This window comes from Pseudomonas sp. DE0010, from assembly GCF_007680745.1.
Lineage (GTDB): Bacteria > Pseudomonadota > Gammaproteobacteria > Pseudomonadales > Pseudomonadaceae > Aquipseudomonas > Aquipseudomonas parafulva_B.
Genome location: NZ_VEJQ01000034.1, coordinates 1 through 51,195 on the forward strand (window position 1 = coordinate 1; position 51,195 = coordinate 51,195).

Consider the following 51,195-nt stretch of genomic DNA (forward strand, 5'->3'; position numbering starts at 1 on the left):
CCCTGATGAGAAATCAGGACGAATATGTCACCAGAAAGGGGAAACTGGCTTGCTGAGAACCATAGAATCTCCCACACAGAGGGCGTTTTTCTGTCAGATCATCCAGTCATTGGGTCGCGCAATTGTCCTGACAAATTGTGATGTGAAGCTGGGATCCTGGAGCTCAATCGCCTGCCCCTGCCAGATCACCGCCCCATCAACCCATCAAACGCCTTATCCAACCCCACATCCGCATCCACCAGCTTCTGCCGCCGCTGCTGCATCCACGCCTGATCCTCCTTCAACCGCGCCTGCGCCTCAGCCAACATGCGCCGCACTTCTTCAGGCTGTGGCCCGCCAGTGCCCTTGCGGCTTTGCACCATGGCGCGGGGGGATAGGCTGGCGCGGAAATCTGCTTCGCTCAGGGGCAGGGTGTTGTCCTTCCATTTGTATTTGTCCGCCGCCTGGGTGAACAACGCCTGCGCATCGGCGTAGGCGAAGTCTTTGGGCAAAGTGCCGTCGGCGCGGGCTTTTTCGACGATCAGCGAGGCGAAGCTGTGACCAATGCGGAAGGGGACGTGGTGCTTGCGCTCCAGGGTGTCGGCCAGCTCCATGGAGGTGGTCCAGTCGGCGTCCAGTTCTTCTTCGGCGCGGGCGGCGTTGATCTTCAGCGCGTCGAGCACCTGGTCCAGGCGCTTGAACATGTCGCCGGTAGAGCGGAACAGGCCCAGGTCGTCGAAGGCGGCCTTGTAGTCGGTCATGCCGGTGGTGACGTTGTGGGCGCGCAAGGTGGTGGCATTGGCCAGGCCGACCACGTCGGAGGCGGCTTCGCGGGTGCGCATCAAGAGGCCGGGGTTGCGCTTTTGCGGCATGGCGCTGCTGGTGTAGGTGGCGCCTTCGTCGAGCAGCAGCCAGGGGCGGGTCTGGTGGTACTGGGTGTGGATATCGCCGATGAAGGCGCCAATGCGGATGGCCGAGGACGAGACCAGGCCGGCGGCCTCCAGCGGGATGTCGTAGGTCGAGACTTGGCTGGCGTCCAGCGAGTTCTCGCGCACGCCGTCAAAGCCCAGCAGCTGGGCCAGGCGCTCGCGGTTGATGGGGTAGCCGGAGTTGGCCAGCACGGCGGTGCCCATGGGGCTGAGGTTCAGGCGGGCGTACAGCTCGTGCAGGCGCTGGGCGTCACGCTCGAACGAGGCCTCGTAGGCCAGCAGGTAGTGGGCGTAGCTGATGGGCATGGCTTGCACGCCGTTGGTGTAGGCCGGCACCAGGGTGTCGACGTGCTGGGCAGCCAGCGTGAGCAGGCGCTGGCGGGTGGCGTCCAGGGCGTCGCCATAGGCCAGCACGTGGCTGCGCAGCGAGGCCAGGCGGTAGGTGGCGTACATGTCCTGGCGGCTGCGGCCCGAGTGAATCAGCGAGGCCTCAGGGCCAACCTTGTCGGTGATGATCTGCTCCAGTTGCAGCACATCGCTGGGGCGCTTGCCGTCTGGCTGGGTGGCCTGGTCGATGGCGTGGCGTACGCCGCCTGCAATGGTCGCGGCCTGTTCAGCGGTGACGATGCCGGCTTCCTTGAGCATCACCAGCGAGGCTTTGTTGATGCGGTTGAGATAGTCGAACTGGGTTTCGCCGTGGCGCTGGCCGTCGGGGGTCTTTTCCACAAAGGCGCCGATCTTGCGCGCCTGCTCGGCGCACTCGGCGGTGGTCTTGCACGGGTTGTCGGCGGTGTTGGCGGCGTGGGCTGCGGGGCTGGTGAGCCAGGCGCAGGCGATGGCAAGGCAAAGCAGTGATCTTGTTGTTGTCATGGTGGGTCCGCTCGGGGCTTGTGGAAGGCTGGCGGGCTGGTGGCACCCTTGGAGGGTCAACCTACACCCCTGCCCCCCTGGCCGAAAGTGAAACCACCGCCGGGTAGGCGGTGGCGTCGGTGCACTGGCGGGTTGATCGAGCCGCCGGTCAGGGCATGCCGAGAAACTCCGGCAGCGCCAGGGAGATGTACGGCACATACGTGACCAGAATCAGGAACAGCAACAGAATCGACAGCCACGGCAGCGCTGCGCGAATGGTCTGGCCCAGTGTCAGGCCTGTCACGGCACTGGTCACGAACAGGTTAAGCCCCACCGGCGGGTGAACCAGCCCGATCTCCATGTTCACCACCATCACGATGCCCAGGTGGATCGGGTCGATGCCCAGTTCCATGGCGATGGGGAAGAAGATCGGCGCCAAAATCAGGATGATCGCCGACGGCTCCATGAAGCTGCCGGCAATCAGCAGCACCACGTTCACCATGATCAGGAAGCCGATGGGCGTCAGGCCTTCGGAGAGCACCCACTGGGTGATCTGCTGCGGGATCTGCTCGGTGGTCAGCACATGGGCGAACAGCATGGCGTTGGCGATGATGAACAGCAGCATGATGGTCAGCCGCCCAGACTCCAGCAGCACCTTGGGGCACTCGCGCCAGGTCATGTCCTTGTACACGAACAGGGCGATGAACGCCGAGTACACCGCCGCCACGGCTGCCGCTTCGGTGGGGGTGAACATGCCGCTGTAGATGCCGCCCAGAATGATCACCAGCAGCAACAGGCCCCAGAAGGCCCGCCGCGCTGCGGTCAGCCACTCGCGAAAGCTGGCACGTGGCTGGGCAGGCAGTTTCTTGATCCGCGCCACGATGTAGATGGCCACCATCAGCGACACACCCAGCAGGATCCCCGGGATCACACCAGCCATGAACAGCTTGCCCACGGAGGTCTCGGTTGCGGCCGAATACACCACCATCACGATTGACGGCGGGATCAGGATGCCCAGGGTACCGGCGTTGCAGATGATCCCGGCGCCGAATTCCTTCGGGTAGCCCGAGCGCACCATGCCGGCCACGGCAATCGAGCCCACCGCCGCCACCGTGGCCGGCGAGGAGCCGGACAGCGCGGCGAACAGCATGCACGCCAGCACGGCAGCAATGGCCAGGCCACCGCGAATGTGCCCCACGCAGGCGTTGGCGAAGTCGATCAGCCGCTGCGCCACGCCGCCGGTGGTCATGAAGGCGCCGGAAAGCAGGAAGAACGGAATGGCCAAAAAGGTGTAGCTGTCGGAGGTCTCGAACAGCTTGATCGCCAGCGAACTGAGTGAATCCTGGCTGAACAGCAGAATCGACACCGCCCCCGACAGGCCCAGGGAAATGGCGATGGGCACGCCTAGGAACATGAAGATGAACAGCAGCAGGAACAGGCAGATAACGGTCATCGCTGCGACTCCTCACCGGGGTTGGCCAGCTTGCTCGCCTCGGCCGCTTCGTCGGCCAGGCCCAGGTTGATCTGGCGATGGGTGTAGATGCGGTAGAGGATTTCCAGGTAGCGCACGATGATCAGCGCGAAGCCAAAGGGCACGATCATCGCGATGTGGCCGATCTTGATGCCGTAGCGGTCCAGGTCTTCGGCGCCGATGCCGGCGGCCAGCACGGCGCTGACCCACTTGATGCTGGCGACCAGGAACAGCCCGGCGTAGGCCAGGCAACAGGCGCAGGCGAGCATGGCCAGCACACGCTGCACCGGCTTGCGGGTGCGCCTGACCAGCACATCGACCCCAAGGTGCCCGGCGGTGCGCACGCCATAGGCGATGCCGAAGAAGATCAGCCACCCGAACAAGGCCTTGGTCAGGGCGATGCTCCAGGTCATTTCCTGGGCGTAGCCCATCAGGTGATCGCCGATGTTCAGCAGCGGCTCGCTGGCAAAGGTCCAGCGGTCGCTCAAGCTGTAGAACATCGTGTAGAGGTTGTTCAGCGCCACGTAGATGAAGGTGATGAGGGTCATGGCCGCCAGGAGAAAGGCGATCATGCCTTCCTCGAAGCGCTCCCAGACGCGCCGTAACGTTTGCATGGGCGTTCTCCGCGCAGAATGAAGCTGAGCCGCCCACGCAGGGGCGGCTGCAAGCAGGACGGATCAGGAAGCGGTGTTGGCGTCCTGGGCGGCCTTGATCAGGTCAGCGCCGATCTGGCCTTCGAACTTGTCCCAGACCGGACGCATGGCTTTGCGCCATTCATCACGCTGCTCGGGGGTGAGCGCATCGACCTCGCTGGTCTTGGCGTCGATGATCTTCTGGCGCGAGGCCTGGTTCAGCGCCTCGGCCTGCTTGTTCACCTCGACGGTGACCTTGTCCATGATGCCCTGCAGTTCGGTGCGCACGTCTTCAGGCAGGCCGTTCCAGAACTTGGCGTTGGTGATCACCATGTAGTCGATCAGGCCATGGTCGGTTTCGGTGAAGAACGGCTGTACTTCGTTGACCTTCTGGCTTTCGTAGTTCGACCAGGTGTTCTCGGTGCCGTTGACGGTACCGGTCTGCAAGCCTTGGTACACCTCGGCAAAGCTCATCTTGCGCGGGTTGGCGCGCACGGCCTTGAACTGCTCTTCCAGCACGCTGGAGGCCTGCACCCGGAACTTCAGGCCGCGGGCGTCCTTGGGCAGCAAGATCTTCTTGTTGGCCGACAATTGCTTCAGGCCGTTATGCCAGTAGGCCAGGCCGCGAATGCCCTTGTCCTCCATGGAGGTGAGCAGTGCCTTGCCCTTGGGGCCCTGCTGGAAGCGGTCGACCGCCGCCAGGTTGTCGAACAGAAACGGCAGGTCGAAGATTTGCACCTGCTTGTTGTAGTGCTCGAACTTGGCCAGCGAGGGCGCCAGCATCTGCACGTCGCCCAGCAGCAACGCTTCCATTTCCTTGCCGTCGCCGAACAGCGACGAGTTGGGGTAGACCTCGACCTTGACCTTGCCCTTGAGCTTGTCATCGGCCTCCACGAGTTTCTGGAACATGAGCGCGCCCTGGCCTTTGGGCGTGCTGTCGGCCACCACGTGGGCGAACTTGATGATGACCGGGTCCGCGGCGTAGGCGAACGAGGTCAGGGAGACGGCGGCGGCGCAGAACAGCGCCTGGGTCAGCTTCAACATGGGTTTCACCTGTTATTGTTGTTGGAAAGGTCAGCAGGGAAGCGTAGCCAAGGGTACGGTGGCCCAGTATAGGTGTTTGGGGAATCTGCTTTTGTGTAAGCCTGCGTTCGGCAAACCCGAACGCAGCCCATCGCGACACAGCCGTGAGTATAGCCACTAGCCAGCATGGGCCAGCGCCAGCAGACGCTGCGCACGCAACACCACCGGCGCATCGACCATCTGCCCATCCAGCTGGAAGGCCCCTGCCCCGCCTGCCGCTGCGCTGCCCTCGATCACGCGGTGCGCCCAGGCCAGTTCGTGCTCACTGGGTTGCAAGGCCTCATGAATCACCGGCACCTGGCTTGGGTGAATGCACAGCGCCCCGCCGTAGCCCATGTCGTAGGCATGGCGCATGGCCTCGCGCTGCCCCTGCGGGTCGCGGATCGCTGGAAACACGCCGTCCAGCGGTGGCGCCAGGTCGGCCCCTCGGGATTGCAACTGCACGGCCATGCGGGCCTGGTCGATGAAGCGTCGGCCTGCCGGGCTGTCGGTGTTAAGGCAAAGGTCCAGCGCCAGGTCCAGGCTGCCGAACGAAAGGCGTTCGACGCCCTCGGCGCCCGCGATCCGCTCAAGGGCCAACAGCCCCTTGGCGGACTCGATGATCGGCACCACGGCCTTGCCCGTGCGGGCGGCGACCGCCACCTGTGCGGCGCTTTCGACCTTGGGCAGCAGCACCGTGGTCACGCCCAGATGCTGCGCGCAAAACTGCAGGTCCTCGGCGTGGTTTGCATGGCTAGGTGCATTGACCCTCACCCACACCAGAGCGTCAGGGTGGTCTGCCAGAAAGCGCGCCAGGTGCTCGCGGGCCTGGGCCTTGAGCGGTTCTTCGACCGCGTCTTCGAAGTCCACGATCACGGCATCGGCGCCGGCAGCCAAGGCTTTGGCAAAGCGCTCCGGGCGGCTACCGGGCACGAACAGGGCGGAGCGAACAATGGGGTATGGCATGCTTTTGCTCCTCAACTAAACCACGCCTGCGCTGTTCAATTGCGCCTGCTGATCGTCGCCATACCCCAGCTCGGCCAGGATCGCGGCAGTGTGTTGGCCCAGTGCAGGTACCGGGTCCATGCGCGGGCTGAAGGCCGCGTTGCGCCCCGGCGGCAGCAGCGACGGCAGCTTGCCCGCCGGGCTGTCCACCTCGCGCCAACGGTCACGGGCCTGCAACTGAGGGTGCTGCCACACCCCTTGCATGTCGTTGACCCGGGCGTTGGCGATCTGCGCGCTTTCCAGGCGTGACACCACGTCTTCAAGGCTAAGCGGGGCAAAGCCCTCGACGATGATCTGGCGTAGCGCATCGCGGTTCTCCGAGCGCCGGTAGTTGGCGCAGAAGCGCTCGTCGATGGCCAATGCCGGGTCGAGCAAAACCTTCTCGCAGAACACCTGCCATTCACGCTCGTTCTGCAGGCCCAGCATGACCGTGCCGCCGTCGCCCGTGGGGAATGGGCCGTAGGGGTAGATGGTCGAGTGGGAGGCACCGGCCCGCGGTGGCGGCGGTGCGCCGTTGTAGGCGTAGTACATGGGGTAGCCCATCCATTCCACCAGGCTTTCGAGCATGGACACGTCGATGCGACTGCCCACCCCCGTGCGGTCTCGCAGCAACAGGGCCGAGAGCACGCCGGTGTAGGCGTACATGCCAGCGGCGATGTCGGCCACCGAACACCCGGCCTTGGCCATCCCCTCCTCCCCTGGGCTGCCAGTGACCGACAAGAAGCCGCCCTCGCTCTGAATCAGCAGGTCGTAGGCTTTCTTCTTCTCGTAAGGGCCACCTTCGCCGTAGCCGGAAATATCGCACACGATCAGCCGTGGAAAGCGCGCGTGCAGTGCGTCGAACCCCAGGCCCATGCGCGCGGCGGCGCCGGGTGCGAGGTTCTGTACCAGCACGTCGGCCTTGGCCAACAGCGCTTGGAGAATGGCGTCGGCCTGGGGTTGTTTCAGGTCCAGGGTCAGGCTTTCCTTCGAGCGGTTGGTCCACACGAAATGGGACGCCAGGCCATCGACGCGCTGGTCGTAGCCACGGGCGAAATCACCGCTGCCGGGGCGTTCGACCTTGATCACGCGGGCGCCCAGGTCGGCCAGTTGGCGGGTGCAGAACGGCGCGGCAATGGCGTGTTCCAGGCTGACGACAGTGATGCCGTCCAGGGGGCGGGGGGCAGATGCACTCATGGCAAGGTCCTGTGCGCGAGGTATGGCAGGTCGGCCAGCGAGCGGGTATCGCGCAGCTGCCAGACACGTTGAATCAAGGCACGGCCGTCGGCCGCACTGCGCTGCCCGGCGTAGGCCAGCAGGCGCTGGAACTTGTCCTCCAGTTCCGCGCGGGACAAGGTGTTGCCGGGGTCGCCCTTGGGTTCGTCGATGGCGGCGGTGAAGTGGCGCCCGTCCGTGCAGCGCACCTCCACCCGGCCCAGCCAGCGCGCCGGGTAGGCCGCATCCACTTCCGGGTCCAGCTGCATGCGCACCTTGTCGCGGAACGCGGCCACGTCCGGGTCGCTCAGGGCCAGGTCCCGGAACGTCAGCAACTGCGCGCTGCCGTGCACGGCAATCAGGCCGAGCACCGTGCCCATGGAGAATTTGGCCTGGTGCACGCTGGTGGGCACTTTCACCCGGCCCAGCACATCGATGGCGCCCTGGTGCACGTGGGCGATCACCTCGGCGATGTCACCGTGGCGCAGCCCTTCGCGCTGCATCAGTTCGAGCAAGGCATCGGCCGCCGGGTGGGTGTGGCGGCACGAGGCGTGGAACTTGAACGAGGTTTCGGCCAATGCCCAGCGGCTGCCTAGGCGGTCCGACAGGCGCGCCGGGTCGGCGTCGCTGGACATGCCGGCCGCCAGGCCCTGGTCGCCTTCCAGAATATTGCGCGCCCCGCTCAGGCCATCGGCGGTCAGGTAGGCGGCCAGCAGCCCGTCGGCAGCGGCCTTGGCGGTGTGCAGCTGTTTCGAATCGGCCGCATCGCGCAAGAACTCCCACAGCCCGGCTGCCTGCGTGCCGGCACTGCCCAGCACATGGATGAACTGGGCCTGGTCGAAGTCCATCAGTTTGCCCACCGCCACGGCGGCCGCCAGGGTGCCGACGGTGGCGGTGGTGTGGAAGATGCGGTAGTGCGAGCGGCCCATGAATTCGCCGATGCGAATGCCGGCCTCGTAGCCGGCCACGGCGGCCAGCAGCAGGTCCGGCCCTGACTTGTCCAGGTCCTGCGCGGCGGCCAGGGCAGCGGAGAACACCACCGTGGCCGGGTGCAGCACCGAGCTGTTGTGCAAATCGTCCTGCTCCACCAGGTGGGACGCTGCGCCATTGACCAGCGCGGCGAAATACGGCGAGGTGCCACGGCCGGTGCTCATCAACCGGGCTTTACCGGCAGGGGGCCCCATGCGCTCGGCGTAGCGCTCGAACAGCGGCACCGGGTGCGCGCCCTGGCTGGCCAGGGCCGAGCCGAGCCAGTCAAGGAACAGGTCTTCGGTACGCGCCAGCACGGCGGGCGGGATGTCCTGGTAGCGCAGGTCGGCCAGGAAGGTGGCCAGTGCTTGGGTATCACGCATGGGCATGGCCTCCTTCAGAAGCTGCGCGGCAGCTCGAGCAGGTGCTCGGCCACGTACGACAGGATCAGGTTGGTGGAAATCGGCGCCACCTGGTACAGGCGGGTCTCGCGGAATTTGCGCTCCACGTCGTACTCGTTGGCGAAGCCGAAGCCGCCGTGGGTTTGCAGACAGGCGTTGGCCGCCTCCCACGAGGCCTTGGCCGCCAGGTACTTGGCCATGTTCGCGGCAGCACCGGCGTTGGCGCCGCTGTCATACTCGGCGCAGGCCCGCCAGCGCATCAGGTCGGCCGCCTCCAGCTCGATGTGGGCTTCGGCGATGGGAAATTGCACACCCTGGTTCTGGCCGATCGGGCGGCCGAACACCACACGGTCCCGGGCGTACTGGCTGGCCTTTTCGACGAACCAGCGCCCGTCACCGATGCACTCGGCAGCGATCAGCGTACGCTCGGCGTTCAAGCCGTCGAGGATGTAGCGAAACCCCTTGCCCTCCTCGCCGATCAGGCTGCTGGCCGGAATGCGCAGGTTGTCGAAGAACAGCTCGTTGGTTTCGTGGTTGACCATGTTGGCGATCGGCTGCACGGTCAGGCCGTTGCCAATGGCCGTACGCAGGTCCACCAGGAAGATGGACATGCCTTCGGACTTGCGCGTGACCTGCGCCAGCGGCGTGGTTCGTGCCAGCAGGATCATCAGGTCCGAATGCTGGATGCGCGAGATCCATACTTTCTGCCCGTTGATCACGTAATCGTCGCCCTCGCGCACGGCCGTGGTCTTGAGCTGGGTGGTGTCGGTGCCGGTGGTCGGCTCGGTCACGCCCATCGACTGCAGGCGCAGCTCGCCGCTGGCCAGCTTGGGCAGGTAATAACTTTTCTGCTCCTCGCTGCCGTGGCGCAGCAAGGTGAACATGTTGTACATCTGCCCGTGGATGGTGCCGGAGTTGCCACCGCAGTGGTTCACTTCCTCGAGTATCACCGACGCCTCGGCCAGGCCCAGCCCTGAACCGCCGTAGGCCTCGGGGATCATCGCCGACAGCCAGCCGGCGTCGGTCATGGCCTTGACGAAGGCCTCGGGGAAGGCCTTCTGCTCGTCCAGGGTGCGCCAGTATTCGGCCGGAAATTCGGCGCACAAGGCGCGCACGCCTTCGCGGATGGCGTTGAGGTCATCGCTGTCGTAGCTGTGCATGGCAGGCTTCTCTACGGTGCTGAAAAGGGGTCAGTCGAAGGTGACGTCGGCGCTTTGCGCCACGCCGGCGGCATTGCCAGCCCACAGGCGCGCCTGGCCTGGGCCGTCGAGGCAGCCGCTGAGTTCGAAGGGCGTGGGCAGGGTCAGCGGGCGCAGGCTGCGGTAGCTGTAGCGGCGCAGGCGGGCACCAGGGTTGGCGCGCAGAAAAGCCCGCAGGTTGAGCGTGGCGATCAGCGGGCCGTGCACCACCAGGTCCGGGTAGCCTTCGGTGGCGGTGACATAGGGGTAGTCGTAATGGATGCGGTGGCCGTTGAAGGTGACCGCCGAATAGCGGAACAGCAAGGTCGCGGTGGGCGTGACGGTTTCGCCCCAGGTGCCGGTTTCACAGGGCTCGCCCGTGCTCGCCTTGGGCGGGGTCGGCTCGCGGTAGACGATGTCCTGCTCTTCACGGATGCACAGCTGGTCGTGCTGGGTGTAGTCATGGCGCACGGTTACGAACAGCAAGGCGCCGCTGCGGCCGTGTTTTTCCTCGATGTGCAGGATGGTCGAGGTACGCTGCGCCTCGCCGCCGACCACCAGCGGGGCGATGAACTCGACCCGGCCACCGGCCCACATGCGGTTGCGCCCATCGGCCGGCGGCAAAAAGCCCCCGCGTGCCGGGTGCCCGTCGGTGCCCAGTTGCGCTTCGGGCACAGGGTCTTGAAAGAAGCACCAGGTCCACAGCGGCGGCAATGCCTCGCCGTGGGCCGGGGCGGTCTCGCCGAACGTCGCCGCGATGCGCTGCACCAGGTTGCGGCTGAGCACATCCCAGGCTTGCTCGGTGCGGCCGAGCCACGGGCTGTAATCAAAGGGCGGAGTGGGCATGGGTGGGCCTCTGGAATTGTTGTTATGGCAGGCCACTTGCGGGCGCGTCGTCGACGCTGCGCAGGCGACAGGGACGATCATGCGACCCTGTCGCGCATTCTGTGAATTTGCATTTCCATAACCCGGCGTTCATAAATACCGAACGCCTTCCCGACTCCAGGACTTGCCCATGCACTTCGATCTGGCTGATTTGCGCCTGTTCATCCACATCGGCGAATCCCCCAGCCTGACCCAGGGCGCCCGCCGCGCGCACCTGTCCCCGGCCGCCGCCAGTGCGCGCATCAAGGCACTCGAAGCGCAGCTCGACACCCGCCTGCTGTACCGCGACAGCCGCGGCGTCGAACTGACCCCGGCCGGGCACACGCTGCTGACCCACGCACGCCTGGTGATGCGCCAGGTCGATTACCTGAAGGCGGAATTCACCCAGTTCGGCGGCGATTCGGCAGGGCATATCCGCATCTTTGCCAACACCACGGCGGTGACCGAGTTCCTGCCCGAGGTACTGGCAGGCTTTCTGGCGCAACGGCCGGGGGTCACGGTCGACCTGCAGGAACGCCTGTCCCGCGACATCGTGCGAGGCGTGCTCGATGGCAGCACCGACATGGGCATCATCGCCGGCCCTGTGGAGGCCAGCGGCCTGCAGGTGATGCACTTCAGCACCGACCGGCTGGTGCTGATCGTGCCCGCCGGCCACGAACTGGCCAGCCGCCGCCAGGTGACGTTGAAACAGACCTTGGCCTACCAGCACATCGGGCTACACGACGGCAGCACCCTGCTGACCTTTCTGCGCGACCAGGTCGAGCGCATGGGTGAAACCCTGGCCCTGCGTATCCAGCTATCGGGCTTCGAAGCCATCTGCCGCATGGTCGAGGCCGGTGTGGGCATCGGCATCATTCCCGAGTCGTCCGCATCGCGTCACAGCCACACCATGAACCTGGTGACCATCGCCCTGGACGAACCCTGGGCCGAGCGCGAACGCAGCATCCTGGTCCGGGAACTGGAGGCCCTGCCGGGAACGGTGCGCGCATTGATCAAGACGTTGATGCCTGGGAAGTAGGCAAGCCATCCCGCACGGGTGACTTGGCCGTCAGATCGGGTGCAGGACAGTTCCTCGGATTTGCACTGCAGACGGATAACTCCTACTGTGGCGCGTCGTTTTGGATATGGACAATAAGGATATGGCCCAAATCATCCCAACGCTCGGCGCTTGCCGTTTCGACACGCCCGGGGAAAAACGCCTGGCTGAGCGCCTCGAAAAGAAACTCCCCGATGACTGGTTGTGCTGGTTCAACGTGCCGGTTGGCCCAAAGGGGCTGCAGCCGGACTTCGTTCTCCTGCACCCTGATGTGGGCTTGCTCATTCTCGAGGTCAAGGACTGGAGGCTGGGCTCGCTGAAGGCGGTGAAGGTCAACGAGGTCACCAAGCTCGAGGACGGCCGCGAAGTCACCGTCATCAACCCCATGGCACAGGCCCGCAAGAACGCTTTCGAAACCAAGAACGCGCTGGAAAAGGACCCGGCGCTGACCCAGAAACCAGGCTCTGTCCGAGCGGGCAACCTGTTGATGCCCTACACCTGGGGCATCGTGCTGCCCGAAATGACGCGCAAGGAATTCACTTCGCTGCAAGCCGGGTCGGCCTTGGAGAGCGTACGTGTCATCTGCAAGGACGAGATGTTCGAGACAGTGGATGCAAGCCTGTTCGAACAGCGCTTCAAGGCCATGTTCGTGCAGCACTTTCCAGTGGCGCTGTCAGACGAGCAACTTGACCGCGTGCGTTACCACCTGTTCCCGGAAATCCGCCTGAACCCGGCACGTGCCCAGTTCGGTCTGTTCGGTGAGCAGGAGGCGCCTATGCCCAGCCTGATCAAGGTCATGGACCTGCAGCAGGAGCAACTGGCGCGTTCCATGGGCAGTGGGCACCGAGTGATTCACGGCGTGGCGGGCAGCGGCAAGACCATGGTCCTGGTGTACCGCAGCCTCTACCTGGCGCGCACCTCCAGCAAGCCAGTGCTGGTGTTGTGCTACAACAAAACCCTCGCAGCGCGCTTGAATCAGGTGCTCAAGGCGCACCAGCAAGACGTCCAGGTTGTGGCCATGAGCTTTCATGCCTGGTGTCGCAAGCTGCTGACCGATGCGCAACTGCCCATCCCCCAACTCAAGGGGCAGAAGTTCTTTCAGGCGCTCGAAGAGGACGTGCTCAAGCACATGGCTGACGGCAAGCTGGCCGCTGATCGTTATGCCGCGATCCTGATCGATGAGGGCCACGACTTCAAACCGGAGTGGTTCCGCCTTGTCGTTCACCAACTCGACCAGGATCAGGAAAACCTGCTGGTGCTCTACGACGATGCCCAGGCCATCTACCGCGGCAAGGCCACCCTTGCCTCGAAGATGACCTTCAGCTTCGCCAGTGTAGGGATCAAGGCGTCAGGCCGGACCACCATCTTGCGCGTCAACTACCGCAATACGCTGGAAGTGTTGTCGGTCGCGCATGCGTTTTCCAAGGACTTGCTCAGCGCACGCGATGCAGAGGACGACCACATCCCTGTACTGGCCCCGCAAAGCGCAGGCCGGCGTGGCGACTTGCCGCAACTGCTCAGCCACCCCGGGCTTGCGCAGGAAGCCCAATGCCTTGTCGCCCGGCTTGAGCATGAGCAGGCAAACGGCCGGGCCTGGCAAGACATGGCCGTGATCTACCGAGAAGGTTCCCAGGCCACCTGGATCGAGGACACACTCAAGGCCGCGGACATTCCGTACACCAGCGCCAAGACCGTTTCCAAACGCAGCGCGCTGTATGGCGAGAACACGGTGAAGATCGTGAGCATGCATTCGAGCAAGGGGCTGGAATTCGGCTTCGTGGTGATTCCGCGCTTGCACGAGATGCCGGTGCAAGGCGAGGACGAGGCCGATGAGATGCGCTTGCTGTATGTAGCCATGACCCGCGCCGTGGACAGGCTGGTGATGACCCATCAAACCCACTCCGGGTTCACCGAACGCTTGCAGGAAGCAGTGGCTCAGGTTCAAGCGAGCCTTTAGCTGCTTGATAGTGCGGGACTAAGGGTTGCGCGGTATTTGTGGGAGCGGCCTCGCCGGGTGCCGGACCGGCCGCGATGGGCCGCGCAGTGGGTCCGGTGATTTGTGATGCTGGGCTGCAATCCTGGGGCCGCTGCGCGGCCCATCGCGGCACGAGGCCGCTCCCACACGTACTGCGCTATCTTCAGCTGCGCGCTGAACCTGCAGAGTAACCAGCTTGCCCCGGCTCTGAAGGCTTACATAATCCCCTGTAGGAGCGGCCTAGCGCCGCGATGGGCCGCGAAGCGGCCCCAACATTTCAGCCCCACACCAGACCCCAAGACCTACCACGTACCTCATAAAGGCCAGCGCGCGCAGGCTATCCATTGCAGCCCGCCCAGCCACCGTGACTCCCCCAATCATCGCTTACCAGCTATAACTCACCCGCGCCGTCACCTCACGCCCAGGGTTGTAATAATCGGCCGTCCCCGAGCCCACCACGTGCTGCTCATCGAACAGGTTGCTCACGTTCACCGCAAGGTCAGTGCCCTTGGCGATCTGGTACTTGAAGGCCGCGTCGAACAACGTCGTGCCATCGGTCTTCTTGGTGTTGGCCGCATCCATGTAGTAAGCCCCCACGTACCGGGCACCCAGCCCGACACTCACGTCGGTCGCCGGAATATCGTAGTACGTCCATAGCGAAGCCGAATGCCTGGGCGCGGTGGCGAAGGCGTTGCCCTTGAGCGAAGAGCCGTCATACAGCGACCCGCGCTTCACGTCGGTGTCCATGTACGAATAAGCGCCAATCACGCTGATATCAGCCGTCACCTGGGCTTTGGCTTCCAGGTCCAGGCCGCGTGCGTGAGACTCACCGACGGTTTGCTGTTCGATGATGCCGCTGGGCAGGACCACGGCAATGGTGACGTTTTCCTGGGTCAGGTCATACACCGCGGCAGAGAACATCGCGTCCATGCCGATGGGCGAGTACTTCACGCCCACTTCGTACTGCTTGCCGGTTTGCGGGGTCACGCCCACCTGGGGTGGGGACACCGACTCCACCATGCTCACGTATGTCGACACTTCGTCATTGACGATGTAGGTGAGCGCAGCGCGATACGAGGTCTCCGACAAGTCGTCGCTCTGCTTGGCCGCCCCGCCCACGTACTCGGTGCTGGACAAGTCCATGGAGTCATTGCGCACGCCAGCGGTGGCGATGACGCGGTCGTAGAACGACAGGTTCTGCTGCATGAACACGGCCTTGGTGGTCACGTCCTGCTTCTTGCGGCTGTAGGGCTCGATGCCACGCGGCACGCCGGTGAACACCGGGTTGGCGATGTCGATCGGGGTGGCCAGGCTGTAGACCGAGCGCTGCTTGGTCGAGGAGTCGAGGTACTCCACCCCCACCAGGGTGCTGCTGTCGATGTGCTCGAACTGCGCATCGTATTGCAGCATCAGGTTGCCGTTGAGCTGGTCGGCGTCGCTGTCGGTGCCGAACACATAGCGCGGGATGGTCGTGCCAACGCGCGAAGGGCTGTCGCTCAAGTAGGCGTAGCCGAAATCGTCGGTCAGTTCGCTGTAGCGCAGGTTGCCGCGCAATACGAAGCCGTTGTCGAAGTCGTGGGTGATGTTGCCGGACAAGCTGGTGCGCTCCACATCGTGGAAGTTGTAGCCAGGCTCGCCGAAGAACTTGCTGCGGTCGTACTCCTTGTCCAGCGGGTAGCCACCGCTGTTGGGGGAGCTGTTGGTCTTCAGGTAGTCGAGCACCACGGTGGCCGAGGTGAAGTCGCTCGGTGCCCAGGTCAGCCCGCCCATCACCAGGCGGCTGTCGTCCCGGGAGTGGTCGTACTCACGGTCGCTGTCCTGCAGCTTGGCCGTGAAGCGTCCTGCCACGGTACCGCCTTCGTTGAGTACATCGCCCACGTCGATGCCGGTCTCGGCATGGTCGTACGAACCGTAGGTCACATAGCCCTGGCCGAAGCGCTCGAACCGCGGTTGCTTGGTCACGAAGTTGACCGAGCCACCCGGGTCGGCGGGGCCGAACAGGGTGGAGTTGGCGCCGCGAATGATCTCGATACGCTCGTAGGCGTACGGGTCTTCGCGCACGCCACGCATGGAGCTGAGCGTCAGGCCGTCACGGTAGGTGGTGGCCTGGAAGCCGCGAATCTGGAAGTAGTCGTTACGGTCGTCCGACCCATAGAAGTCGCTGATCACCCCAGGGGTGTACTGCAGCGCCTCTTCAGTGGTGCTGACGCTGCGCTGTTCCATCTCCTTGCGGGTCACCACCGACACCGACGCCGGGGTATTGAGGATGCTGGTGGCGACCTTGCCCCCTACCCACAGCTCCTTGGCCACAACCGAGTTGATGTCGTCGTCGGCGCTGGCCTTGACCTTGGCATTGACGATCACCGGGGCCAGGCGATAGTCCTCGGTGGCACCCAGCTCCAGGGGGCCGGTGGGCTTGGGCTGGGGCAGCAGCAGGTAGGCGTTGGGGCCTTGCTGTTCCGATTGCAGGTTACTGCCCTGCAACAGTGAAGACAGGGCCGCCGCGGTACCCAGCGAGCCCTGCACGCCCGGCGTCGTCTGGTTTGCCACGCTTTGCGCGTCGTACGACAGGCTGATGCCGGCTTCCCGGGCAAAACGATCGAGCGCTGGCGCCAGCGGGCCTGCCGGAATGTTCCACTGCTTGAGCGGGCTGCTGCTGTCGGTAGCCGCAGGCTGGGCCAGGGCTGGCAGAACATGGCTGCCTACCACTAGCCCGAGCAGGGCGCCACGCAGGGCTCGGTTCAGGGGGTGGCGCGGTGAAACCGGGGTAGAACTCATTCTCTCGCTCCGTAGCGTGTCGGCGGACGGCCTGTATTCCGGCCTTCCCTACCTGCCGAACGAGAATGAGAAAACACCTCATTTATTTTCAGATTAATTAACTTCGATTGTAGGTTGCTTCCTACGCCTTACGGATAGCCTGCTTCACTTTGCGCAGCAGCTCACCCATGCGGAAGGGCTTGATCAGCATGTCCATGCCATCGCCGAGAAACGCCTGCCGGTCCAGAGCGGCATCGGCATACCCGGTCATGAACAGCACGGGCAGGTCGGGCCGGTAACCACGGGCAAGGTCGGCCAGCTCCCGGCCGCTGAGCGTGGGCAGGCCAACGTCGGTCAGCATCAGGTCCAAGGTCGGGTCTTCGCGCAGGTACTCCAGCGCCTGGTCGGTGGTCGAGGCCAGTGTGCAGTGGTAGCCGGCATCGGCCAGCGCTTCGGCCACCGACAGCCGCACCGACGCCATGTCCTCGACGATCAGCACATGCTCGCCGTTTCCTTGCAGGTCGAGCCCACGCTCGCGCAGCACGGGCACGGCTGCCTGTGCGCTGGCCGGCAGCATCAGCGCCACTTCGGTGCCCTGCCCCATCACGCTGCTGAGCATCACGTGGCCGCTGGACTGGCGGGCGAAGCCGTAGATTGTCGACAGCCCAAGGCCGGTGCCCTGGCCGACGGGTTTGGTGGTGAAGAACGGGTCGAACACCTTGTCCAGCAACTCAGGTTCGATGCCGGTGCCGTTGTCGCGCACGCTGACCATCACATAGGGGCCGTCGGCCAGGTTGGGGTTTTCCTGGGACCAGATGGCAGCCGTGTCCAGCCAGATCCGCCCGCCCTTGGGCAGCGCGTCACGGGCGTTGATCACCAGGTTGAGCACCGCGCTTTCCAGCTGCACCGGGTCGACCAGGGCGATGACCGGTTGGGTGGAGAGGTTCAGGGTCAGCGTGATGCGCTCGCCAATGGTGCGGGTCAGCAGTTCTTCGAGCGAGCGCACGTGGCGGTTGACGTCCACCGGCCGGGTATCCAGGGGTTGCTGGCGAGCGAAGGCCAGCAACCGATGGGTCAGCGATGCCGCGCTATTGGCCGAGCTGAGCGCAGCTTCGGCATAGCGCGGCACTTTGTCGATGCGGTGCTCGGCCACCCGTTTGCAGATCAGTTCGAGGCTGGTGATGATGCCGGTCAGCAGGTTGTTGAAGTCGTGGGCGATGCCGCCGGTCAAGCTGCCCAGTGCCTCCATTTTCTGCAGTTGCACCAGCTGCGCCTCAGTGCGTTCGCGCACGGCCACTTCATGGGCCAACTGGCTGGTGGCGTCGTCCAGCCGGGCCAGGTGCGAGCGTTCACGGTGACGGTGCTCGGTGATGTCCTCGACGAACACCAGGCACAAGCCCGGGGCCTGATACGGCGAAAGCTGCCACTCGGTCTCGCGTACATGGCCATGCACCTGCATGCTCAAGGTGCCCTGCCAGCGCTCGCCGGCCATCAGGTGCTCGCGCAGGCTGGCCAGCGCCGCTTCCTGTCCGTCGGCAAAGCATTCGTGCAGCTGCTCAGGGTGGCGATTGTCCTGAATCAGATAGCTGAAGGCCTGGTTGCATTCATGCACCTTCAGCTGGGCGTCCATCACGGCAATCGGCGCCGACACGCTGGTGAAGATTTCGCGAAAGCGTGCCTCGCTCTGGCGCAATGCGCGCTCGGTGTCGCGCACGCGCAGCAAGGTGCGCAGGGTGGCCAGCAGCACGTCGGGGTCGACGGGGTGAATCAGGTAGGCGTCGGCACCGGCGTTCAGCCCGGTAATGATGTCGCCACTCTGGATCGACGCGGCCGACACATGAATCACCGGCAGCAGGGCCGTGCGTGGGTCCTGACGCAGCAGCCGGACAATGTCGAAGCCGCTCATGTCCGGCAGGTTCACGTCCAGGATCAAGGCGTCGATCTGGCTGTGGCGGATCAGCGCCAGGCCCTCGCCGCCCGTGCCGGCCTCCAGTACCTGATACCCGTGCACCGCCAACCGCCTGCGCATGGCATAGCGGGTGGCAACGTTGTCATCGACGATCAGCAAGCGCACATCGGCATTCATTCAGTGCCCTCCGGGGCGAGGGCAAGCGGGATCACCACGAAGAAGCAGGAGCCAACGCCCGGCTCGCTCTCAACGCCCACATGACCACCCAGCAGCTCGGCAAAGCGCTTGCACAGCGACAGGCCCAGGCCCGTACCGCGCAGGCGCTTTTGCAACGGCGAGTCAACCTGGGCAAAGTCTTCGAACAGGGTGCCAAGCAGCTCCGGTGCGATGCCGATACCCGTGTCACTCACGGCAAAACGGATACTGTCATCGCCTTCCAGGCAGGCGGAAATACGCACTTCGCCCTGGGAGGTGAACTTCAGGGCATTGGAAATGAAGTTGCGCAGGATCTGCGCCAGCTTCTTGTCGTCGGTGTACAGCCGCGGCAGGTTGGCATGCTCTTCGAAGATGAGGTCCACGGCCGAGGCATCGACGATGGGCCTGAACATGCCCCGCAGGGCGGCGAACAGGTCGAGCATGTCGAACCAGGCCGGCGAAATGGTGATGCGGCCGGCTTCGATCTTGGCAAGGTCCAGCAGGTCGTCGACCATGTCGGACAGCTCGCGGGTAGCGGTGCTGATGAACGTGACCTGACGGTGCTGTTCGGCCGACAACGGCCCGTCGAGCTCGTCGGTCAGCAGGCCGGTGATGCTCAAGATCGAGCCCAGCGGCGTGCGAAATTCATGGCTCATGTACGACAGGAAGCGGCTCTTGAGGTCCGAGGCCTGGCGCAGGTGTTCGGCCTGGGTATCGAGCTCGGCATACAGCGCCAGCACGCCCTGGTTGGTTTCATCCAGCTCGGCGCGCAAGGCGTCGTTCTCGGCTTGCAGACGGGCAATCATGGCGGCCTCAGACATTGGGCAGCTCCAAGTCGATGACAAGTACGGTGACATCGTCCCGGCCTCGGCAAAAGTCGCGATGCAGCACGGCAGCGATCACGGCCGGATGGCGGTGCACCAGGCCAGGGTAATCCTTGAGGTTCCACCGGGACTGCAGGCCATCGCTGTACATGATCAACACATTTCCGTTCAGATCAGCGTAGTCGAACACTTGGGTTTTTCTGAATTGGCCGCCGACGATGCCGGGCATCGACGCCAGGCCTCGCGATTGGCTGCCATTGATCAGGTTGGCGCCGATGTTGCCAATGCCGGTGAAGCTCAGCCGTGCATTGCAGCCATCGTAGTGCGCCAGGGCTACGGCGCCACCGCGCGTGCCCGTCATCGCCTGGTGCATGGCCAAAAGTTGCTGCTGCGCATTGGCGAACGGTGCCTGTGCAAACACTGCCGCCCCCGCCTGGGCTGCCGCTTCGGCTTCGCTGCCATGCCCCAGCCCGTCGATCACCAGGGCGCTCACGTGCTGCCCATCGTAGGCCAAGTGCCAGGTGTCGCCGCAGGCCGGGTCGCCATTGAGGGCATGCTGGCTGACGCCGAAGCGCAGGTCAGTGCCTGGGTCACCCTGGGCATACAACCGCGCCAGGACCACAGCTCCCCGGGTATCGGCATAAACGTCGAAGACTTGAGCCTGGCGGGCGATGGCGCCCATGCCAATGCCTTGGGTGCCTGCTGACGAATAGCCATCGGCCAGGCAGGCTTGGGCATCGAACCCATGGGCGCGATCGAGGGTGAGCACTTCGATGCCAAACCTGCCGTCACCGTGCGGCAGCGCCCGCAGATGTAGCTCGCCATGCCCGGCATGCTTGAGCACGTTGGTGCACAGTTCGGTCACCACCAGCGCGACACGTCCGGCGTCCGTCTCGTCATGCCCGTGGGCCTGTGCAAGTTTTTGCGCGATCCGTCGAGCGTGGCCAACGTCACTGGCATCAGCCAACGGTACGACGCAGGTCTGGCTCGCAGCGATGCTCACGCCCATCGTGTGATCGTCACGCGGGTACCCTGGCCAGGCGCGGTGTCCAACTCGAACTCATCCACAAGCCGCCGCGCCCCAGTCAGGCCCAGGCCCATGCCACCGCCCGAGGTCCAGCCGTCGGTCAACGCTAGGCCGATGTCAGGAATGCCAGGGCCTTCGTCACGAAAATGCAGGCGCAGGCCCACCCGACCGAAGTCCTCCAGCACCTGCCAGTCCATATCGCCGCCACGGCCATAGACCACGGTGTTGCGGGCCAGCTCACTGACGGCCGTGACCAGCTTGGTCAGGTCGACCAGGCGCATACCGCACTCGCCCGCCAGCTTGCGGGCCAATTGGCGGGCAAGGACCACATCCTGCTCGATGCGCACCGGCAGGCTACCGCTGTCGCGCACATTCATTTGCGTGCCACACGCTGACGCAGCACTTGCATACCGCGTTCCACATTCAAGGCTGTACTCACGCCAGGCAACGTCAGGCCCAGCTCCACCAGGGTGATGGCCACGGCCGGCTGCATGCCGACCACCATGGTCTCGGCGTCCATGATGCGCGACAGGCCCGAGATACTGGCGATCATGCGCCCGATGAACGAGTCGACCATGTCCAGCGCCGAGATGTCGATGAGTACGCCACGGGCAGAGGTGCTGCTGATGCGGTCGGTCAGGTCTTCCTGCAGGGTGAGGGCCAGTTGGTCATGCATGTCCACCTGGATGGTCACCAGCAGAAATTCCCCCATCTGCAGGATCGGGATACGCTCCATGCCTTAGGCTCGCTGGCCGAGGTCGCTGCCCACACGGGTCAGGGCCAGCTTCAGGGCGTCGGCCAGGTTGGCCTTGGTGGTCAGGGTGCCAAGGTCCAGGCCCAGGTGCACGATGGTCTGGGCGATCTGCGGACGAATGCCGCTGATGATGCAATCGGCGCCCATCAGGCGAATGGCCGTCACGGTCTTGAGCAGGTGCTGCGCCACCAGGGTGTCCACGGTGGGCACGCCCGTGATGTCGATGATGGCGATTTCCGAACCGGTGTCGACGATGCGCTGCAGCAGCGACTCCATGACGGTCTGGCTGCGCTGGGAGTCCAGGGTGCCGATCAGTGGCAATGCCAGCACACCGTCCCACAGCTTGACCACGGGTGTGGACAGCTCCAGCAGTTCTTCCTGCTGGCGGCGGATGACGTTTTCACGGCTCGCCTGGTACGTGCGCATGGTATGCATACCCATGCTGTCGAGCAGCTCGGACACGCGCCAGAGTTCCTCGGCAAGCGTGGCTGGGTCGGCGCTGTAGTGCGATTGCAGCAAGGCGAACAGCGGACGCTTGAGGGCGTAGATGAAGTACACGGTCTGGTGGGAGTCATGGCCCATCTGCGCGCGCGATGAAGACAGCTTTTCGAGGAACCGGCGCACGGCCTCCCAATCGGCGGCTGCCAGGTTGGCGCCACCTTGGCTCTTGAAGCCTTGGACCAGCAGTTGCAGAAACTCGCGGGTTTCCTGGGCCAGCACCTGCTCCTTGACATTGCGCGTGGCACCGTTGGCTTCCAGGCCTGCCAACCATTGGGTCAGCAACTGGTCCTGGTTGTTTTCGACCGCGTCCAACGTACTGCTTTGCAGTGCTGCCATGTATCTGAGCTCCTGTGGTGAAAGCGGGCACCTTCACACTATGACCGGGGTTTTTTTGAGTGACAGTTACTGGCCGGAATAGTTGTCCGGGTGGCGCATTTAATTGCATTAGGCCATCGGATGGTAGCCCATTACGCAAAGAAATTTGGCAGGTTGGATCAAGGGCAGGTGAGCGCGCCGTGAGCACCCGTCCAAGCGCGGGTGCGCCCGTCCCATTACGGGATCTCCAGTAGCGTCCATGGGCCTTGAAACCATTGCTGACGGCGGCACTCAATAGGGGCTATCCACCAGAAGGAACTGATGCATGAACACCGCTCGCCTGATCCTGCCCCTGCTTGCCAGCCTTGCTGGCGCGGCCACCGCTCACGCTGAAAACCTCGATCAAACCGAGGCCCGCACGCGTATTGGTCAAGTTCTGACGTGCAAGCGCGCGGCCTCACCCGAACAGTTCGATGCACTGGTCAAGGCGGCCAAGGGTCAGGCCACCGTCCAGGCATCGGAGCTGTCGGACGCTGAGTATTCGCTGCCTCAGCCAGTGGAGGTCTATGGCCAACCGATCACGCAGCTGACGGCACATGCTGCCAGTGACGGCGAAGGGGACTTCAACGAGTTTTCGGGAGTATTCGAGGGCAAGCGCGTCGAGGACATCGCAAGGCTGAGCGGCATCGGCAAGGATGACCTGGGGCATTACACCCAGGCAGTTGGCAACCACGATTTGTCGTTACGGGACGAGTCGGGCAGTACCTACATTGCCTGCACGCAAGACAAGCGCCCGGCGCAGTAGGCTGATCGCCTCGCCACTCAGCGCATGGCGAGGTGCCAGCCCAACACGGCGGCATTGCCGCCTGTCCTAGTACAGAGGTGTGCAGGCCATGGACGTTATCTTCATTGGCACCACGTAACGCGCAAAGTCACTGGTGTTGACCGAAGGCGGCTTGCGCCCCAGGTCGACGGCACCTTGCGGCTCGAGCAACGCTTCACACTTGATGGATTCACCAAGGTCAGTCTGCCGCCTGAGGGCGGTGGCTCGCATCTGGGCGCCATAGGCCGGGTCGCTGAACACCACCGGTGCCGGCGCTGGCGTTGTCCTGAGGGCGTAGTCCTCACTTTTACCCTGTCCCAAAAACCCAAGGGTGACAAACGGCGTGCCTGCCTTGTCATAGCGCGGGATGACGCCCACCCGCGTTTTGAACTGCTTCTGCGCGGCCAATTGGCCAATGACCCGGCGGGAGAGTGAATCCCAATAGGGGTGGTGGGAGCCATCCAGTTCGCCGACAGGGGCTGCGCGGTCGTAGGGTTTTCCAATCGCCTTGAGGTCCTGCTGCCTGGCCAGGTAGCGAATCCTGCAACTGCGGTCGATCTTGGTTGCGAGCGGTTTGCCAGACTTGGCGCTGTAGAACAAGGCAGCGGTGCATTCGGCATCGAACCTGCCGCCCAGGTAGAGGAACTCGCCACTGCTCGAGGGCAGGGTAGCAATCAAGTCCAGCCCACCCTCACTGCCAGCTCCGCCGGCGATTCCGGTGGCCATGGCTGCAGGCATCATCGATGTCAGGGAGCTGACCGTGTCGTCGGAAAAACGAATCTTGGTGCGACCGTCGGGCATCTGCTCGGTCGTGACGCAGCCGGCCAGGGCCATGGTGGCCAGCATGGGCATAAGGAATCTACACAGGGGCATGGGGGACGTATCCTTACTCTGGAAAAATCGAAGCAGGCGCAGGGGGAGAAACGCCTCACATCCGTGTTGTTGGCAGCGACGCCCAGGCGGGCGAGGCGCGATTTTCCATCATTCGGCAGGGGGGTGCCAGTGTGTATGCTCGGTCGATTTGGCCGGGCCATTGGATGCGTGGGCGCGCGGTACGGCCCATCGCGGCACAAGGCCCGCTCCCACAGGTACCGGACAACCCTTCGCTACACAGCAACAGCCTGCGCCAGCCCCGAAGGCTTATCCATCCAAGTAGGAGCGGGCCTCATGCCGCGATGGGCCGCAAAGCGGCCCCAACACGATGAGCCGCGAAGCTGAAAACCCTGAAGCCGCATCGCAGCCTCAAGGCTCCAGCAAAGCTCATCTCAACCCAACGACCGCGCCCCCACCGGCTGCGCATGACCGCGTGTCGTCACGATGCCCAGGAAGGAAATCATGATCGCAAGCCCCAGCGTGGCGCTCACCTCCGCCCGGTGCTCGGGCGTGTACATCATTACCGCCAAGGCCAAGGCAATGAAGATGATCACCGCCCAGGTCAACCAGGGGAACAGCCACATGCGGAACTTGAGCTCGGTATTCTCCCGCTCAAGACGGCGGCGCATGCGCAGCTGGGAGATGGCGATGACCATGTACACCAGCAGCGCGATGGCACCTGAGCTTGCCAGCAGGAACTCGAACACGCCTTTGGGTGCGAAGTAGTTGAGCACGGCGATGGACGCGCCGATCAAGGTGCTGCCGAACACTGCAGCGCGTGGTACGCCGACCTTGGACGTGTGCTTGAGCATTGCCGGCGCATCGCCGCGCTTGGCCAGCGAGTACATCATGCGCGAGGCGATGTAGATCGAGGAGTTCATGCAGCTGGTGACCGCCACCAGCACCACCAGGTCGACCAGCAAGGCCGCGTTGGGGATGTTCATGATTTCCAGTGCACGCTGGTACGAGCCCACCACAGCCAGTTGCGGATCGTTCCACGGCACCACGGAAATGATCACGAAGATGGAGAGGATGTAGAAGGTGCTGATGCGCCAGATCACCGAGCGGGTGGCCTTGGCGATGTTGCGCGACGGGTCGCTGGACTCGGACGCTGCGATGGTCACCGCCTCAGTGCCGATGAAGCTGAACATCACGGTGATGAACGCCCCCACCACCGCGGCCCAGCCCTTGGGCGCGAAACCACCGTGGTCGGCTATCAACCCACTCAGGCCGCTGACTTCGCGGTTGGGCAGCCACCCCATCAGCGCCGCGAACCCAAGGCTGATGAAGGCAAGGATCGCGGTCACCTTGAGGATGGCGAACCAGAACTCGAACTCACCGTACTTGGCCACGCTGAACAGGTTGGTACCTGCCAGCAGCAACACCGACGCCAGTGCGAATATCCAGCTGTCTATCTGCGGGAACCAGGCATTTAGCACATGCCCTGCCGCGAGGGCTTCGATGGGGATGACCAGCACCCAGAACCACCAGTACAACCAGCCGATGGTGTAGCCGGCCCAGCGGCCAATGGCCTGGTCGGCGTAGGTGGAGAAGGAACCGGTATCGGGGTGCGCGACGGCCATTTCGCCGAGCATGCGCATGACCAGGACGACCAAGGTCCCGGCCACGAAATAGGAGATTATGGTAGCCGGGCCGGCTGCCGCAATGGCGTGGCCCGAGCCGACGAAAAGTCCGGCGCCGATGATGCCGGCGATGGACAGCATCGTTACATGACGTGGCTTGAAACCTTGTGCAAGGTTGCCATCAGATCCCACGGTGTTCATTGATGTTGTTCTCTTTTTGCTGACACAAGGATGGACGGGCAGGCGTAGGCGAAAATAGCTCCTTGAAGGGTTCAGGTCGACAGGTTGCTTGCGCTCTGTTGTTGATCTTTGCAGCGCATCACAAGGCAACGTGCCGGTGGGGGTCGGGCTTCATTTAAGCCCCGCAGGGAGGAGGGAAATTACACGAGAACGCCCCGGAACTGTTCGATCACGACAGCGCTTTTGTGCAAGCGACAAATGTCGCGATTGGCATGTCCGAACGCGCCATGCACGCCAATGGCGCTTGGGTTTTTCATTCGAGTGTGTTGCACCCGCTGCCTGTCCAGCAGGCAGCAGGCAGCGCGGGCATCAGGCCAGTGCGTGGTCGACCAGCACTTGCAGCCGCCCCTGGGAGCAGCGCTCGACCCGCGCCTGGACGCCATACACCTGCGCTAGCAGGTCAGGCACCAACACGTCCTGCGGCGTACCACTGGCCACTACCCTGCCCTCGCGCAGCACCACCAGCCAGTCGGCATGGCTGGCGGCCAGGTTGATGTCGTGCAGCACGGCCACTGCCAACAGGCGATGCACCTGCACGCGCTCACGCACGGCATCCATCACCCGCAATTGATAATGCAGGTCCAGCGCGCTGGTGGGCTCGTCGAGCAGCAGCACCTGCGGGTTGCGCGCCAGCAACTGGGCCAGCGCCACCAATTGCCGCTGCCCGCCGGACAAGCTGTCCAGCGAGCACTGGGCCAGATGCTCGATACCCAGCTGGCGCAGGGCCGCAAAGGCCTGGCCCAGCAGATCGTCCGCACTGCCTACGCGAAGTGCAGCCATGATGCTTTCCAGCACGCCAAGGGCGATGCCGGGGGGCAACTGCTGGGGCATGTAGGCCAGTCGTCGCGAACGGTCGGCAAAGGCCAGCCGGGTCACGTCCTGGCCATCCAGGCGCAGGCCGCCGCGCATGCGCTCGAGCCCTGCCAGGGCCCTGAGCAGCGTGGACTTGCCTGCTCCATTGGGCCCCACCAGCGCCACCAGGCTGCCTTCGGGCAAGGCCGGCAGGCTGACCTCGTGCAGGATCTGCCGCGCACCGTAGGCGACCGAAACCTTGTCGATCACCAGGCTCACAGCTTTCTCCCCCGCCGGAACACCAGCGTCACGAAAATCGGCACCCCCACCAGGGCGGTGACGATGCCAACCGGCACGATCACGCCCGGCATGATCAGCTTGCTGGCAATGGAGGACAGCGACAGCATCAGGGCGCCCACCAGCGCGCTGGCCGGCAGCAGGAACCGCTGGTCCTCACCTACCAGCAGGCGCGCAATGTGCGGCCCGACCAGGCCGACGAAGCCGATGGTGCCGACGAATGCAACGGCGGTTGCCGACAACAGGCTAATGCGCAGCAGCGAGGCAAAGCGCAGCCGCCGGGTGTCCACGCCGAAGCTGCGCGCCCGGTCCTCGCCCATGCGCAGCAGCGTCATCGCAGGTGCTGCGCGCAGCGAAAACGGCAACACCAGCGCCACGACCAGCGCCAGAATGCCAAGCTTGTTCCAATCGGCCCGTGCCAGGCTGCCCATGGTCCAGAACACCAGTTGCTGCAGCACGTCCTCGGTGGCCAGCAGCTGCAACAGCGACACCAGGGCATTGCAGCTGAATACCAGGGCGATGCCGAACAGCACCAGGCTCTCCACGCCCGCCCCGCGAAGCCGCGACATGGCCTGCAACAGCACCACCGACAGGCAGGCGAAGACGAAGGCCATCACCGTCACCTGCACCCCCGCCGTCATCCAGGCGACGCTGAGCGGGTAGGCGATGGCAAGCGAAGCCCCCAGTGCCGCTGACGAGGACACTCCCAAGGTGAAGGGGCTGGCTAGCGGGTTGTCGAGGATCGCCTGCATCTCGGCCCCTGCCAGCGACAGTGCCGTGCCCACCAGCACGGCCATCAACGCGTACGGCAGGCGAACGTTCCAGATAATCACCCGCTCCGTGGCGCTGAGGGTAGCCGGGTCGAACAGGCCTTGCACCAGTCGCCCCAGGCTCATGCCCGATGCACCGCTGGCCAGGTCGCTCAAGACCGAAACCAGCAACAGCACGGCCAGCCCGGCCACCAGCCCGGTACGCCGCCACAGCAGCCGACGGTAATGCCAGGCGGCCTGCTGCACGCCTGGCAGCGCCTGTGCGGTCACTGGGCGTCGACCCAGTACTGACCGTCCAGCCCTACCTTGAGCATGCGGTTGATCTCGGCCATGGTCGCTTGCGGGTCAATGTCCTTGAACCGCTCCGGATGCACCCAGCGCGCCATCGCTTCAATTGCCAGGATGTTGAACGGCGAATTGTAGAAGTCATGCCACAAGCCATGGGCCTGGCCGGCCTGGATGGGGCGCAAGGGGGCGAATTCCGGGCGGGCGGTGATCTTCGCCAGGCTGTCCCGGGCCGTTTTTTCGGACACCCCGGCACCCAGCAGCACGCCGGGGGCGCGGTTGCCGGTGGCGATATAGACGTCGGGGTCGGCTTGCAGCACGTACTCGACGCTGACATCGCCCAGCGCCCCCGGCACCACGTCGGCGCCGATGTTATGGCCACCCACCGCCTGGACCACACTGCCCAAACCGCTTTTGCCAGTGGTATGGCCGGGCGCTTGCCACACCCCGGCCAGCAGTTCGAGAAATACCTTGGGCCGCTCGCTGTCCTTGATGCCGGCCACGCCCGCGTGCACCCGCTCCAGATGACGGTCGTACAGGTCAAGGTACTGCTGCGCCTGCTGTTCACGGCCCAGCAGCGTTCCCAGCGCTTGCATGCTGACGTGGGTGTTGCGCATGGGGTGCACGCGAAAATCGATGAACAATACTGGCACGCCGGCCTTGGCCAGCAAGTCGGCCACCGGGCTGTGCTGGGTCGGGCCTTCACCGGCGATGCTGAAAATGGCCAGGTCCGGCTTGAGCGACAGGATCTGCTCGGCGCTCACGCTCTGCTCGGAGGCCTGCCCGATCAAGGGCAGCTTGGCGATCTGCGGGTACTGCTGGGCGTAGACCTCGTAGGTGTGCGGGTCCAGCAAGCGCATGTCGTTCTGCCAGCCCACCACGCGCTGGAACGGGTTGTCCCGGTCGAGCAGCGCCAGGGCGAAGAACAAACGCCCCTCGCCCAGCACGATCCGCTGCGGGGCGTGGTCAAGCTCGACGGTACGCCCCAGCACATCGGTGACTTGCAGGGCGTGGGCGGTATGGGTAAAGCCGAGGCAGGACGCCAACAGCAACAAGGCCGGCAGCAGGCGCTGCCGCAAACGGGGGAACAGGCACATCGGGGCGTCCTCTTGAAGAGAGAATCAGTCGCAACGGAGCCGGGCATTCTAGCCAGCCACCTGTGCGCCCGATGTGCGCGAATGTATTGGCCTGCTCGCCAGCCATTACATCCCGTTACCCCAAGGCGTTACCAGGTCAGGCAGATCTTGCCGAAATGGCGGTTGCTTTCCTGATAGCGAAACGCCTCGACGATCTGTTCGAGTTCGAAGTGCTTGTCCACCACCGGGCGCAGGCCGTTGGCCTCGATGGCCCGGACCATGGCTTGCTGCTGAGCACGGCTGCCCACCAGGACACCCTGCAAGCGGATCTGCCGCACCAGTGCCTGCACCAGCGGCAGTTGCCCCGCCACACCGGTCAGAATACCAATCAGCGACACATGGCCCCCGATGCGCGCCGCAATCATCGACTGCTCCAAAGTGGCAGGCCCGCCGACTTCGATCACATGGTCCACCCCACGGTTGTCGGTCAGTTCACGCACCTTTTCGCCCCAGGCCGGCGTGCGCGTGTAGTTGATCACGTGGTCGGCGCCCAAGGCTTTGAGCCGCTCGAGCTTGGCATCGCTGGAGCAAGTGGCGATCACCGACGCGCCGGCCAGCTTGGCGAACTGCAGGGCGAAGATCGAAACCCCGCCGGTGCCCTGCACCAGCACCGTATCACCGGGCTTGAGGTGATCGTCGCTCATCAGCGCGCGCCAGGCCGTCAGCCCGGCAGTGGTCAAGGTCGCCGCCTCGGCGTGGCTGAAGCCCTTGGGCGCGCGGGTGAACGCCGTGGCCAGCGCGGTCACATGGCCACGGGCATAACCGTCCAGGCCATCGCCCGGCACCCGGGCAAAGCCCTCGACATTAGCCTGCCCATCCAGCCAGTCAGGGAAGAAGGTGCTGACCACGCTGTCACCGACCTTAAATTCGCTGACACCGCTGCCCACGGCTACCACCTCGCCGGCACCGTCGGCCATCGGGATGCGCCGTTCGGCCGGGCCCCACATGCCGCTGACCACGGCAAAGTCATGGTAATTGAGGGAGCTGGCATGCAGGCGCACGGTGATTTCACCCACGCCTGGGGCAGTGGCTTCACAGGTGCCGACCTCGACCTTGTCGTAGCCGCCGCCGGGTTGAACGTAAATCGCCTTGCTGCTCATGGTCGGGTGCTCCATCTGTAAAAAGGAAAGTGGCCGGCGAGCGTCGGTTCAGCCCAGCATACGCTTCAAGGCATCACAGTCGGGCGCATGTCGGTCGGCAAGGCCTGGCCAGGCGTCGTGCGGCTGGTTCACAAGCACCGTGCCTGCACCGGCGGCTCGCCCGCAGTCGAGGTCGAAACGGTGGTCGCCCACCATCACCATCGCCTGCGGCGCGACGCCCCAGGCACCGGCGATCTTGAGCAGCCCATCGGGGCTGGGCTTGGGCTGCGCTTCATCACGCCCAAGAATGTGCGCCACCGGAAAACAGTCGGCAAGGCCAATGGCCTCGAGCGTAATGTGCGCCAGCTCGCGGGCATTACGGGTAAGAATGCCCAGCTGGCAACCACGGCTGGCCAGCTCACGGACCAACTCCACCGCCCCTTGGGCGGCTCTGGAGGCAAACGCCAGATGACGCTCGTGCTCCAGCAGCCAGGCATGTTTGGCGGCGGCTTCGTCTGCGGGCAAGGCCGCCAGGTGCGCCAGGATGTCGTCCTTGGGCGGGATGCCCAGCTTCACACGGATAGCGGCAAAATCATGCGCGGCCACGGTCAGGGTGCCGTCCATGTCGAACACCCAGTGGCGCACCTGGCCGAGGTTCATGCCCAGTCCTTGCGATGACGGATCAGGCCTTCCTGGCTGGACGAGGCAACCAGCTGGCCGGCCTGGTTGAAGATACTGCCCCGGCAGAAGCCACGGGCATTGCCTGCCCAAGGGCTGTCGGTGGCATACAGCAGCCATTGATCGGCCCGCAGATTGCCGTGGAACCATAAGGAGTGGTCCAGGCTTGCGATCTGCATGTCGCGCTGCCAGACCGACTTGCCATGGGGCAGCATCGAGGTGGTCAACAGCCCGAAATCAGAGGCGTAGGCCAGGATGTACTTGTGCAGCGCAGGGACGGCCGGCAGGTTGCCATCGGCGCGGAACCAGGCGTATTTCACCGGGTCGCCGGGCCTGGGGTTGAACGGGTCACGTTCGGTCACCGGGCGAATCTCGATGGGCTTGGCGCACAGCACCTTGTCGCGGATGCGCTCAGGAAGCTGATCGGCCATGGCGCTGGCCAGTTCCACTTCGGTGGGCAGGTTTTCAGGGCCGACTACATCGGGCATCTGCGCCTGGTGGGTGAACCCTTCTTCGTCGTACTGGAACGACGCGCTGCAGGTGAAGATCGTCTTGCCCTTCTGAATCGCCGTGACGCGGCGGGTACTGAAACTGCCACCGTCGCGCACGCGGTCCACCGAATACACCACCGGCAGGCTGGCATCGCCCGGGCGCAGGAAGTAGCCGTGCAGCGAGTGCACATGGCGGGCATCCTCTACCGTCTGGCTGGCGGCCGACAAGGACTGGCCCAGCACCTGGCCGCCATACAGCTGGCGAAAACCCAGGTCCTGGCTGCGGCCGCGGAACAGGTTTTCTTCAATGGCTTCGAGGCTCAACAGGTCGACCAGGTCGTCCAACACATGACTCATCGGGGTTCTCCGTAGACGCAAGGCGTGCTCACAAGGCGCCGTGGGCCGGCGCTCGATTCAACCGGCGCAGCCCACGCATGAGCCGCACCGTCCAATAGCGCAAATGATACAGGGTTTGACACCGCCGGCCCCCCTGGCGGTTCACTCGGCCCGCAAGGTCTGCTCCCACCGCGAGCGATCGATCCGGTACAGCACATGCGGGCGCAGGGGATGGCCGAGGGCGACACGCGGATGGTCGAAGCTGCCTGCCAGGTCCTGCTCCATGCCGATGGCTTGCATGACCTTCTGCGAGGGCAGGTTGAGGGTACTGGTGAAGGACACCACCTGCTCGACCTGCAACTGGGCGAACGCACAGCGCAAGCACGTCCAGGCCGCCTCACTGGCAAACCCCAGGCCCCAGTGCCGGCGTGCCAGGCGCCAGCCGATCTCGACCGCCGGGGCGAAGGGCGCGTCGAAATTGACGTTGAGCAGGCCCGTCATGCCTATGAAAGCGCCACTGTCCTTGCGCTCAAGCGCCCACAGGCCAAACCCGTACTCATGAAAATGCCCGCGGATGCGGCCGATCAAGGCAGCCGCTTCCAGACGTGTGAGCGGCGCGGGGAAATACCGCATGACCTGGGGGTCGGCGCACAGGGCAGCGAACTCGCGCAAATCCTCGTCCTGCCATTGGCGCAGGATCAGCCGCGCGCTTTCCAGTTCCAGAATGGGGGTCATGGGGTTCGCTCCGTTTTGGCGTGATGCAGTGTACAGCGTAGGCGCAGGCACGGCGGTGCACCGGGTGACGGGTAGCCGAATGCATTTTTCACATGCGCTTCACCGGCTGGCAACACGTGGGTTAGCAAAATGCCGCCATCCCTGCCGCGCCCAGCGCGCGGTTTTCTTGTCGGAGCCACCCATGCTGTCGAGCAACACCCTGCCGCCCTACGCCTTGCATGCACCGCGCAAGCGATGGCTACCGCGCCGCGCCGTGACCGTCGCCTTGAGCCTGAGCCTGGCCGTGGCGGCATCGACCTCCTGGTTTATGACGAGAACCTCCATCGTGGACCTTGGTAGCGAGCAACAACTCAGCAAAAGCGGCCTGCTCCAGGCCTGGGCCAACGGTGCGGTGATCGTCATGATCCGCCATGCCGAGCGCTGCGACAGCGCACCAGGCCCTTGCCTGGACGACCCAGCGGGCATCACGGTGGCCGGCAGTCAGGCTGCCGGGCGCGTGGGCGAAGGTCTCAAGCACCTGGGGCTGGCCGATGCCGACCTGTTAAGCAGCCCGAAGGTGCGCACCCAGCAGACGGCGCATTTCATCCTGGGGCAGCCGGTCGCCACGCGGGAATGGATCGGGCAGTGCGACGGCAGCTTCCCGGCCCAGGCGCTGGCCGCCAAACGCTCCGAACACAACTTGGTGCTGGTAACCCATAGCGGCTGCGTCGATCAGTTCGCTCGTCAGCAGAACGTTGCCGGTGGCGAACGGGACAGCGCTTATGCCAGCGCCCTGTTCGTTTCCGTGGACGACAGCGGCAAGGCACGCATTCTGGGGCGCTTGAACGAGCCCGCATGGCAGCGCGTGCTGGCCAGTGCCGCACGTTGAAAGTGCCCACTGCATGGGCCGCCACCGGCTTGCAGTTGGCGCCAGCAAAGTTTTCCACAGCCGTAGGCCACTCATGGCAAGATCGAGGCTGTTCCCTGCTGTGGATAACCCATGTCGCTGCCGCTGATCTACCACGAAGACTACAGCCCTGAGTTTCCGCCGGACCATCGTTTTCCGATGGACAAGTTTCGTCTGCTGCACGATCACCTAATCGACAGCGGGTTGACCACTGACCAGGCGTTGCTGCGGCCCGACATCTGCCCCAATGACATTCTCGCGCTGGCCCACGATCGCCATTACATCGAGCGCTACATGCACGGCGAGCTGTCGCGCGAGGACCAGCGCCGCCTGGGCCTGCCGTGGAGCGAAGCGCTGGCGCGGCGCACCGTGCGCGCGGTCGGGGGGTCGCTGTTGACGGCCGAGATGGCCCTGCAACACGGGGTGGCCTGCCACCTGGCCGGGGGCACTCACCATGCCCACTACGACCACCCGGCCGGCTTCTGCATCTTCAATGACCTGGCCGTGATCAGCCGGTACCTGCTTGAAGCCGGTCGCGTGCACCGGGTGCTGATCTTCGATTGCGATGTCCATCAAGGGGACGGGACTGCGCGCATGCTTGAGGACACACCCGACGCCATTACCGTCTCCCTGCATTGCGAGCAGAACTTCCCGGCCCGCAAGACACAAAGCGATTGGGACATTCCCCTGCCTCGTGGCATGGGAGACGACGCTTACCTGCAAGTGGTGGATGAAGCGCTCAATTACCTGCTGCCGCTCTATCAGCCTGACCTGGTGCTGTACGACGCCGGAGTCGATGTTCACAAGGACGACGCCCTGGGTTATCTACAAATCACCGATGCAGGGCTGGCCGCACGTGACGAGCGCGTGCTCGGCCAGTGCCTGGGGCGCGATATTCCGGTCATGGGTGTGATCGGGGGCGGCTACAGCAAGGACCGCAAAGCACTGGCCAAGCGCCACGGCGTGCTTCATCACACGGCAGCCAAAGTCTTGCGTTGTGCACAATGACTGTGGAACCGCTTGTGGATAACCTGAGCGAAACAGGCTGTAGCCCTTTGATGGCGCTGCTTGCGCGCAACTGATCATTTTTTGATCAGTGCTTGTGAGGGTTGTGCTGCGCTAGAATGCGCGTCTTTTCCACAGCCTGCAGCCGATCATGTCCGAAGTAAGTCACCCTGCCCTTCCTGTCGCCGCTGTCATCGGGGGCGGCCCCGCCGGCCTGATGGCGGCTGAAGCCCTGGCACAGGCCGGGCTTGCAGTGGAAGTGTTCGACGCCATGCCCTCGGTGGGTCGCAAGTTTCTGCTGGCGGGCGTGGGTGGCATGAACATCACCCATTCCGAGCCCTACCCTGCCTTTGCGGCGCGGTATGCCGAGCGCCAGGGCGAGGTTGACGGGCTGCTGCGCGATTTTGATGCCAACGCCTTGCGCCAGTGGATTCACGCGCTGGGCATTGCCACGTTCGTAGGCAGCTCGGGCCGCGTGTTCCCCACCGACATGAAAGCCGCCCCGCTTTTACGCGCTTGGCTCAAGCGTCTGCGTGAAAGCGGCGTGGTTATCCACAACCGTCATCGCTGGCTGGGTTGGAGCGAGGACGGCGCGCTGCGGATTGCTTATCCACAGGGCGAGCGGCTGGTCCGGCCTGCGGTGGTAGTACTGGCGCTGGGTGGCGGCAGTTGGGCGCGGTTGGGGTCTGATGGGCGCTGGCAAGCAACCCTGGCTGACCGGGCTGTGGATATCTCACCCCTGCGACCGAGCAATTGCGGGTTCGAGGTGGCGGGCTGGAGCGCAGTGCTCACCGACAAGTTCGCAGGGGCGCCGGTCAAGAACATTGCGTTGAGCGTACCCGGCAGCACACCGCGCAAAGGCGAATTCATCCTGACCGCCCAGGGTGTGGAAGGCAGCCTGGTCTACGCCTGGTCGGCGCAGGTGCGCACGGCCATCGAGCAGCATGGCAGCGGTGGGCTGGTACTGGACCTGCTACCGGACAAGCCTGTGGACAAAATTGCCCAGGCGCTGGCACGGCCGAGGGGCTCGCGGTCCATGGCCAAGCACTTGCAAGGGCAATTGGGCCTGGACGGAGTCAAGGCAGCGCTGCTGCGTGAGCTGACCGACCCGGCAACCTTCGCCGACCCGCCCTCCCTTGCTCGGGCGATCAAGGCCCTGCCGATCACGCTGGTGCGCACTCGCCCCCTGGACGAAGCGATCAGCAGTGCCGGCGGGGTCCGCTTCGAAAGCCTGGATGAGGGGCTGATGATAAAGCACATGCCAGGGGTGTTCTGTGCAGGCGAAATGCTGGACTGGGAAGCGCCAACAGGCGGTTACCTGCTGACTGCCTGCTTCGCCAGCGGGCTGCGCGCCGGGCGGGCAGCGGCGGCTTGGGTGGAGCGGCAGGGTAAGACGCCGGGCTGATCGCGGGGTTGGGTGGGGTGAGGGGTTACGTTGTGGTCTGAAGGTCTTCTGTTCTGTATTCAAGCCCGTTGGGGGCCGCTGCGCGGCCCTGCGCGACACCCGTAAACAATCAGGCCCCTGCCCTAGACCCGTCCAAACCCGCTCAAGGCTTGCGCTTGCGCGGCCCCCCATTGAAGCTAGGCACCTTGCGCACTGCCTTCACCGCAGGTGGCGCGGTACCGGCTTCGTCACTGTCCATCCACCGCCCCAGCCCACGCTTGGCACTGTTTTCCTTGGGCTTCTTCGGTTTCTTGGGCTTTTTCATCACTTGACCACTGGCATCGGTCAGCGGTACCCGGTGATCAGGAATGAAATCAGGCTCTTCATGACGCGCCAGCGTCTGGCGGGTCAGTACCTCGATGGCCGCCAGCAATTGCACCTCGTCGGCGCACACCAGCGAAATCGCCTCGCCCGTGTTGCCCGCACGGCCGGTGCGACCGATACGGTGCACGTAGTCTTCGGCCACGATCGGCAGGTCCAGGTTGACCACCAGCGGCAGGTCGTCAATGTCCAGCCCGCGCGCAGCCACGTCGGTGGCCACCAGCACCTGCACTTCGCGTGCCTTGAAGCTGTCCAGCGCCCGTTGCCGGGTCGCTTGCGGGCGGTCGCCATGGATGCCGTCGGCCTTGACCCCTTCGGCCAGCAAACGCTCGACCAGCTGATCGACACCGTTGCGGGTCTTGGCGAAGACCAGCACCTGTTTCCAGCGCTGCTTGCGCAACAGGTGGCAGAACAGGTCGACCTTGCGCTTCTTGTCCACCGTCACCAACCATTGCTTGACGCTTGCTGCCGTGGCATTGCGCGGGCTGACCTCGATGCTGAGCGGGTCGTTGAGCGCGAGCCCTGCGAGCATGCGGATCTGGTCCGAGAACGTTGCCGAGAACAACAGCGTCTGGCGTTTGCGGGGCAGCGCGGCATAGACCGATTGCAGCTCCTCGGCGAACCCCAGGTCGAGCATGCGGTCGGCTTCATCGAGCACCAGAATCTGCACCTGGTTGAACTTGATCGCGTTCTGGCGATACAGGTCCAGCAGCCGGCCCGGGGTCGCCACCAGCAGGTCCACACCGCGGCGCAGGCGCATCATCTGCGGGTTGATGCTGACCCCGCCATACACCGCATAAGTGCTCAGCGGCAGGTGCTCGGCGTACTCGCGCACGTTGGTATGCACCTGCTCGGCCAGTTCACGGGTGGGCACCAGGACCAGGGCACGAATCGAGTTGGCCGCGACCTTCTCGCCTTCGAGCGCCAGGCGTTGCAACACGGGCAGGGCAAAACCTGCGGTCTTGCCGGTGCCGGTCTGGGCGGCGGCCATCAGGTCGCGGCCGGCCAGCACGGCGGGGATGGCCTGGGCCTGTACCGGGGTCGGGGTGGTGTAATCGCGCTGCTCAAGGGTGCGCAGCAAGGGTTCGATCAGGCCGAGTTTGGCGAAATTCATGGCAATACCATCAGGGGTTCAGCGAAGCCGGCAAGTCTACCGCATCCCCCCTGTGCACTTGCAGGTTTCCCGGTCGAGCGGCTACGCGACGGGGCGCGCCTTGCGCCACTGCGGCAGGCCGATCAGGACCACCGCGCCGATGATCACGGCCATGGCAACGCACTCCTCGGCACCGATCTGCTCGCCGGCGAACACGATGCCCAACAGCACCGCCACCGCCGGGTTGACGTAGGCATAGCTGGTGGCGGCCGCCGGGCGAACGTGCTTGAGCAGGTACATGTAGGCGCTGAACGCCAGGATCGAGCCGAAGAACACGAGGTAGGCCAGCGCGCCCCAGCCGGCAGCGGTGGGCATCTGCGTCATGCGTTCACCCGACAGCAGGCTGCCCAGCAGCAATGCCGTGCCGCCGACCAGCATCTGTGCGGCGCTGGCCATGGGGCCCGGTGGCATGGGCAGGCGCTTGCTCCACACCGACCCGAACGCCCACGAGGCGGCGGCGAAGATCAGCAGCGCCGCGCCAAGCGGGCTCGCCTGCAGGTTGGAGCCCAGGTTGAGCAGGCCGATGCCAGTCAGGCCCAGGACGATGCCCGCCCATTCGAGCGCCGAGTTGCGGTAACCGAACATCAGCCCAAACACCAGGGTGAACAAGGGCACGGTCGCCACCGCCAGCGCTGCCACGCCGGACGCCACGCCCGCGTGTTCGGCGATCGTCACGCCGCCGTTGCCACAGCTGAGCAGCAAGAAGCCCACCAGCCCCGCTGCCCGCCACTGCGGCCAGGACGGCGATGGCGCCCCTCGCCAGCGCATGAAGCCGTACAACAGCCCCCCGGCAATCAGAAAGCGGACCCCGGCCATGAGCATGGGCGGCCAGCTTTCCACACCGATGCGGATAAACAGGTAGGTTGAACCCCATACGAAATACAGGGCCACGAAGGCCCCGATGAGCAACAGCGGGAAGCGGCGGGTGCTGGACATGGTCGAGTCGAAAATCCTTTTGCGGGTGACGCAGTCTAACGGCGTGAAGCGCAGCGGCAACCCTACAGTGGGGCGTTGGATCAGCAGCACACTTGGAACCTGGGGCGTGCGACGACAGGCGCTGCCTGCTTCAGCGATAGATTGCCAGCGCGTCGCGTACCTTGGCGGCGGGGGTTTTCTGCAGACGGCAGAACAAGTCGTGGGAAGGCTGCTGCACCCCATGGTCCTGGCGCAGTACGCCGGCCAGGTGCTGGACCAGGTTGGCGGCCATTTCCGCGTCGGCCATGGCCCGGTGGGCCGTGCCAGTGTTGGGCAGCCCGGCCCAGTGGGTCAGTGTGCCCAGCTTGTGGTTGGGGGCTGCCGGCAGCAGGCGCCGGGACAGCAACAGCGAGCAGGCGAAGGGCTGGCTGCGGCTGCGGCCGATGCGGCCCAGCTCGAAGTCCCAGAACTTCTGGTCGAAGGCGGCGTTGTGGGCCAGCAGCGGCGTTGCCCCCACGAACTCGGCCACCTCGTTCATCACCTGCTCCACCGGGGGTGCCTTGCGCACCATGGCGGTGGTGATGCCGGTCAAGCCCGACACGAAAGCAGGCACCGACACCCCCGCGTTCATCAGGCTCTGATAGCGCTCGACGATTTGCCCGCGCTCGAGCATCACCACGGCCACCTCGGTGGCGCGGCAACCGGTGCCTGGGGAAATGCCGGTGGTTTCAAAGTCGATGACAGCGATACGTTCCATAAAAACCTTAGTGCTTGAGCAACAACGGGCCCTCGATGGGCACATAGCGGGTGGCGGCGCGGATCAGCGACATCGCCGTCAACCCAGGCACGCCATAGACCACCGCTTCGGTGCCGTGGCGCTGGATCACGCGGTCGAGCAACAGGTCGAAATCCCCATCACCCGATGCCAATACCACCTGGTCCACGCGGCTGGCCGCATCAATCACATCCAGGGTGATGCCGACATCCCAATCCCCCTTGGCCGAGCCGTCGCTGCGCTGGATGAAGGGCTTGAGGCGCACATCGAAACCCAGGTTGCGCAGTATCTGCTGAAACTGCTGCTGCTTGCTGTCGCCCCGATCGATGGCATAGGCCACCGCCTCGACGATCTGGCCTTCGCGGCTGACCTGATTCCACAAGGCGGTGTAGTTGAAATGGCAACCGTGGGCTTGGCGCACGGTGTAATAGAGGTTCTGCACGTCGGCGAACAGCGCGATCTTTTTCACCTTGGCACCTCGTCTGGCCGGATCGGGGGCGGGTTCAGCGCCCCGCGAAGGCCAGCAGTATGCCAGAGCCGTCAGACGTAGGAATCGTCGTCGGAGAATAATCCCCCGTCATCACCGCCGTAATCGGCGTCACTGTAACCGCCCTGGTCGCTGCCCCAGTCGCTGTTGTCGGCCACGTGCTGCTGCTCGCTCTGGTCGTTCCAGCCGCCGCTGTCACTGGCCTGCGCAGGCGCTTCCTTGATCACTTCGACCACCTCTTCGGGCTGGGAATTGTGGTTGAACAGGCTGCTGATGCCCTGGGCCAGCAAGACACCACCGGCTACACCGGCAGCCGTCTGCATGGCGCCGCCCAGGAAGCTACTGGCGCCGCCGCGCGCGGGCGCTGCGCCGAAGCCCGGCTGCTGGGCCGGCGGCTGCGAGAAGCCAGGTGCCGCCGGCTCGCGCCAGCCGCCACCGGCGGGTGCGGACGGCGCGACCGAGCGCTGGGGCTGAGGGGCAGGTGCCGGTGCCGAGCTGCGCCCGCCAGCGCCGAAGAGGCTGGACAGAAAACCGCCGCCGCCTGCGTTCTGCGAGGCGCTAGCCTGCGCAGCCTCGGCCTGGGCGCGTGCCTGCTTGAGTTCCGCTTCGAGTTGTTTGTTCTGTTCGTCCAGGCGCTTGATGGCCGCTTCCTGCACCAGGATCGCCTGGGCCATGTAGTAAGGGGCCGCCGGCTGCTGGCGCACATGCGCCTCGATGCAGGCCTGGGCCTGCGCATCACGTGGCTGGCTTGGGTCTTCGGCCTGCTTGATGCGGCTGAACAGGCCATCGATCAGGGATTGTTCTTCGGTATTCATGGGGCGACCTCGTGGGTAGCGGGACTACGGACAGGCTCAAAGATGGGGCGTCGACGCGGCTGATTCAATCACCGGCGGGGTGAAACTTTTTTCAGCAAGTGACGGATCAGGGGTCGCTTTGGGCTAGAGTTAGACCCCCTGTTTCAACTGCCATGCGATGTTGACCCATGAATCCGCTGAGCGTTTTGCGCGACTCCCTCCACTTCTTCACCCGCCACCTGGCCGGTATTGCCCAACTGTGCCTGCCGCTGGTGGTGCTCGAAGCCGTGCTGACCCAGGTGCTGTATCGCCAGCTGGGCGAGCAGGCCTCCCCGGCCTACGGCATGCTGATCTACGTGCTGTGCTACCCGCTGTACAGCGCAGCACTGATCCTGTACCTCGATACCCGCAGCAATGGCCAGGCCATCGCCAAGCGCGACCTGTTTGCCCGTGCGGTGCAGCTCTGGCCGGCGCTGACGCTGCTGGTGCTGATCAGCTCGTTGCTGATCATGGCCGGCATGGCCTTGTTCGTGTTCCCAGGGGTGTGGATCATGGTCAACCTGGTGTTCGGTGAATACCTGCTGGTGCTGCGCGGCTTGCCCGTGGTGCAGGCGATGCGCGAAAGCGCCCGCATGACCACTGGCCATTTCCTGCGCATTCTGGTGTGCCTGCTGGCCGTACTGGCGTCGATCTGGCTGATCGAAGGCCTGATCCTGATGGCCATCCCCGACCCATCTCCTGGCGTGCAACTGCTCGTGGACAGCCTGGCAGGCTTCCTGCAATTGTTCGGCACGGTGGTCATGTACCGGCTGTTCATGCTGCTAGAGGTTGAGCAGCGCACGTGAACGCAGCTACCAGCTGCTAGCGCTGGGCCTTGAGAAACAAGGCGAACAGCTCTGACTGGGACTTGATGCCCAGCTTGCGGTAGATGTGCTTGCGATGGACCCGCACGGTTTCCGAGGAGATGGCGAGTTTGCGGCCGATCTCCTTGCTGGAACAGCCGCTGAGCAGCATGCGGCCCACCTCCAGTTCGCGGGCGGTGAGCGGCGTTTCAAGGTTGCCGAAGCCCTCGGCCAGGTGGTTCTGCCACGCAGGCGCCGGAGTGACTTCGTCGACATCGTGCTCGAACCGAAAGCGCTGGCGCATGGTGGCCAGCACCCAAGGTTGCAGCAGGTGCAGCAGCGCAATCTGCTCGCCCGCAAAGCGTGAGCGGCTACCCAGCGACAGGCACAGCGTGCGCCCGGCATCCAGGGCCACGTTGTACTGCACCTCGTCGGCCACCACGTTGAGGCGGAAATAACGCTGGTAATAGTCGGTGCGCTCGAAGCATTCAGGGGCCACGTCGGCCAGCTGCACCAGGCCGCTTGCCGGTGTTTCCCGGCTGGCGATGTAGAACGGGTCCAGCAGGTAAAGGCCCTTGAGGTAATCCTGAAATAACGGGTCCAGCCCGCCATCACTGCCGGGAGATTCGGCATACACCAGCGGGCGATGCTCGCTGAAAAGAAACGCGACCCAGCTGTCGAACGCCACGTATTGCTCCAGCAACCGCACTAGGCGCAGCCAGAAACCGGGGTGGTCCAGCGCATCGATCACCTGGCCGACCGACCGATGCCAGGCAATGTCCTGAAGTGTGAGGTTCATGTCCGGGCTCTGTACCAAAAGGTGAGATGCAGGTCAGGGTGAATACAACTGAGCAGGCAAAGTGTACTGGAGTGCATGGGCAATGCGGCGCTGTTTTCGGCGCAGCGCTGGCCAGTACCGAAGGAATGTGTACAGGGCTAACCCCTATGGGTTACCTCAAGGGCGTAATTACCCCGCCGCCGATGGCAGCGGCATACTCGGGCAATCACCGTCCGCCACAGCAAGTGGCAGGCACGTTATCTCAGCCGGTGCAGTGCGCTGGTTTCACGCCGCGTCGATCACCTGGCAGCCGTTTGGCTGCGCAGTCAGGAGTTGCAATGAAAGTAGAACTCGTCCAGCTGGACGGTCGCGACGGCGACACCGCCTACAACCTGGAACGCACCCTGGAGGCGATCCACCGCGCCGCAGCGGATGTGGACCTGATCGTGTTCCCGGAAACCCAACTGATGGGCTTTCCGACGCAGGACAACATCGCGGCCATCGCCGAGCCCCTGACCGGCCCGACGCTTGCCGCCGTCGCCCAAGCGGTGACCGACAAGGGCGTGGCAGCCGTGGTCGGCCTTGCCGAAGCGGGCGAAGACGGGCGCTTCTACAACACCACCGTGTTGATCACCCCGGAGGGTGTCGCGCTGAAGTACCGCAAGACCCACCTGTGGGCCTCCGACAAGGGCATCTTCACGGCGGGCGATCGCTACGCCACGGCGCTGTACAAAGGGGTGCGCGTAGGGCTGTTGATCTGCTTCGACATCGAATTCCCCGAAAGCGCCCGCGCCCTGGGCCAGCTGGGGGCCGAGCTGATCCTGGTGACCAACGGCAACATGGACCCGTATGGCCCCACGCACCGCACCGCCATCAGCGCCCGCGCCATGGAAAACCAGGCCTATGCGGTGATGGTCAATCGCGTCGGCCAGGGCGATGGCAACCTGGTGTTTGCAGGCGGCAGCGCGGTGGTCGACCCTTACGGCCAACTGTTGTGCGAGGCAGGGCGCAGCGCCTGCCGGCTGCAGTTGGACCTCGACATGGCGCTGATCGGGCAAGCGCGCCAGGACTACAGCTACCTGGCCGAGCGCCGCTTCGAGCTGCCAGGCCAGCAGGTCGAGCACCCAGACGGCTTGCGAGAACTGATCCTGACCACCGTCTGAACCCTTGCGCCACGGCTGGCGCCCAGGGCCCAGGCCGGGCCCTGACACTGAACTCCATAAAAAACACAATCCGGAGTAACACCATGGCCCACTTGAAACGTACCCTGTCGCTGGGTGCGGTGACGCTGTTCGGCATCGCCTACATGACCCCCATCATTGTGCTGGGCACCTTCGGCATCCTTGCCGACACCACCCAGGGCGCTGTGCCCTCGGCTTATCTGGCCGCCTCCATCGCCATGCTGTTCACCGCCCTGAGCTACGGCAAGATGGCCAAGGCCTTCCCCGTCGCCGGCTCGGCCTACACCTACGTGCGCAAGTCCATCAGCCCCAAGCTGGGTTTTCTGGCCGGTTGGGCGGTGCTGCTGGACTACCTGTTCCTGCCCATGGCGATCTGGTTGATCGGCGCGGCCTACCTGCATTCGGCCTTCCCGGCGGTGCCGCACCCAGTGTGGGTGCTAGCCTTCATTGCCGTCACCACGGCCATCAACATCATCGGCCTGCAACTGGCCAAGACCGTCAATGGCGTACTGATGCTGCTTCAGTTCCTAGTACTGGCAGCCTTCGTGGGCCTGGCCGTGCACTACGCCACCGGCGAGCTGAACCAGCCGTTGTGGTCGCTGGCACCCTTTCATCAGGACGGTTTCCAACTGCCTTTGATCATGAGTGGCGCCGCCATCGCCTGTTATTCGTTCCTGGGCTTCGATGCGGTCAGCACCTTGACCGAAGAAACCCATGAACCGCGCAAGACCATCCCTCGCGCCATCCTGCTGATCACCCTGCTGGGCGGCTTCATCTTCATCGTGGCCAGCTACTTCGTCCAACTCGCCCACCCTGGCGCGACCTTCAGCAACCCGGACTCGGCTGCCTACGAAATCGCGAAGGCCATTGGTGGGGACATTTTCGTCAGTTTCTTCCTGATCGGCCTGATCGCGGGGCAATTCACCTCAGGGCTTTCGGCACAAGCCAGCGCCTCGCGCCTGCTGTTCGCCATGGGCCGCGACGGCGTACTGCCCAAGCGTTGGTTCGGGCGACTGAGTGCACGGTTCGGCACACCGGTCATCAGCATCGTCCTGTGTGGCGTAGTCGCGCTGCTGGCCTTGCGCATGGACGTGACGACCTCCACCTCGTTCATCAACTTCGGCGCTTTCCTGGCCTTCAGCCTGGTCAACCTGTCGGTGATCTTTCACTACTGGATCGCCCAGGGCGAGCGCGGGCTCAAGGCTGCAACGGTGTACCTGGCCTTCCCCTTGATTGGGCTGGTGGCTGATCTGTGGCTGATGGCAAGCCTGGACCACATGGCCATCTACCTTGGCGTGGCCTGGCTGGGCCTGGGGTGCCTGTACCTGCTGGTGATCACCCGTGGGTTGCGCCAACAGCCGCCAGAGATGCATTTCGAGGAAGCTTGAAGTGGGGCGGGCAGTGTGGCTGGCGGGGCCTATTTGATGACTAGGCTCTGTACGAAAAGAGACGTCGCAAACACCGCATGGAGCAAGCCTGGGAGACCACGGCGGCATAGCTTATCGCAAGCTTGTCAAAGCGCGTTACGATCCGGCGGTTCTCTTTCAGCCAGCTAAACATGTGCTCGAGGGTATTGCATGTCCACTGGCTGTATTGAGGATCATCCGTAGGGATAGATTCTGCACATCGCGTCAGTGTACAAGCGGCCGCAGTCAGCCGATCAGCTTTGTCAGGATGGCGTTGCCGCTGTTCATCCAGTGCCTGAGTTTGGGATCGGTGCAGCATGTGGTTGTACTGCGTGGCATGCTTTGCCACCCAACCGCCTTTCTCTATCGAACTGACGTCCGCGTCCCCAGACTGACCGCCGCCATTACACCTACGACCTGAGAACTCATCGAAAGCAGCGTCTTTTGCGACCTGACAGTAGAGTGATGCGCAAGCTCGTAGCTTGTTTGCAGCTATGTGCGCGCCTGCAAAGTCGTTTTATGACGGCTGTGCGTGGGAGAACTTTGGGTCTGCCGATTTTCTCTACTGCCGGTTCGCCAACCTACGTACAGCTGTCACCCATCCGTTTGGCGACGTTTGAGTGATGGCGTTTATCACTCAGGTAGAGAGTCTCAGGATGAATCGATATATTCCGCTTACCGGCCTTGATTCGAATGTTCCTGCGCTGTTGATTGATGCGCAGGCGCCTATTCATGTTCTTCATGCTGCTGTATATCGTATTCGTACGGTGACCGAGGCTTTGGAAAGCCTTGCATGCCACGAAGGTATGTCTTCGCGTGAAGGATGCACGCCCTGCGCATCGTCATACGACACTATCCCCCCTACAAGCTTGATCACTTGCCCGGTTTTTCTGGAAAGATTTAACGCTTTCCGGGAATTGTCGGAAGACATTCTGCGCACCCAGGGCCTTTATTAGTAGCCATAGTGATTCCGACTTTCCGTCTTTACCCACTAATCGACGATTAATTTCTCTACTAGCCTTGCAACCTCAGACTTAAGCATCTCACCGTCAAATTCATAATCTTCCCTTGAATCCCCGACTTCATACATATCCGCAGCACAAAAAATACTAGATAAACATTCGTTCAACGAAGGCTCATCAAGCTGGAGAAGGTTGCTATCTCGCTCAATTTTCCAAAGCTCAATATACGCTTCAGAAAAACTTTCGGCTGACAGCCTCCCAGCTACAAACGATTTAGCAAACTCCAAGATAGTGCGACTCATCGCAGAACTCCATTTTTAATAAAATTATCAAATTGCTGAGTTCCCGGTGCGAGTTTAAACCCTGTCACAAAATTTCCTGACGCATCGAGCACAACAGCGTTATTAGTTTTCGAATTAAAGAACACTTTGGAGTCTTTTACAAATCCATATGTACCTCGCTGAGTCGTGGAAGGAGAGGCCATGTGACTTTTGATTGCAGACTCATACCCACATTTGCTTTTGCACCTAACTAGTTAGCGATTTCCAGATAAAACGATTCCGCATGAATTTCCCAGGTCACCCAGCCAGGCCCAGGAGGAGCGTCAAGAACGCCCTCCAAGAAATACTCTTTTATGTTCGACCCCGAAAATTTAGGCAAATCAAACTTCTCCACAAGCCCGACGCCTTCTGGCTCTTTGCTACCAACGACATATCTGTCTATCTTTCTAACGGAAAAACATACGCCTTCAAAAACAAGCCAACAATCTCCAACATATTCATATTTAAGAACTTCCGCGCTTATTGTCTTGTCCTTATATTCCACCCACTCCTCGGAGTTTTCCATGCGCCCAATAACAAGCCCATCGGCTTCTCTGACCTCACTATATTTATTCCCGTTCCACGGGTCATAAAAATACCTTCGAGAGAAAGCACCCCTCAATCCCAAAGAAACGCCAAGCCCATCTTTCAAATAAAACTTCAGCATATTCTTTGAAAAAACATGAACTCCATATACAGACATATATGTGTCCAGCGAATCAAAGTCAGCGTCCAATCTCATTTAAATCGCTCCAAGACAATCGTTCTCACAGTAGAAATATTTATCACCGGAGTCACACCATCCGATTGAAAGAACGTCTAACCAGCAAATCTTGAGTCTAACGTCCGGTTATTCTAGACCACTCTTAACCCCAAAGAGCCCAACTCTGCCTGACTAGGTAACTTTCCGTAACGATTTGCGCTGTTCGCGTTGATATATATTTTCCCACCTGGTTCCACTACGCGAGTAGCCTCCGGCAGAAAATCCATCATCTTCCCGCCAGGCCCCATATATGGATTTGTAGCGATTACCTCGCCTAAAGATCCGTCTTTAAACGGCAGTTTCGTTGCATCGGCGCGGATTCCCGATTGAATATCGGCGCGGATATCTACGTTTATTGCGCCAGGAGTCTGCGCATTCTTCCCCCCGAACAGCTCAACGGTGGGCTTCGCGCCTCCCGTCGCTTTTGCACCTAGCGCAGCATCATGCCATACCAAACCATCCAGAGCATTTGTAGCCCCGCCCACCCACATAGAACGTGTGACCCACATCCACCGTAAGGTTATATGTCTTGCCAACCGAGAGATACAGCTCCAGCGAGTCGACCTCCGACGAGCTATCCACTGAATTTCCATCTGCCAGCGATTGCAGGCGGTCGCCAGGTTTTAGGTCGATGACATTGTCCATCAGGTAGCGGTACTGGTCGTAGTGCTGACCAGGCCGTCGGCAAGGAAGCGCTGAGCGTTTGGTGCGTTGAGACGTGTAAGCGAAGGGTTTATAGTCCGCCCGTCGCTCACAGACGACTCAGGTTTGGCGGCCTGACAGTCGATACACGCGCAAGCTAGGCGTCTCAAGAATTTCCATACAGTCCCTAAAGCGGGCAGTAAAAATTACTATCCGCATGCTTCTGCTAGCTTATTAAAGAGCAAGCTTCTAAAAATATCTGATCTACTTCAACTGTGAGACAGCTGAATCTGGGCAAGGGTATTTTCTCCTGCCATAATTTAGCCTTAACACATGCATACCTCGTGAAAATTTCTCAACAATTGAAAAATGTAGGAAACGAACCGCTTCAACCCAATATTTTCTTGATTGTCTCGGGTAATCCTATAGATAGGAAACCCCATTCCGGGTCATCAAACTCCCCCATCCCTTTAAAAAGCAACCCACCTGCTTTGTACACCTCGTGAAAAACATTCAAATCTTCAGTCAAGCTACCGGACCACCCCAGGCTAAGAATAGTTTTAATCTCAAAATTTTCAGGCACCAATATGATATACGAACAACGCTCTTTAACTATTAATTCAATCATGCTCTCAATAGATGCTTTCGAAATCTTTATAGCACCAAAAAATTTCAATTTTTCATGGGCCTCCGAAAAAAATTCCTGAGGATCACTACCTCCCAAGATCTCACACCCTTGAAACTTCAGCGCCCCCACAACTTTCGATGTCGTACTATTCTGGTATTTGGTTGCCAAGCAGAATTCCCCACAATCACCCAGACTTCGTAGCCATACATGTTTTTACGAATTAAGTTGAAAATAAATTTACAGACAGCCACGAGAGAATTATTTGGTGCGCCATTAATTAAAAAGCTAGCTGCCGACAAACCTAATTCAGCACCCACCTTAGAAGCATCAAAATTGTAAACTTCATTATATTGGAAAATATTCTGCGTGCTAGTAACTTCAATATCAGTAGTCATAATGATTTCCAGCTTCATCATTAAAGTGTGGACCCCGGTTTTGTGGGTTACCGGTGCCAATAATGACCTTCTGCGTCATCACGAATTCTCACCGTCTTAATTCCTCCACCTGATGCTGGAATTTCAAACTCATAAATTTTCCCGGCTGAGGGTTACCCCTTTTGTCGACATTTGGAAGAATGCCACTAGGTTTCTGGCTTACGGGAACTCCTGATTGACGTTTGGCCTCATTAAAAGCCCCAGCCCGCCCAGCACCTGCCGGACTCATATTTTCAGGAATTTTGCCTTTTCATCGCTAGCAGAATCCTGATACACCAACCCCGACTCAGGAAGATCCACAATCGGCCTGGAATAATCACCTGGAGCCTGATCCACGACCTCGCTACCGCCCGTCGAGCCTATAGCCTCCGGTCTCCCACCATTAGCATAGCCGTCACTGGACGGATTGCTTCCCTGTTCGTGAATGGGCTTCCCTGAATCAGAGCCTCGATCAGTTAACCAACTTTCAGGGAGACTAGTCTTGAGCACCACTTCCATAATCCCTTTAGTGATATGGCGCAAGCCAGCGAGACCACCGCTCCATAACCTTTTGCAAGCTTGTCGAAGCGCGTTACAAGCCGGCGATTTTCTTTCAGCCACCCGCACATGCGCTCGATGACATTGCGCTGTCGATACTTGGGCCGGTCGAACAACCTGGGCAAACTTGGCTTAGGCTTGCGCTTGATCGAGCGCATCGGAATGACGGGCTGCATGCGGCAGCGGTCGCAGTACTGACGCAAGGCCTCTGCGTCATAGCCTTTGTCGGCTAGCAGCCACTTGCAGCGTTTACGAGGTCGCCCGCGCTGGGTGGAAGGTATGCTGACGCCATCGAGCAGCGGCTGCGCATAGCTGATATCACTGGCTTGACCGCGAGAAAGGAGAAAGCGCAATGGTACCCCGTTGACGTCGCAGAGCATGTGGATTTTGGTCGTCAGACCACCGCGACTGCGGCCTAGAGCGTGATCGGCAGGCTCGTCAGATTACTTTTTTCGAGCACCTGACGAGGACCGAATGGCACGCACTGTGCCCGAGTCGATCATCCAGTTCTGTAGATCAATCAAACCTTGCTCGTTCAGCTTCAGGTGCAAGCGCTTGAGCATCCGATCGAAGCTTGTAGAGCTCAGCCAAGTATATCTTCTGAAACTTAAATAACGATAATATCACCCGAGCTTAGGAAAATTGAATAAGCTTCGAATTCACTGTCAGCATCACCTTCAATTATCACAGCATCCCCGCTATAAAATAGAATTTGCAAAGTATCTCCTGCCAGCACGCTTACTGACTCAACGTCTTTCAGCAAGAGATCTATCAGCGGAGCGCTTGTGTAGGAATTTTCAAAATCTCTATGCCCATTTGTATTATTGATGAAATACTTCAAGCCGCCTTCCACATTGAAAGAAACTCTGTAAATTGCACCTCCAATAGTTAGTTGCGGCCGTGAAAAATCAAACCTAGTCAAGCAAGAACCAAACGAAATAGTTTCAAGATAACAGCCTGACAGCAAGAGAGGGTCAAAGTCATTAGGCAATTTATACATAGCAGTTCCCAAAATTTACCTGCGTAATGGGGGGAGTGAGTTTGGGGGCAATGGAATATGAGTGTCCCCTTGGCCCTTACCTGGCTTACCAGTCGCGGGATCAATCGCCTGCTTATTGCTATTCTGCCACCGCCAGTACCCGTTTTCATAGCCGGGAACAGCTGAGGAGCCAGGCGGCATGACTCTAATATGCTCACCTTTGGCAGGGTCAGTACCCGGTGGAAAATAGATTTCGCCCCCATTTTTCCCAGGCCGACTGACCCATCCAGCAGGGATCACCGGTGCTTGCGGGGGGTTAGATATTTTCTCTACATTCTTCGGTACTTTGGGGCCTCCCTTCTCAGGCGCCAGATCTTCCTTGTTATCGATTTTCTTTTGCGAACCAGCGGAGACTGTCTTCTGCTTCCCTGCTCCCTTCAAACCGTCCGCAGCTCCTATTACCACCGAACTGATCAGCCGTCCGCCACCGATCAACGACGCTTGGAATGGAATATTCTCATCAAGCTCATTGCCCTCCATCACCACAGCGATTTTCTTCCCAACCAATTCGCTATACTCGGAAAGCTGCCCGATAATTATTTGGCCAGCCGGCGTCCCAGCCAATGAGTCGTAAACAATCAATTGCGCGACACCCTTCGGCCCCTGTGCCATCGCAATCAAAACTCCGACAGCTTCCGTTTGTTCCGGATGCTCGCCAAGATAATCGTTGATGGTCGCCATCGATTTCAGCATGCTCTGCGCGAGCGTGTAATCCGGCTGCACATCTGTGGCTGGTAAAAGCAGCGCCAAGGAGTTGGAAGACCCTGCCTCAGCCTGCAGCTTTTCACTCAAAGGCTTGAGGGGTTCAAGATCGATCCCTGCGATTTTCCCGATCTCTTCAATGACCGTCTTCTGGAATGCAGGATCGGCCAATTGCGCCTTAGCCTGCTTGGCTGTCAATCCGCCCCTAAGCAAGGCATCCATGGCCTGCTCGGCAAAATCATCACCCATCCGATTCGAGATCACGGGATCAAGTTTGCGTCCAAGCGATGCTTCCAACTTGTTTATTGCACGTGTCAAATCACGGGAAGCACTCTCATAATTCTGTTTCGCTGTCTCGTCATACCCCTTGAACTGGCGCACCCACTCCTTGGCCGTCTCGCTGGGCGGACTTACCGCCTCTACCGAGGACTTCGTCACGTACAAATCAGTACGATGCTCATCGTCCTTCGTGACTTCATAAGCCCTACTCACATCCCGGTTCAAACCAGCGGTCGAGTCCTGCCCTGCGTTATCCCCACGCACCACCACATCGCCCGCATCCACCGTGCCCCGCACGATCTGCTGGCGATCCTTGTCGTAGTTCCAGCCCTCTACGCTCCAGCCGTTCTGGCCCTGATCGCCCTTGCCTACCTGACTCGGGTCTTGCGTGGTGTTCTTGCCGATACCGTATGAGCCACCGACATTCAGGTAGTAGCCATGCTCCTTATCTTTACCGGCAATGTCGCTGAACCCGAGCGTATTGGTATCCAGCTTCAACTTACCCGTGTCCGAAGCAATCAAAGCACCATCAAGCTGGGTATGGTTTTGGGTACGTATATCGAGCGCGTTTTGAGCAGTAATGCTGCTTTGCTTCTCAACCCAGTTCTTGCTGCCCGTGGTCCGGCCATAACCCATCGAGCCACTGACGCCACTTCCTGGCCCCACTACCACCGTCGCGCTGAGGTCGTATTCCTTGCCCTCGGTCTTGCCGGTATCGGGCAACGACGTGACGGTCAGATCGCGGCCAACGCGCCCGACGACCTCATTGCCGCGCAACGTAGCGCCCGCGATGTTGCTGTCCCGACCGCTGGTAAAGGCCAGTTGGTTGCCGGCATACAAATAGGCTTCCTGCTGTTGCTGGCCCTCACGCTTCAGATTGCCTTTACCCAAGTTGACGCTGGCATAAAGACCAACACCCTCCGAGCCCACCGCCAGC

At 62.4% G+C, this 51,195-nt stretch carries 47 protein-coding genes and 3 pseudogenes; 10 read left to right on the top strand and 40 right to left on the bottom strand.

Annotated elements, in window-relative coordinates:
- Positions 1-185: 185 nt before the first annotated feature.
- From FS767_RS20185 to FS767_RS20225, 9 genes are all read right to left on the bottom strand, one after another.
- Positions 186-1,778 carry an argininosuccinate lyase gene (locus FS767_RS20185; protein ID WP_144967758.1) on the bottom strand — a complete coding sequence of 531 codons (1,593 nt, stop codon included), beginning with the start codon at positions 1,776-1,778 and terminating at the stop codon, positions 186-188.
- Positions 1,779-1,926: 148 nt separating this feature from the next.
- The gene (gene dctM, locus FS767_RS20190; protein ID WP_144967760.1) at positions 1,927-3,210 is read right to left on the bottom strand and encodes a C4-dicarboxylate TRAP transporter large permease protein DctM; all 1,284 of its coding nucleotides are present in this window, start codon (positions 3,208-3,210) and stop codon (positions 1,927-1,929) included.
- The gene (locus tag FS767_RS20195) at positions 3,207-3,842 is read right to left on the bottom strand and encodes a TRAP transporter small permease (RefSeq protein ID WP_144967763.1); all 636 of its coding nucleotides are present in this window, start codon (positions 3,840-3,842) and stop codon (positions 3,207-3,209) included. The genes dctM and FS767_RS20195 overlap by 4 nt, the downstream gene beginning before the upstream one ends.
- A gap of 63 nt (positions 3,843-3,905) precedes the next feature.
- Positions 3,906-4,904 (bottom strand): TRAP transporter substrate-binding protein, encoded by a 999-nt coding sequence (locus FS767_RS20200; protein WP_058638410.1) that lies wholly within the window; start codon positions 4,902-4,904, stop codon positions 3,906-3,908.
- A 156-nt stretch (positions 4,905-5,060) separates the two neighbouring features.
- Complete coding sequence (locus FS767_RS20205; RefSeq protein WP_144967765.1) at positions 5,061-5,888, bottom strand: CoA ester lyase; 828 nt, start codon at positions 5,886-5,888, stop codon at positions 5,061-5,063.
- Positions 5,889-5,903: 15 nt separating this feature from the next.
- Complete coding sequence (locus FS767_RS20210; RefSeq protein ID WP_144967767.1) at positions 5,904-7,103, bottom strand: CaiB/BaiF CoA-transferase family protein; 1,200 nt, start codon at positions 7,101-7,103, stop codon at positions 5,904-5,906.
- The gene (locus FS767_RS20215; protein ID WP_144967769.1) at positions 7,100-8,473 is read right to left on the bottom strand and encodes an MmgE/PrpD family protein; all 1,374 of its coding nucleotides are present in this window, start codon (positions 8,471-8,473) and stop codon (positions 7,100-7,102) included. The genes FS767_RS20210 and FS767_RS20215 overlap by 4 nt, the downstream gene beginning before the upstream one ends.
- A 14-nt stretch (positions 8,474-8,487) precedes the next feature.
- Positions 8,488-9,651: an acyl-CoA dehydrogenase family protein gene (locus tag FS767_RS20220; RefSeq protein WP_144967771.1), complete on the bottom strand. Its 1,164-nt coding sequence runs from the start codon at positions 9,649-9,651 to the stop codon at positions 8,488-8,490.
- Positions 9,652-9,681: 30 nt separating this feature from the next.
- Entirely contained in the window at positions 9,682-10,515 is an 834-nt protein-coding gene (locus FS767_RS20225; protein WP_144967773.1) for a MaoC family dehydratase N-terminal domain-containing protein, read from the bottom strand.
- Between the two features lie 169 nt (positions 10,516-10,684).
- On the opposite strand from FS767_RS20225, the gene FS767_RS20230 reads away from it, so the two are divergent.
- Together FS767_RS20230 and FS767_RS20235 are read left to right on the top strand one after the other, a co-directional pair.
- The gene (locus FS767_RS20230) at positions 10,685-11,572 is read left to right on the top strand and encodes a LysR substrate-binding domain-containing protein (protein ID WP_078477960.1); all 888 of its coding nucleotides are present in this window, start codon (positions 10,685-10,687) and stop codon (positions 11,570-11,572) included.
- Positions 11,573-11,693: 121 nt separating this feature from the next.
- Positions 11,694-13,547, top strand: coding sequence for an NERD domain-containing protein/DEAD/DEAH box helicase (locus tag FS767_RS20235; RefSeq protein WP_144967775.1), 1,854 nt, complete (start codon positions 11,694-11,696; stop codon positions 13,545-13,547).
- A 402-nt stretch (positions 13,548-13,949) separates the two neighbouring features.
- Here the strand turns inward: FS767_RS20235 and FS767_RS20240 are convergent, their stop codons facing one another.
- The 7 genes from FS767_RS20240 to FS767_RS20270 all read right to left on the bottom strand — a co-directional run bounded on the left by FS767_RS20240 (position 13,950) and on the right by FS767_RS20270 (position 21,868).
- A complete protein-coding gene (locus FS767_RS20240) occupies positions 13,950-16,343 on the bottom strand; it encodes a TonB-dependent siderophore receptor (protein WP_144967777.1) in 2,394 nt (797 codons plus the stop codon).
- 121 nt (positions 16,344-16,464) lie between these two features.
- Positions 16,465-18,408 carry a response regulator gene (locus tag FS767_RS20245; RefSeq protein ID WP_144967779.1) on the bottom strand — a complete coding sequence of 648 codons (1,944 nt, stop codon included), beginning with the start codon at positions 18,406-18,408 and terminating at the stop codon, positions 16,465-16,467.
- Entirely contained in the window at positions 18,405-19,247 is an 843-nt protein-coding gene (locus FS767_RS20250) for a sensor histidine kinase KdpD (RefSeq protein ID WP_144967781.1), read from the bottom strand. Before FS767_RS20250 ends, FS767_RS20245 begins: the two co-directional genes overlap by 4 nt.
- A complete protein-coding gene (locus FS767_RS20255) occupies positions 19,240-20,259 on the bottom strand; it encodes an ATP-binding protein (protein WP_371921606.1) in 1,020 nt (339 codons plus the stop codon). Before FS767_RS20255 ends, FS767_RS20250 begins: the two co-directional genes overlap by 8 nt.
- On the bottom strand, positions 20,250-20,654 hold the full coding sequence (locus FS767_RS20260) for an anti-sigma regulatory factor (protein WP_058603627.1): 405 nt from the start codon (positions 20,652-20,654) through the stop codon (positions 20,250-20,252). Before FS767_RS20260 ends, FS767_RS20255 begins: the two co-directional genes overlap by 10 nt.
- Positions 20,651-21,013, bottom strand: a complete 363-nt coding sequence (locus tag FS767_RS20265) for an STAS domain-containing protein (RefSeq protein WP_023534539.1) — start codon at positions 21,011-21,013, stop codon at positions 20,651-20,653. The genes FS767_RS20260 and FS767_RS20265 overlap by 4 nt, the downstream gene beginning before the upstream one ends.
- A 3-nt stretch (positions 21,014-21,016) precedes the next feature.
- Positions 21,017-21,868, bottom strand: a complete 852-nt coding sequence (locus FS767_RS20270) for an STAS domain-containing protein (protein ID WP_144967783.1) — start codon at positions 21,866-21,868, stop codon at positions 21,017-21,019.
- A gap of 304 nt (positions 21,869-22,172) precedes the next feature.
- On the opposite strand from FS767_RS20270, the gene FS767_RS20275 reads away from it, so the two are divergent.
- The gene (locus tag FS767_RS20275) at positions 22,173-22,652 is read left to right on the top strand and encodes a hypothetical protein (protein ID WP_144967785.1); all 480 of its coding nucleotides are present in this window, start codon (positions 22,173-22,175) and stop codon (positions 22,650-22,652) included.
- 66 nt (positions 22,653-22,718) lie between these two features.
- Here FS767_RS20275 and FS767_RS20280 read toward each other — a convergent pair whose 3' ends face one another.
- From FS767_RS20280 to FS767_RS20320, 9 genes are all read right to left on the bottom strand, one after another.
- A complete protein-coding gene (locus FS767_RS20280; protein WP_144967787.1) occupies positions 22,719-23,543 on the bottom strand; it encodes a hypothetical protein in 825 nt (274 codons plus the stop codon).
- 392 nt (positions 23,544-23,935) lie between these two features.
- Positions 23,936-25,327: a GABA permease gene (gene gabP / locus FS767_RS20285; RefSeq protein WP_144967789.1), complete on the bottom strand. Its 1,392-nt coding sequence runs from the start codon at positions 25,325-25,327 to the stop codon at positions 23,936-23,938.
- A gap of 348 nt (positions 25,328-25,675) precedes the next feature.
- The gene (locus FS767_RS20290; RefSeq protein WP_144967791.1) at positions 25,676-26,437 is read right to left on the bottom strand and encodes an ABC transporter ATP-binding protein; all 762 of its coding nucleotides are present in this window, start codon (positions 26,435-26,437) and stop codon (positions 25,676-25,678) included.
- Positions 26,434-27,495 (bottom strand): iron ABC transporter permease, encoded by a 1,062-nt coding sequence (locus tag FS767_RS20295; RefSeq protein ID WP_144967793.1) that lies wholly within the window; start codon positions 27,493-27,495, stop codon positions 26,434-26,436. The genes FS767_RS20290 and FS767_RS20295 overlap by 4 nt, the downstream gene beginning before the upstream one ends.
- Positions 27,492-28,607 carry an ABC transporter substrate-binding protein gene (locus FS767_RS20300; protein WP_144967794.1) on the bottom strand — a complete coding sequence of 372 codons (1,116 nt, stop codon included), beginning with the start codon at positions 28,605-28,607 and terminating at the stop codon, positions 27,492-27,494. Before FS767_RS20300 ends, FS767_RS20295 begins: the two co-directional genes overlap by 4 nt.
- Positions 28,608-28,735: 128 nt before the next feature.
- Complete coding sequence (locus tag FS767_RS20305) at positions 28,736-29,746, bottom strand: NAD(P)-dependent alcohol dehydrogenase (protein ID WP_144967796.1); 1,011 nt, start codon at positions 29,744-29,746, stop codon at positions 28,736-28,738.
- 48 nt (positions 29,747-29,794) lie between these two features.
- Positions 29,795-30,385: an HAD family hydrolase gene (locus FS767_RS20310; RefSeq protein ID WP_144967798.1), complete on the bottom strand. Its 591-nt coding sequence runs from the start codon at positions 30,383-30,385 to the stop codon at positions 29,795-29,797.
- Positions 30,382-31,251 (bottom strand): acyl-CoA thioesterase II, encoded by an 870-nt coding sequence (gene tesB, locus FS767_RS20315; protein ID WP_144967800.1) that lies wholly within the window; start codon positions 31,249-31,251, stop codon positions 30,382-30,384. The genes FS767_RS20310 and tesB overlap by 4 nt, the downstream gene beginning before the upstream one ends.
- A gap of 141 nt (positions 31,252-31,392) precedes the next feature.
- Positions 31,393-31,965, bottom strand: coding sequence for a GNAT family N-acetyltransferase (locus FS767_RS20320; protein WP_100850759.1), 573 nt, complete (start codon positions 31,963-31,965; stop codon positions 31,393-31,395).
- A 181-nt stretch (positions 31,966-32,146) separates the two neighbouring features.
- Between FS767_RS20320 and FS767_RS20325 the strand changes: the two genes are divergently transcribed.
- From FS767_RS20325 to FS767_RS20335, 3 genes are all read left to right on the top strand, one after another.
- A complete protein-coding gene (locus FS767_RS20325) occupies positions 32,147-32,833 on the top strand; it encodes a histidine phosphatase family protein (RefSeq protein ID WP_144967802.1) in 687 nt (228 codons plus the stop codon).
- 111 nt (positions 32,834-32,944) lie between these two features.
- Positions 32,945-33,859, top strand: a complete 915-nt coding sequence (locus tag FS767_RS20330) for a histone deacetylase (RefSeq protein WP_144967804.1) — start codon at positions 32,945-32,947, stop codon at positions 33,857-33,859.
- A 148-nt stretch (positions 33,860-34,007) separates the two neighbouring features.
- Positions 34,008-35,261, top strand: a complete 1,254-nt coding sequence (locus FS767_RS20335; RefSeq protein ID WP_144967806.1) for a TIGR03862 family flavoprotein — start codon at positions 34,008-34,010, stop codon at positions 35,259-35,261.
- 142 nt (positions 35,262-35,403) lie between these two features.
- Here FS767_RS20335 and FS767_RS20340 read toward each other — a convergent pair whose 3' ends face one another.
- The 5 genes from FS767_RS20340 to FS767_RS20360 form a co-directional block, all read right to left on the bottom strand.
- Positions 35,404-36,735 carry a DEAD/DEAH box helicase gene (locus FS767_RS20340; protein WP_144967808.1) on the bottom strand — a complete coding sequence of 444 codons (1,332 nt, stop codon included), beginning with the start codon at positions 36,733-36,735 and terminating at the stop codon, positions 35,404-35,406.
- An 81-nt stretch (positions 36,736-36,816) separates the two neighbouring features.
- On the bottom strand, positions 36,817-37,710 hold the full coding sequence (yedA, locus tag FS767_RS20345; RefSeq protein WP_100852575.1) for a drug/metabolite exporter YedA: 894 nt from the start codon (positions 37,708-37,710) through the stop codon (positions 36,817-36,819).
- A 130-nt stretch (positions 37,711-37,840) separates the two neighbouring features.
- Positions 37,841-38,446, bottom strand: coding sequence for a PolC-type DNA polymerase III (locus FS767_RS20350; protein WP_144967810.1), 606 nt, complete (start codon positions 38,444-38,446; stop codon positions 37,841-37,843).
- Positions 38,447-38,453: 7 nt separating this feature from the next.
- Complete coding sequence (locus FS767_RS20355) at positions 38,454-38,933, bottom strand: NYN domain-containing protein (protein WP_023534583.1); 480 nt, start codon at positions 38,931-38,933, stop codon at positions 38,454-38,456.
- A 71-nt stretch (positions 38,934-39,004) separates the two neighbouring features.
- A complete protein-coding gene (locus FS767_RS20360) occupies positions 39,005-39,766 on the bottom strand; it encodes a DUF2076 domain-containing protein (protein ID WP_144967812.1) in 762 nt (253 codons plus the stop codon).
- 167 nt (positions 39,767-39,933) lie between these two features.
- Between FS767_RS20360 and FS767_RS20365 the strand changes: the two genes are divergently transcribed.
- Positions 39,934-40,590: a hypothetical protein gene (locus FS767_RS20365; RefSeq protein WP_058603606.1), complete on the top strand. Its 657-nt coding sequence runs from the start codon at positions 39,934-39,936 to the stop codon at positions 40,588-40,590.
- 16 nt (positions 40,591-40,606) lie between these two features.
- Here the strand turns inward: FS767_RS20365 and FS767_RS20370 are convergent, their stop codons facing one another.
- Positions 40,607-41,386, bottom strand: a complete 780-nt coding sequence (locus FS767_RS20370) for a helix-turn-helix transcriptional regulator (RefSeq protein ID WP_058603605.1) — start codon at positions 41,384-41,386, stop codon at positions 40,607-40,609.
- 317 nt (positions 41,387-41,703) lie between these two features.
- Between FS767_RS20370 and FS767_RS20375 the strand changes: the two genes are divergently transcribed.
- Together FS767_RS20375 and FS767_RS20380 are read left to right on the top strand one after the other, a co-directional pair.
- Positions 41,704-42,528 carry a carbon-nitrogen hydrolase family protein gene (locus tag FS767_RS20375; RefSeq protein ID WP_144967814.1) on the top strand — a complete coding sequence of 275 codons (825 nt, stop codon included), beginning with the start codon at positions 41,704-41,706 and terminating at the stop codon, positions 42,526-42,528.
- An 83-nt stretch (positions 42,529-42,611) separates the two neighbouring features.
- Positions 42,612-43,934 carry an APC family permease gene (locus FS767_RS20380; RefSeq protein WP_144967816.1) on the top strand — a complete coding sequence of 441 codons (1,323 nt, stop codon included), beginning with the start codon at positions 42,612-42,614 and terminating at the stop codon, positions 43,932-43,934.
- A gap of 40 nt (positions 43,935-43,974) precedes the next feature.
- Here the strand turns inward: FS767_RS20380 and FS767_RS23250 are convergent.
- Positions 43,975-44,151, bottom strand: a pseudogene (locus FS767_RS23250) (IS5/IS1182 family transposase); the annotation flags it as partial.
- Between the two features lie 457 nt (positions 44,152-44,608).
- Between FS767_RS23250 and FS767_RS20390 the strand changes: the two are divergent.
- Positions 44,609-44,908 (top strand): hypothetical protein, encoded by a 300-nt coding sequence (locus FS767_RS20390; RefSeq protein ID WP_144967818.1) that lies wholly within the window; start codon positions 44,609-44,611, stop codon positions 44,906-44,908.
- A 35-nt stretch (positions 44,909-44,943) separates the two neighbouring features.
- On the opposite strand, the gene FS767_RS20395 is transcribed toward FS767_RS20390, so the two are convergent.
- The 8 genes and pseudogenes from FS767_RS20395 to FS767_RS20435 all read right to left on the bottom strand — a co-directional run.
- Positions 44,944-45,216: a colicin immunity domain-containing protein gene (locus FS767_RS20395; RefSeq protein WP_144967820.1), complete on the bottom strand. Its 273-nt coding sequence runs from the start codon at positions 45,214-45,216 to the stop codon at positions 44,944-44,946.
- Positions 45,213-45,413, bottom strand: a pseudogene (locus FS767_RS20400) (adhesin); the annotation flags it as partial. The pseudogene FS767_RS20400 and the gene FS767_RS20395, both read right to left, overlap by 4 nt.
- A gap of 32 nt (positions 45,414-45,445) precedes the next feature.
- A complete protein-coding gene (locus FS767_RS20405) occupies positions 45,446-45,976 on the bottom strand; it encodes a hypothetical protein (RefSeq protein ID WP_144967824.1) in 531 nt (176 codons plus the stop codon).
- Positions 45,977-47,027: 1,051 nt separating this feature from the next.
- A complete protein-coding gene (locus tag FS767_RS20415) occupies positions 47,028-47,435 on the bottom strand; it encodes a hypothetical protein (protein WP_178102754.1) in 408 nt (135 codons plus the stop codon).
- Complete coding sequence (locus FS767_RS20420; RefSeq protein WP_144967828.1) at positions 47,384-47,662, bottom strand: hypothetical protein; 279 nt, start codon at positions 47,660-47,662, stop codon at positions 47,384-47,386. The genes FS767_RS20415 and FS767_RS20420 overlap by 52 nt, the downstream gene beginning before the upstream one ends.
- A gap of 494 nt (positions 47,663-48,156) precedes the next feature.
- A pseudogene (locus FS767_RS20425) lies at positions 48,157-48,852 on the bottom strand (IS5 family transposase); the annotation flags it as partial.
- Positions 48,846-49,238, bottom strand: a complete 393-nt coding sequence (locus tag FS767_RS20430) for a hypothetical protein (protein ID WP_144967830.1) — start codon at positions 49,236-49,238, stop codon at positions 48,846-48,848. The gene FS767_RS20430 and the pseudogene FS767_RS20425, both read right to left, overlap by 7 nt.
- Positions 49,239-49,253: 15 nt before the next feature.
- A partial coding sequence (locus FS767_RS20435) for a hemagglutinin repeat-containing protein (RefSeq protein WP_178102755.1) occupies positions 49,254-51,195 on the bottom strand: 1,942 nt, incomplete at its 5' end.

Bases quoted from the DNA above. Each gene is read 5' to 3' on its own strand.
- dctM (WP_144967760.1), bottom strand. From the start codon at position 3,210: ATGACCGTTATCTGCCTGTTCCTGCTGCTGTTCATCTTCATGTTCCTA.
- FS767_RS20320 (WP_100850759.1), bottom strand. From the start codon at position 31,965: ATGACCCCCATTCTGGAACTGGAAAGCGCGCGGCTGATCCTGCGCCAA.
- FS767_RS20370 (WP_058603605.1), bottom strand. From the start codon at position 41,386: ATGAACCTCACACTTCAGGACATTGCCTGGCATCGGTCGGTCGGCCAG.
- FS767_RS20305 (WP_144967796.1), bottom strand. From the start codon at position 29,746: ATGAGCAGCAAGGCGATTTACGTTCAACCCGGCGGCGGCTACGACAAG.
- FS767_RS20255 (WP_371921606.1), bottom strand. From the start codon at position 20,259: ATGGGCGTGAGCATCGCTGCGAGCCAGACCTGCGTCGTACCGTTGGCT.
- FS767_RS20265 (WP_023534539.1), bottom strand. From the start codon at position 21,013: ATGGAGCGTATCCCGATCCTGCAGATGGGGGAATTTCTGCTGGTGACC.
- FS767_RS20390 (WP_144967818.1), top strand. From the start codon at position 44,609: ATGAATCGATATATTCCGCTTACCGGCCTTGATTCGAATGTTCCTGCG.
- FS767_RS20205 (WP_144967765.1), bottom strand. From the start codon at position 5,888: ATGCCATACCCCATTGTTCGCTCCGCCCTGTTCGTGCCCGGTAGCCGC.
- FS767_RS20220 (WP_144967771.1), bottom strand. From the start codon at position 9,651: ATGCACAGCTACGACAGCGATGACCTCAACGCCATCCGCGAAGGCGTG.
- FS767_RS20380 (WP_144967816.1), top strand. From the start codon at position 42,612: ATGGCCCACTTGAAACGTACCCTGTCGCTGGGTGCGGTGACGCTGTTC.
- FS767_RS20230 (WP_078477960.1), top strand. From the start codon at position 10,685: ATGCACTTCGATCTGGCTGATTTGCGCCTGTTCATCCACATCGGCGAA.
- FS767_RS20225 (WP_144967773.1), bottom strand. From the start codon at position 10,515: ATGCCCACTCCGCCCTTTGATTACAGCCCGTGGCTCGGCCGCACCGAG.
- FS767_RS20375 (WP_144967814.1), top strand. From the start codon at position 41,704: ATGAAAGTAGAACTCGTCCAGCTGGACGGTCGCGACGGCGACACCGCC.
- FS767_RS20350 (WP_144967810.1), bottom strand. From the start codon at position 38,446: ATGGAACGTATCGCTGTCATCGACTTTGAAACCACCGGCATTTCCCCA.
- FS767_RS20280 (WP_144967787.1), bottom strand. From the start codon at position 23,543: ATGCCCCTGTGTAGATTCCTTATGCCCATGCTGGCCACCATGGCCCTG.
- gabP (WP_144967789.1), bottom strand. From the start codon at position 25,327: ATGAACACCGTGGGATCTGATGGCAACCTTGCACAAGGTTTCAAGCCA.
- FS767_RS20395 (WP_144967820.1), bottom strand. From the start codon at position 45,216: ATGAGTCGCACTATCTTGGAGTTTGCTAAATCGTTTGTAGCTGGGAGG.
- yedA (WP_100852575.1), bottom strand. From the start codon at position 37,710: ATGTCCAGCACCCGCCGCTTCCCGCTGTTGCTCATCGGGGCCTTCGTG.
- FS767_RS20365 (WP_058603606.1), top strand. From the start codon at position 39,934: ATGAATCCGCTGAGCGTTTTGCGCGACTCCCTCCACTTCTTCACCCGC.
- FS767_RS20325 (WP_144967802.1), top strand. From the start codon at position 32,147: ATGCTGTCGAGCAACACCCTGCCGCCCTACGCCTTGCATGCACCGCGC.
- FS767_RS20420 (WP_144967828.1), bottom strand. From the start codon at position 47,662: ATGACTACTGATATTGAAGTTACTAGCACGCAGAATATTTTCCAATAT.
- FS767_RS20235 (WP_144967775.1), top strand. From the start codon at position 11,694: ATGGCCCAAATCATCCCAACGCTCGGCGCTTGCCGTTTCGACACGCCC.
- FS767_RS20430 (WP_144967830.1), bottom strand. From the start codon at position 49,238: ATGTATAAATTGCCTAATGACTTTGACCCTCTCTTGCTGTCAGGCTGT.
- FS767_RS20300 (WP_144967794.1), bottom strand. From the start codon at position 28,607: ATGTGCCTGTTCCCCCGTTTGCGGCAGCGCCTGCTGCCGGCCTTGTTG.
- FS767_RS20330 (WP_144967804.1), top strand. From the start codon at position 32,945: ATGTCGCTGCCGCTGATCTACCACGAAGACTACAGCCCTGAGTTTCCG.
- FS767_RS20310 (WP_144967798.1), bottom strand. From the start codon at position 30,385: ATGAACCTCGGCCAGGTGCGCCACTGGGTGTTCGACATGGACGGCACC.
- FS767_RS20270 (WP_144967783.1), bottom strand. From the start codon at position 21,868: ATGGCAGCACTGCAAAGCAGTACGTTGGACGCGGTCGAAAACAACCAG.
- FS767_RS20260 (WP_058603627.1), bottom strand. From the start codon at position 20,654: ATGAATGTGCGCGACAGCGGTAGCCTGCCGGTGCGCATCGAGCAGGAT.
- FS767_RS20405 (WP_144967824.1), bottom strand. From the start codon at position 45,976: ATGAGATTGGACGCTGACTTTGATTCGCTGGACACATATATGTCTGTA.
- FS767_RS20250 (WP_144967781.1), bottom strand. From the start codon at position 19,247: ATGTCTGAGGCCGCCATGATTGCCCGTCTGCAAGCCGAGAACGACGCC.
- FS767_RS20210 (WP_144967767.1), bottom strand. From the start codon at position 7,103: ATGAGTGCATCTGCCCCCCGCCCCCTGGACGGCATCACTGTCGTCAGC.
- FS767_RS20200 (WP_058638410.1), bottom strand. From the start codon at position 4,904: ATGTTGAAGCTGACCCAGGCGCTGTTCTGCGCCGCCGCCGTCTCCCTG.
- FS767_RS20215 (WP_144967769.1), bottom strand. From the start codon at position 8,473: ATGCGTGATACCCAAGCACTGGCCACCTTCCTGGCCGACCTGCGCTAC.
- FS767_RS20335 (WP_144967806.1), top strand. From the start codon at position 34,008: ATGTCCGAAGTAAGTCACCCTGCCCTTCCTGTCGCCGCTGTCATCGGG.
- FS767_RS20340 (WP_144967808.1), bottom strand. From the start codon at position 36,735: ATGAATTTCGCCAAACTCGGCCTGATCGAACCCTTGCTGCGCACCCTT.
- FS767_RS20185 (WP_144967758.1), bottom strand. From the start codon at position 1,778: ATGACAACAACAAGATCACTGCTTTGCCTTGCCATCGCCTGCGCCTGG.
- FS767_RS20360 (WP_144967812.1), bottom strand. From the start codon at position 39,766: ATGAATACCGAAGAACAATCCCTGATCGATGGCCTGTTCAGCCGCATC.
- FS767_RS20275 (WP_144967785.1), top strand. From the start codon at position 22,173: ATGAACACCGCTCGCCTGATCCTGCCCCTGCTTGCCAGCCTTGCTGGC.
- tesB (WP_144967800.1), bottom strand. From the start codon at position 31,251: ATGAGTCATGTGTTGGACGACCTGGTCGACCTGTTGAGCCTCGAAGCC.
- FS767_RS20240 (WP_144967777.1), bottom strand. From the start codon at position 16,343: ATGAGTTCTACCCCGGTTTCACCGCGCCACCCCCTGAACCGAGCCCTG.
- FS767_RS20245 (WP_144967779.1), bottom strand. From the start codon at position 18,408: ATGAATGCCGATGTGCGCTTGCTGATCGTCGATGACAACGTTGCCACC.
- FS767_RS20195 (WP_144967763.1), bottom strand. From the start codon at position 3,842: ATGCAAACGTTACGGCGCGTCTGGGAGCGCTTCGAGGAAGGCATGATC.